The sequence below is a fragment of the Dongia soli genome, from assembly GCF_034044715.1.
Taxonomy (GTDB): domain Bacteria; phylum Pseudomonadota; class Alphaproteobacteria; order Dongiales; family Dongiaceae; genus Dongia_B; species Dongia_B soli.
In genome coordinates, this window is sequence record NZ_JAXCLW010000014.1 from 1 (window position 1) to 47163 (window position 47163).

The window sequence follows — 47163 nt, forward strand, 5'->3', positions numbered from 1 at the left end:
GGGCGGAGCTGATTTGTCGGCAATCCTGTCGCCGATCTGAGGGGACTGTTCCATGTCGGTTTCCTTAACCTCAACTTTATCACGTAAGCTTCAGAAGACCTGATAGCGCAACTTGATGTCATGGCGCCGGTCTTCGCGAATCCAGTGCCTATGTGCCCACGGGAGATATCCTGGCCTGAAAAGAATTTGAGCAGCTCCACGCGTCGTTCACATGTCATTTGACGGGCGTGGTCAGCGGATTGTCATTGGTGTCGACGACGAAGACGGCGAGCAGCTTCGCCGGCTCGGTCTTGCTCGCGTTGCGGCTGATCCAATGGGTCGCGCCCGGCGGTTCGGGCCAGCTCTCGCCTGCCCGATAGATGCGCGTCTCGCCGTCATTCACCTTTGACTCGATGGCGCCAGAGACCACATAGGCGTAAATGAAAGCCGACTTCGCGTGGGTGTAGGACGGAAAGGCCGCGCCCGGCGCATATTCGACCTCCACGGCGATCAGCGACTTGCCGGGGATATTGGGAATGGTCGCCTCGAAGTTTTTGGTGATAGTTTCCGCTTCGCCATCATGGGCGAAGACGACGCTGGCCAGAGAGAAGACAAGGGCGGCGCACGCCGCAGTGATGATGGGTCGGATCTTCATGGTTTTCTCCCTCTGCCTATAGACTGGTTTTCGCTCTTCAGGACGCCGCCACTTCCAACCCGCGCTGCACGGCTGGCCGCGCGAGGCCGCGGTTGAGCCAGGCCTGTACATGAAAGTCGCGGCCCGCGAGGCGTTCGTAGAGGACACCGAGCATCCTTGGCGATGGTTCGGTGCCCCCGGATCGAGGTCAGATCGCCCCCGCCGGCGCAACGGCGGGAAAGTCCTTCTCGGGATCGAACACGTTATTGAAAAAGTTCGTCAGGGAGTACATGGCGACCAGCGCGACGATCTCCATGACATTCGCATCGGTGTAGCCGGCCTCGCGGACAGCCGTCAGATCGGCGTCGCTGACCTGCCCGCGGCTCTCGACGACCTTGCGGGCAAACTGCAGGGCGGCGTCCCGCTTGGGGTCGGTGGCATGGCCCTTCCGCGCCAGGATGATTTCATCGGCCGGCAGCTTGGCCATATGCTGGGCCGTAAAGCTGTGCACCGTCAGGCAGTAATTGCAGCCATTCACTTCGGACACAGCGAGGCCGATGCTGTCCCGGGTCTTCACGTCGAGCGCCTTGCTCAAATTGCCGAGCAAGCTGGCCCAGGCGTTGAAGGCGATCGGGCTCTGCGCGAAGGCCGCCAACATATTGGGGGTGAAGCCGATGTTCTTGGTGAAGGCCTCGAGGGTCGGTTTCGATTCGGCCGGCACCTGGTCCGGCGTCAGAGCGGCAGTTCTTGTCATTATAATCTCCGTAAGTTGCGGCATAATTGAGAATTAGGCGAAGTCCAGTACATCGGCCACGGGCATCCGCGGCTTCTGCGGCCAGTTGCCGGCTCGCTCCGGCCCGACCGTCAACAGCATCACCGGGATTTCGTCCTCGGCCAGGCCGAACTCGCGATGCACCGGTTCGGCGTCAAAGCCGATCATCGGCGTTGACCCCCATCCCACCGAGCGGGCTGCATAGATGATCGCCGCCGCGCCGAAGGTGGCGGTCCGGACCGCCTCATCGCGCTGCCGCTGGGGTTGATCGTCATACAGGCCGCGAGCGGGCCTTTCCCATTCCGGCACCATGTGCGCCGGCATGATGCCGGCTTCCACCACCGGCGCCAGACGCGCGGGGACGGTGCTGGCGTCGGCCAACTTGCCAATGACGATGAAGGTCACGGCGGCCTCGGTGATGGCGGGCTGATCCCAGGCGAGCGGCCGCAACCGCGCCTTGGCTTCCGGCGTGCGGACGGCGATGAAGCGCCAGTTCTGCAGATGGAAGGATGTCGGCGCGGAAGTTCCGATCCGCACCAGATCACGGATCTGGTCGTCATTCAGCGTAGCGGCGGGGTCGTAGTATTTGGCGGCGCTGCGGCTCAGAAGGGTTTCGATGACGGCATTCGTCGGAATCGAACGCGCGATTGCATGCGAAGGTTGGAGAGCGGGGGTATCTCCGCTCTGTTCGGCGAATGGGTGGATCTTTGCGGTGGCACCGAATTCAGGATTGGCGGCGACCGTGGCGATGCAATTCATTGGGCGGCTCCCTCATCAAGTGATTACGGAGCCTAAGTTATGGCTTAGAATTGCAAATTTCGAGACCGGATTAGCTCAATAAGATGCCCAAAAGGATCAACCCGGCGCTTATAGGTCTCGGACCACGCCCGATTGCTCGCCATTGCGCGTCAGTCGGCGCCATTCCCCAGGCGTCATCCCCATCTTTTCGGCAAACACACGCCGGAAGGCCGAAACCGATTGGTACCCGACCGTCTCGGCCACAGCCTCGGTGCTGATCGCTGGCTTTTTCAACTCATTGGCTGCCAGACTCACGCGGAGATCGGTCAACAGGTCGAGGGCGGAGCAACCTAGCCTGTCTTGAAAGTGCCGCATGAACGTTGCGCGTGACATACCGCACAAGCTCGCCAGATCCGGCAGTTTCCAAGACCGCGTCGGATTGGCGAACATCGCCGCAATTGCGGGGGCCAGCCGCGGATGGGCGGTCAGAGCCAATAGGCCTTTGGGTGCGCTGTCGCCTTCGCTTGCCGCGCGCAATACCAACGTGAACAGGACCGAGGAAAGAGCATTCAGAATGGCACGCCCTCCCGCTCGGTCACGGGCTGACTCTATACGCATCAGATTCACCAGGTTGGCCAGTTCGTGGGAGACGGAGCCGATTCCGTCCTCCGCATGACCGTTCATGGCGCGCGTCACAAGGTTTGCGGGCATGTAGTTGCGGATCAGCCGGTCATGGGGTGGCGCGATAAAAAATCGCCCACACATCAGATCGAGTTTCTCGCCCTCGCCGTCGTTCTCGCTCAGCACCCATCCCGCTGAACCCCGGTGCTGCTGGGTACGGATAGGTGTTTGCCCACTACCGTCATGGAGCACATGCGCCGCACCGTGAGGCAGCAACACGATATCTCCGCTCACCAGCTCTCGTGCTGTTCGGGTCTCCGGGTCCTCGATAATGGCGCGGCCCTTGACTATGACGTGGTAGGGAATCTCGTTCGCGGCGGCTTTGCTCCAGGTAACGCGCCACGGCGCACCGTAGACGCAGCGTACCTCGAGTTGACCGGTTACGGTGACAATTTGTAGGAGATGGGTTAGCCAGTCGACTTGGGACATAGAGACTCGGAAGCTTCAAACACCTCGAGCATTTTATCACACTCGCATGCTGTTTGAGCAACGCATGTACGGTTGAGACCGCCGGCGTGTGCACGTCCGGACACGCGGCGAGGGCACATTGGTACGATGAGGATCACGGCCAACGGCAGTACAACGCTCCTCCGGTTCGCAAGTTACCAACCGCGATCTGCGATCGTCTCGCGGAACGATCAGTAATTATCCTTGCCTGCATGACGGAATACTGTCGCAGCGATGGCCGCCTGGCTTGGTGTGTGACAGCCATCACTGAACGGTTTGACGCCGCGTCGGCGAGGAATGCCAATAGTCGACGGGATATCCCAGCGGACTTATCATGACCTTGCGGCGAATGAAGCGGCAGGTGCAGCGGGCCCGCGATCAGGATGAAAGCCTGCGCGTCGTCTATCCGGCTGGCCACGTCAAATCCGAAGGTTCCTCCGATCCAACGATCTCCATCCTGGGCTTCATGACGCGCGAAGGATTCGGCGTGTCGTTGGGCCTCGCATGAGAGCAGACGAAGACTGAGCGGCCCCGCCACGCAGCTGAGCACAGAGAATAGCCGAATCAACATTGGCCAGTCGCAGACAATGAGCCCTCCAGCAGAAACGCTATCCCTGCCATTTCCATGTCGATAACAGCAAGAAAAGCGACCCAAACGTGCCATTTGGCGACGAGAAAACACGCCGCCAGGAGAAAGTCATTGGTACCGCATTTTGTCAGCTTCATCGCGGTTCGGAGAAGACAGCAATGATCAGAGGCCGCGAACACTGGACATATAATCGCCTGTTGGCAGACGTCGAACGCCTGGCCGCCGGGCTTGCGGCAGCCGGCGTACGGGCCGGAGACCGCGTCGCTTTGCATATTCCGACGGGGCCGGAGATTGCTCTTGCTTATCTGGCATGCTTTCGTCTCGGCGCCATCGCCGCACCGCTCAATCTTCGTATCAAGACGCCTGAATTGGAGGACATGCTGAGGCGCCTGAAGCCGTCGCTCTATATCGGGGATGCGGCGCATTACCCGCTCGTCAAGCCGATCGGCACGGATGTTCTCCGCGCCGATTCCCGGTTCGTTATTGGCGATCCGCCGGATGCGATTGCGCGCCGGTGGACGTCACTGGCCAGCGATACACAGGCGAGCGGTGCACAAGTGAGCCTCGGCAATCTGGATCCGACCGCGCCGGCCATCCTGCTTGCAACCTCGGGCACGACAGGCAAGCCGAAGCTGGTCGCGCACAGCCAAGCGACCCTTCGCGAGCTGGCGATCCGGGTCGGCGATCTCGATATGCGTGCGCATGACCGAATTGCCTTGTTCGTGCCGATGGTGCATGGCTCCGGCTTCTTCACTTTCATCGGGGGCCTCTTGAAGGGTGCAACGCTGGTTATGCTGGATGCGGCGAATCCGGCATCTATTCTCGACGGCATCCAGGCCGAGCGATGCAGCTGGATGGTTTCATTGCCTACCCGCTACCTTCCCATCATGGAGGAACAGCGGCGTCATCCGCGCGATATCAGTTCGCTCCGGTTTTGCCTATCGGGAGGAGATGTCTGCCTGCCGGGACAACAGGAAGCCTTTCCATCTGTGTTCAACACCCCGCTTCATAGCTTCTGGGCTTCGTCGGAAGGATGCGGCGCGTTGACTTACGGATTGAAGCCAGGGCCGGTGTCCCGCCTTTCAAAGGGAACCGAAATTCGTTTGGTTGACCCAGCGGGCAATACGGTTACCCAGGGAGAACCGGGCGAGATGCAGCTACGTGGTCCCAGTATCGCGCTGGGTTATTGGCAGGGGCCGGGCGTCTTCGATGCTTTTCCCGGTGGCTGGTATGCGTCGGGCGATATCATGCGCGAGGACGAAAGCGGACATTTCTGGTTTGTCTCGCGGTCAAAGGACCTGATCATTCGTGCAGGCTCGAACATCTCGGCGGTCGAAGTAGAAGATGTGCTGGGTAGCCATCCGGCCGTAAAGGATGCCGGTGTCGTCGGGGTGCCGGACCCGGTCCTGGGGCAGCGCGTCATCGCCTTCATCCAACTCAAGCATCACGCGAACGAAGCCGATCAACTCGATGAGATCCAAAGAAGCATTTCCGCGCGGCTCGCCGACTACAAGCTGCCCGAGCAGATTTTTGCCGTCAAAGAGATTCCCCGCAACCACCTCGGCAAGATGGATCGCGCCGCCCTTGCAAAACTGGCCCAATGAGAGCGTCCCCTCTCCACCACCGACGCTCCTGCGGGAACGGCCGAGATGAGGCTGGTGGAGCGGCCCGAGCCGCCGGCAGCGATAAACGACGTCATCGTTCATGTTGGTAGACGAGACGGGATCGGTGGCCGCCCGTCGAGTTGATTGTCACCATCGGGAAAAATGAAGATCGGCAGCGACAACCTTCCATCGGGCGCAGAATTCATAGGCAAGCCCTATTCTGACACCGAGCTCACTGCCATCCTCGCAATAACGAACCGCCCCGTTTCAGGAAGATTCCTTACGTTTCCAGTGAGTATGAAGCGCTGAGGGAACCATTGAAAGACAACCACATTAGTTGCCACGCAGCCTGGCACCGAATGAGCCCAACCATGAGCGGAGCAAAGCGCACGAAAGTCCTGGTCGTTGAGGACGAGCTTTTAGTTCGAATTGGCGTGAGGGACTTGATTGATGATTGCGGCTATGAACCGATCGAAGCGGCACATGCCGCGGAGGCGCTTTCGATTTTAGAACGCGACACAGAAATCAAAATCGTTATCGCCGACATCGCCATACCCTGCCCAATTGGGGGCCTCACACTGGCCAAAACAATTCGAAGTAAGTGGCCGCCAATTGACCTGATCATCACATCCGGGAAAATCGAGCCGACAGCGGATGATCTGCCCGCACGCGCCAAGTTTCTCCCCAAGCCTTTTACCGCCGGCGATCTGAGCGCCGTGCTGCACGGTTTTTCGGGTCCGGCCTCTTAAGCGGCCTTTTAAAAGGTAAGTTTCGCGAACCGGTCAATTGCGCGCGGGGCCACCCAGAGGATGTAAAGCCGGAGCGATAGAGCGAGCGGTGAAACCATGACAGGCTTCCGGATGGGCAACCGAATTGGGCTAAAAAAAGTTCCGGCTCGACGGTAGCGGCATTCCAAAGCCGCGCGCCGTTCAGTCATCTATGATTATTGAAACCGCCCGATATTCGCGACCCGTTCGATGTTCACCAGAACCGACGACATCGCCCTTTGCATAGAAGGTTCCGCGGCCAGATCGCTGAAAGAGGATCAGAGAAGTCGTAAGGCAAAAATCCGGAATCCAGTTTCTACTATCGGCCGAGCCCACCGCCGCCCTGACCACCCCCACCGAGCCCACCGCCACCGAGCCCGGCGCCACCGGCATTGCCGATCCTGCCCCCACGCGCATGGCCAGGATCTATTCCGTTCCGTTCGTTGGCGTTGCGCTGTTTTTCGAGAGCCCGCTGCGTTGCATCTCTATCGCAGCCCACAGCGAAAGCAGCCCCAATTAGTGCCAGTGCAAACCTTCTACGCGTCATCGAGAGGGCTCCTGTCAGAGATCGCTACAAATTTGCAAGGAAGAATTTTGTTCCGGCGCGCTGCCGCTCATGCACCCTATCCATGGAAATTCCGGTCGAAAACTCCCTGTACAACTGCCTAAATCCAAGAGTCCCCCATTCCAGTGCGGAATAATCATTATTCTGCTCCCTGCTCTACTCTTCAATTTCAGGTCGCGCTACCTCAACCCACCCGACGGTTCACAATCGTGGTTCAAGCAAGAGGAAAGCATGATGCATAGATTGGCAAACAAAGTCGCGGTCATTACTGGTAGCACCAGCGGTATTGGGCTGGCGACGGCGCAACGCTTCATTGCTGAAGGAGCCTTCGTTTATATCTTCGCCCGCCGTCAGGCAGAGCTCGACAAAACTGTAGCCTCGCTCGGCAAGAACAGCCGGGCCGTGCAAGGTGACGTCCGCAGACTAGAAGACCTTGACCGGCTGTATTCGTCGATCGCGTCGGACGGCCGGAAGCTCGATGTCGTCGTTGCAAATTCTGGTACAGTCGACAGCGTGAAGCTTGAGAAGGTGACAATTGATAGCTTCAACCATAATTTCGAAGTCAACGCGCGCGGTGTTCTGTTCACCGTTCAGAAGTCGCTGCCCCTTTTGAACAATGGCGCCTCCGTCATTCTCACCAGCACCATCGCGGCGTTACGCGGTTTCCCCGGCCGGACCGCCTATGCCGCGTCCAAGACCGCGCTTCGCTCTTATGCAGGACCTGGACGATGGAACTCAAGGATCGCGGCATTCGCGTTAACACCATCACGCCCGGTCCCTGCGACACGCCGCTCATCGACGCCCAGGCCAGTTCGCCGGAAGAGGCCGCCGCCATGCGCGCGAAGCACACGGCGAATATCCCGCTCGGTCGCATGGCGCGGCCAGAGGAAATCGCCGCGGCCATGCTGTTCCTCGCTTCCGATGACAGCAGTTTTGTGGCCGGTAGGGAGCTTCTGGCCGACGGGGGCATGTGTTCGGTCTGAAGTTCCCGGGATTCTTTGAGACGGCAATGCCCCGAGCGCATAGGAGGCCCTCAGCGGTCAGGCCCGGCAACGTTCTGGTCGTGTACCTGATGGTCTGCAGATGAGCACCCTTAACGAATACAGGATCCATGAGCTTATCGACCGGTCCCGCGACGATTTTCGGAAGCCGTCGCGGTCCACATCCGGGGTCAGTCTCCGTGTCGCGGAACATGACCTGGGCATAGATGACATCCAGCCCATCGGCGCCGGCTGCCCTTGGCGTTGCCGGTGGCAAGGTCGCAGGTCTCCGCGCGCCCCCTCGCATTGAGCGGCATTGCCCGCGCCGCTGGCCCTCACTGGACAGTGTAGCCGCCGTCGACGACGACGCCTTGGCCACTGATGAAGCTGGATCGCGCCGAAGCAAGAAACAGGACCACGTCCGCAACTTCCTGGCTTGTGCCGATTCGCCCCGCGATCGACGCGTTCGCGAAACCGTACTTGCTATCGTCATTGCCCCAGAGCCGATCCTGGAACGGTGTGTCGATCAGTCCCGGCAGCACCGCATTGATGCGAATTCCTTTGGGGAAATACTCGAGTGCGGCTGTCTTGGTGAGCCCCATCACGGCGTGCTTGCTGGCGTTGTAAGGTGCAAGGTTTTGAAAGCCGATTAGCGCGCTGACCGCGGCGGTGTTGATGATTGCGCCGCCGCCGGTCGCGAGCATCGCGGTGATCTCATGCTTCATACAAAGGAATACCCCTCTGACGTTCGTCTCCATGACCATGTCGAAGTTGCCGACGGCCTGCTCGGCGAGCGGGGCGGCGTCGCCGCCGATCCCGGCATTGTTGAAGGCGACGTCGAGACGGCCATAGCGCTGCACCGCAGCTCTCACGAGCCGCTCGATATCGTTCTCGCGGGTCATATCGGCCTGCACGAACACCACCTCGGCGCCCAGCGCGCGCGCTTCCTGTGCGACCTTTTCACCTTCTGAAACTCGACGGGCACCCAGAACAAGCCGGGCCCTGGCCTTTGCAAAGGCCAGGGCCGCGGCCGCCCCCATGCCGGAAGACGCACCGGTAATCATCACGGATTTGCCTTGAAGATCGAGAAAGTCACTCATGGTGGTCTCCTTGAAGACGTCAGTTTTCTTGAAGAAATCGGGTGGCGAAGTCAGAATGGCGGACCGTTCCCGCTCCGAGAATGGAAAAGAAGCGACTTCACAATTCCTGCGGAAGGAACAATCATGAACGATCTCGAATTGCTGCGGGTCTTCTGTGCTGCCGCGGAAGCCGTCAGTTTTAGGGAAGCGGCTGCCAGGCTGGGCATCTCGCCGCAGGTGGTGACGCGCTCCGTGCGGGAGCTCGAAGAACGGCTAGACGAGGCACTGTTTCATCGCAGCACCCGCCAAGTGCGTATCACGGCCTATGGCGAGCAACTGGCCAGACAAGGGCGCGAGATGGTCGATTCGATGGAGTCCATGCTTCGGCCCAAGTCGGCGCGGCGCGAGGCCCAAGTTTCCGGGATGGTGCGGCTCACCGCGCCCGAGGCCCTGGGCCGAGGTCTCGTCATGCAGGCGCTCGCGCCCGTGCTGGTACAACATCCGGCACTGACGCTTGATCTACGTCTTTCGGAGGCATTTACTAATGCGGTAGACCAGCGGATCGATGTGGGCGTGCGCATCGGTACGTTGCGCGACAGCCGCTTCATCGCGCGTTCGGTAGCCAAGGTTGCCTTCCATGTGGTCGCTTCGCCGGTACTCATCAAACGCGCGGTAATACCGGCTACACCTGCCGACTTGCAGGCGCTGCCGATCATCGCGATTATCGATCGGAATTCGGGACGCCCGTGGCCATGGCAGTTTCGCGACGCGAAGCCGTTCATGCCGAAGCCGGCATTCGTCACCGACGACATCGAAGCTGGACGCGAAGCCGCGCTCTTGGGACTAGGCTACGCACAGTTGCCCAACTACCTCGCCCGGCGGCATCTGGCTTCCGGCCAGTTGATCGAAGTGTTGGCGCCCCATGCGCCCACGCCCTGGCCGGTATCGGTTTATCGCGTCAGCCATTCCCCCGTGCCAGCCCGCATCAAGTTGGTATTCGATCGATTGGTGCAAGCTCTGGCCGCGGAGAAGTCACTCCGATAGCTCGAGGGTGCCGCACATGCCGTGGTCGCGCCATCGATAGCTGCACATGTGCCCATCCTGATGATTGACGCCTTTGATCAATCGTGGGCGACCCGTTGCACCGGCGGCGCACCGTTCCGCGCCTTTTGTTCCGCGATAAAGCTTTGTCCGTGACCTCGATCACACCTCGCCGTCTTTCAGCGGGCGGGCCCCTCCTTCTTATTGCCGCACCGGATGCCGAATCGCATAGTGCCCGCGGGGACGGTTCTCCGCCGGCGGCGCGCGCTCGGCGATTGATAGGAGCTTAATAATGACCTTGTTTTTAGCGGATCGCTTTTCCGCCGAACGCGCCTCTTTGGTAACGCGTCGCGTCTTTGCCTGCCGTCTTATCGGCACCGCAGCTCTGACCACCACGTTCGGTTTTACGGCGGGCAGGGCGGTCGCAGACGATCGCGCTATTTTTGGAAACGTCCGAAAAAGGCGCCCGGTCGCAGGTGCCACTTTCGGCGAGGGCACCCGCCTTTTACTTCTACACGATAAGGTATTCCGGAACGATGTGCTATGGACCAGGAATGGCGGGCAATTACAGGTAGCGATGATCGACGGCAGCACTCTGAGCCTTGGCGAGAATGCCAAAGTCGTATTAAACGATTCGCTAAGCAGCAATACCGGCTCTAGCTTTCTGCATATCCTTGGCGGCGCCTTCTGCTTCAACAGCGGAAAAGCGGAACAGCCTGCGGCACCCCCGAAGATCGAGACGCCCTTCGCTACATTGAGCCTGCGCGGCACAGAGGTCTTTGGCGGACGGTTCGATAAATCCTACGGCATCTTCGTTTCCAAAGGCGAGGTTGAGGTGCGAAACGACGCCGGCGCAATTACGCTGAACGCCGGTCGCGGCACGTCGCTGACGACGCGCAATGTTCCGCCGACACAGCCTGAAGTCTGGAGCGATGCGAAAGTCAAACGCGCGCGTGCCTTGGCGGGGGAGTAGCCCTGCCGGCCGGGGCGTTTCCATCTTCGTCCGTCATGAACACCAGGAATGACAACGGAAAGTACGCCACGCGCTGAGGATAAGCCATCGACAGTGATGGCTGATCGACCTGGAACTCTGGAAGATTTGTTTCGCATACCTTCGCGAGCTGCGCGGGCCAAGTCTCCGATCCCGGCGAGATCACGCGCCTCACCGGGATCGCCGACGACATGGGCGCGGGAGAATGAGCGCCAGGGCGCTGATCGACATTGACGCCGCGGACCTTGACTGACGAGCCCCGAACCTCATCGAAGTGGGCCGCTTAGGCCAGCTTCGCTTTGACCCGCTGCATCAGCGCCGGCTCGTGCAAGATGCTGGGCGGCTGCAAAAGCTGCTGGACCTCCAGAATCAACCGGCGAACGACAGGATCGCGGAAGGCGACCCGGTAAAGGCCGGATGAATAAGCGATCGCGTCATCGAAATCCGCGGGACGCTCGCCGCGCGTGCCGGGATAGATGAAATCCGGCACGGCGGACATGTCCCATGCCCGCTTAATGACGTTATAGATGGTGTCCGCAGGGCCCTCTTCCGCTTCAGGAACAAGCGGGCCGGATGTACCCTCCGGCACGCGACTAGATCCGGCTCAAGAAGAATGTCTCAAGTTTGCCTTTGCCCTTCACGTCTATGCTGCCGCGCGGCTCCAGCGCGAAGGGGCTGACGAGGTGGCGGGCTGTATCCTGGGACACATGGATTCGATTTGGCAGAGAATAGGCCTCGAGCCGGCTGGCGACATTTACCGTATCGCCCCACACGTCGTAGATGAAGCGGTTGGTGCCGATGATGCCGGCAACAACGGGACCGGAATGTATGCCGATACGGATTTGCAAAGGCCAGCCAAAATGGCCGTTGACACCGCCTAGCCGATCGATCATGCCCAGCGCCATATTCGCGATCGCCGCGAACGGATCGGGGCTCGGAGTGGGCAAGCCGGCAACGGCCATATAGGCATCGCCGATGGTCTTGATCTTCTCGACACCGAGTTCGCGAGCAAGGGCGTCGAACTCCGAGAACAGCCGGTTCAAATATTCGACCATCGCCGCAGGCGTGACCCGTGCCGAATGCTCGGTGAAACCCACCAGATCGGCGAACAGAACGCTCACGCCTTCGAAGCGGTCGGCGATCATGCGTTCGCCGTGATTCAACCGGCCAATCACCTGTTTTGGCAAGATGGTCAACAGCAATCGTTCGAACTTGGCGGTCTCGTCCTCGATGCGGCGAAGATACTTCCGTTCTCGGTCGCGCCAGCGCTTCTTGTTCAAGCAAGCGTTGATCCGCGCACGCAGCAGGATCCGATTGAACGGCTTTGGCAGATAATCCTCGGCCCCGGCCTCGATGCAGCGGACCGCACTCTCGGTCTCCGCCAAGGCCGTGACCATGATAACCGGAATACGACGGAGCCGCTCATCGGCCTTCATCCGCACGAGCACGTCAAACCCGTTGATATCGGGCATCATCAAGTCGAGCAGGACAAGGTCGAACTCGCCGTCGGCGAGCGCCTGCAACGCCTGTTGGCCACCCGCGACCGAAACGACACGATGGCCATCGCGAGTCAACCGGCGCGACAGCAAATCACGGTTTGCCTCGATATCATCCACGACGAGAATGGAGCCGGTTTCGGTTACAGCATTCGGCTCATGCCGGATTGGCCCCAAGCTGCGGATCAAGTCGCTAACAACGACTGCGTCGGCCTCATTGGAGGCCGAGCCCATCTCCTCGGCATCGACGGAGAAACGCCCGATGCGATCGAGACGCTGCAGCAAATCGGTAGCCGTCTCCAGCAGGTGGTCGAGATCCGCGCGCAATGAGCCGCTTGAGGAGGTGCCTATATCCTCTCGCAGCATCTCGCCATAGCCCTTGATCACATTGAGGGGCGTACGCAAGTCGTGACGCAGCTGCTGCTCTTGCGTGGCGGGCGCCGAGCCGGTCGGGCTCTTGGCACGATCGTCGTCCACCAGCCGCTCGACCTTCCCGGCGAGATCCCGGGCAGCGCCGAGGATACGGTTCATATCTGGTAGAATGCCGGAGGGTCCTTTTCGGGATGCCTTCTCCTGCAGGACCTCTGCATAGCCGAGCAAGGCGTTGACCGGAGAGAGCAGTTCCTGGCGAAGCTGGGTAAGCCGAATGCGCCTGGCACGCGCGATGTTGGCACCAGTGTTGTTCATGGTCGATCCGAACCCGTGCGCCTGGCATGCCGGGGAACCAGCTCGTCGAGCGCCGCCAGCACGGCCTTGCCGCTGTACTCGCCCTTGTGCACCAAATGCTGTACCTGGCCGTTAAGGTGCGCGATATCCTCATCGGTGAGTGTCTTTGCGGTGACGACGATGACCGGGATGCTCCGCCAGCGGGATTCGGCGCGCAGCCGCGCGATGAACTCGAACCCGTCCATCTCGGGCATCATGAGATCGAGCAGAATTGCGGCGGGTAGAGCCTCGTTCAAATAGCCGAGACCAACCCGACCATTCTCTGCTTGCGTAACCGTGCAGTCGATCTGCCGCAGGGCGCGCGCCATCAGCTCACTGGTCGGCGTGTCATCCTCGACAATCAGCACGTGCCGCGGCGCATCCCTTGGGCAGCATCTTTCCACCGCACGGACCAGTCTGTCGCGATCAATCGGCTTTATCAGGTAATCGGCGGCGCCGAGCGAGAAGCCAATGCTCTGGTTGTCGACGATCGTGACCATGATCACGGGAATCTCGGCAAGTACCGCATCTTCTTTCATGGCGCTGAGCACGGCCCAGCCGTCCATCCTCGGCATCAGAACATCGAGCGTGACGACATCGGGCTGCAGCGTGCGGGCGAGCTGCATCGCTTCCTCGCCATTGCCAGCCATGCGAACGACGTAGCCGCCACGCTGCAGGTGCCGCCCCAGCAGCTCCCGCGCATTGGGATCATCGTCGACCACGAGAACGATCGGCGCATGCTCGGGCTCAGTGACCTGTGGACTTTCGGAACGCTTTTCTGCTGCCGACACCGCAATGTCCGATGGAGCAGGTGTCACCGCCGGCAGACGAACCGTGAAGGTCGTTCCCTTACCGGCTTCGCTGGTCAGCGTCACATCGCCGCCCATCAGCCGGCAGAAGCTCTTGGTGATGGCGAGGCCCAACCCGGTGCCCCCATAGGCACGGGTCGTCGAGTCATCCGCCTGAATGAAGGCCTCGAACACCTTGGCCTGCTGATCTGGCGTCATACCGATACCGGTATCACGCACTTGGAACTCGATCCAGTCGGCCGCCTCGTTCGGGTCACGGAGCGCGGTCAGCGTGATCGTCCCATTTTGCGTGAACTTGCAGGCATTGCTGAGAAGATTGAACAGGGTCTGCCGCACCTTGGTGAGATCGCTGTGGATCGCGCCGACCTCATCCGCGCAGTTCACCACGAGAGTGTTGCCCGTCTTCCTGGCCAGCGGCGCGACGGTCGCCGCGACGCTATCGATCATGGGCCGCACCTCGAAGGTCTCGAGATAGAGCGTCATTTTGCCGGCCTCGATCTTGGAAAGATCGAGGATGTTGTCGATCAGGCGGAGCAGATGCTTGCCGGCATCCTGGATCTTGCACAGGTCCGCCATCTCCGCTTCGCGCCCGGCGTCCTGGGCGTCCTCGAACAGGATCTCGCTGTAACCGATGATCGCGTTCAAGGGCGTCCGCAGCTCATGGCTCATGCTGGCGACGAAATCCGACTTCGCGCGGGTCGCCTGCTCGCTCGCCCAAATCGCTTTGTGCAGCTCGCCTTCCATGCGCTTGCGATCGCTGATGTCGGCCAGGCCGGTGATCATCGCCGGGCACCCGTCGAACTGGACACGCTGCGAGGCCATAAGCGCCCAGAACTCTTCGCCTCCAGCCCGTCTGAACAGCATCTCCATGCCCTCCACATGGCCGTGCTCGGTAAGTGCGCCGATGAAGCGCTCGCGATGTTGCGGCTCTGCGTAAAGGGTTGTCGCTTCCAGACCCAAGGCGGACGAAGCTTCGATTCCGAACATTTCGGCAAAGCGTTGATTGACATACCGGATGATTCCGTCATCGAAGGTGACGATCAGCACAGCTACCGGCGCAGCCTCGGCAATGACGCGCAGTCGCTGCTCGCTCTCCTGGATTGCCTGCTCCGCCTGCTTCAGGTCGGTGATGTCCGCATAGGTCGCGACCGTGCCGCCGTCGTAGGTTTTGCGCTCACTGATCTGGATCCAGCGCCCGTCGGAGCGACGTATCACATGCGTCCCCTTAGGATCGCGATGCCAAGTCAGGCGTTCCGCGATCCAGCTCTCCACGTTCCCCTCCGCGTCGCGGATCTCGCCGCTCGCGGCGGCATGGCGGAGGATCGTTTCGAACGGCACGCCCTTATTCACGACATCGATACTGGCGGCGCCGTGCATGCGCCGGTACCGCCGGTTGTGTATCACCAGCTTGTCGTCGGCATCGTACAGCGAGAAACCCTCCGAGATGCTCTCGATCGCGTCAACCAATCGGCGCTGCGCTTCCGTTGCCTTGTCGCGCGCCGCCGACAGCTCTTTCGAACTCAGCTCCAGAGAGCGCTCGAGCATCGCCCGATCGTTATCGAAATCGGCGTATGCGGCATCCACGGCCGCCAGGAAACGCTGTAGCGCAGCAGGTACTTCGTCCTCGACCCCGAGGTGCTTTCTGAGCTGGCGTCGTAGCAACCTGTGCATCTGTAGCCTGTGACGTTCAGACCTCGACGAAAGTTGTTATGGTCATGGTTTGATTGTGCAGGCGGCACTCGCCGCCATGCATGAAGGGGCAGAGCTCGCCGTACGAGTAAAATCCGGAAATCTTCGTATCGGTCCCGAAGACATTTCGGATTGCTTCGATTTCTTCCTCGGTGCGCTGCTTCATCACAAGCTTGCGACCGACGCAGCTCACCAGAATCGCAACATCTGGTCGCCTGTCGCCCAGCCCGCTGAGGCTGGCCTTGGCGGCGGCCGTCGCGCCATCGACCAGATCGTCAACATTGGTCTTCATCAACTGCGCCGTTCCGCCCTGTGGGATCTCGCCTGCGAATGTCATTGATTTTTTCTGCTCGTCCACAGACAGGACGGTCCGGACCACACCCTGGCCGCCTTTGGGCTCGGTAACCAGGATTGGAAAAAGCAGGGCGGAGCTTGGCAACTGGTCGGCGTGCGAGCCCAGATACGATTTGTAGAGATCCAGCGCTGAGCGCTCGTCCAGCTCATAGAGAATGTTGCCCTCGGCCAGCGTGACGGTGCGCAGCGGTCCGAATGGCACCCACCCGCCCATCGATCCGTAGCCGATGCGCAAGTCCTCGCCATACAGCCCAACTGCCGCCACGCGCTGTGAGCCTACGGCATCGTCGGCAATAACCCAAGTCTCTGCGAAGTTGGTTCCGTCCCCGGAAAGACCGCCAGTGATCGACACGCCTTCCGCAACGCCGCCCGTGAGACCGCGCGCCAGGTCGGAACCATTAACGTGCAAGCCGTCCGAAAGAACGAACACATGGCGCAACGACGCGTCGCTCAACAGCTGCGCGAGCTGCTTGCCGACCTCGTAGCTCGCCTTCGCCTCACCAATCGTAACAGAGGCGGAGCGGAGTCGCGTATGCTCGAAGTCCACGAGGGTGGCAGTCACGGAATCGTCCAGGACCGTGTCACCGAGGATCTCGCCGGAAGTCGAGCAGCCAAGCATGGTGGCTCCTTTGAAGTGGTCTCGCAACTGGCCCACGAGATCACCTGCCTGCATCAGTGATCTGGCGCCAAAAACAAACACGACACTTTGCCGTCCGACTTCGCCAGCAGGCAAATTCGGCCGCAACCCGTCACTTTGAGACCATTTGTACTGAGCCGCTTTCATGGGTTGTTTCCTCCCGTCATCCATTCGGAAGTTGCAAGCCGTTACAGTCGCACAGCCGCGAGCAACGTCTCGATCTTACCCAGCAGCCTCTGCAGCTCGATCGGTTTGGTATCATAGTCTTCGCAGCCGGCCTCGACGGCCTTTTCCCGGTCGGTCGCCATGGCGTGCGCGGTGAGCGCGATAATGGGGATCTTGCGCAATTCGGGTGTGGCCTTGATCAGGCGCGTCGCCTCCCAGCCGTCGATCACCGGCAGGCTCATGTCCATCAAGATGAGATCGGGCCTGTCACTCGTCGCCATTGCGACGCCTCGCGCCCCATCTTCGGCAATGGCGACCTCGTAGCCAGCACGCGCGAGACGGCGCGAGAGCATGTCGCGGTTCATTTCGTTGTCTTCGATTAACAAAATTTTTGGCATCGCACAGCCTCGAGTCGGACTGTGAGCACTGCTTGCCCGGGATCTCCGGGCGGTCTCAATAGACGCCTAAAATCAACTTCGCATTCAAGTCATCTTCTGGACCGAGAGCAAACATGAGAAGCGGTGTTCGTCCGTCACCGCGCGTCTTTACCCGGCCCGGCAATTGCATTGAAAGATTTTCGTCACACCCTGAGTATGCGCTTGGGAATGTGAATTTGCTATCACGAACGCCATAAGAAAAATATTGTCCAGTGCATGGGCACCTAGCGGTCCCGCTTCGGCCATCCTCTTTTGAGGCGATCCAAAGTGACGAAACGCAGCATACGTCGTGAAGGGTCTCAGTGCTGCTTCCGTGGTTCTCCAGCCTTAACGAAATCCAATATCATAAGAAGGGTCTGGTTCGTTTGCGGCGGCTGAGGGCCGGAACAATGCCAATCAATCGGCTATTGAACGACAAGCGTATGCCGGAAGAAATCGAGCTCCAAATTTTCTCGGCCAGGTTGATCGCCACGATCCGCCTTGCGATATGGTCGCTCGCAAGATTATCGAACTCCGCGCGGCAGCGATTAGCAAGGCTCGCGAGAGATCGCAGAATCGGCTGTGGTTAGCATTGGTCTTCGCTGAGGCCGCCTCAGTCAGCGGCCTCCTTCATTTCGCGAATGTCCACCTACGATGACGACAGAAAATTGCAGCGGATGCTCGACACCTCCAGTGAGCTGCGTCAGCCCAGGTCTCCGATCCCGGTCGAGATCACGCGCCTCGCTCAGGCCAGCTCCGCTTTGACCCGCTGCATCAGCGCCGGCTCGTGCAAGATGCTGGGCGGCTGCAAAAGCTGCTGGACCTCCAGAATCAACCGGCGAACGACAGGATCGCGGAAGGCGACCCGGTAAAGGCCGGATGAATAAGCGATCGCGTCATCGAAATCCGCGGGACGCTCGCCGCGCGTGCCGGGATAGATGAAATCCGGCACGGCGGACATGTCCCATGGCGCCTGGATCAACGGTTGAGCGGCCTTGAAAAAGGCTTCTCCCAGCCCGTCCAGCGGATCTGCGTCCCGCGCCCGATCGCGCAATAGCTCATCGAGAAGCTGCGCCTCCTGGCAGGCGACGCTCATACCCTGGCCATAAATGGGATTGAAACGGCAGATCGCATCGCCGATCGGGAGCAGCCCGCGCGGAAAAGCGCCGAGACGATCGAAATGCCGCCAGATGCTCTGTTGCAGCCCGAAGCGCTGGATCTTTCCTTCCAGCTTTGCCTGCTTGATGACGTTATAGATGGTGGGTGTCCGCAAGCTCCGGACGTATTCAAGGAACCCCTCCGGATCGGCGGGCGGCTTGTCATCATGCCGGCCATTGAGTCCCAATATCCAACGGCCATTTTCCATGCGGAAGAAATAACCGGAACGGCTGCTGTCCGGGGCCACCGGAAGCGTGATTACGGCTTTCCAGTCGGGCATGGCATCCTTGGGCAGCGTATAGATCGCGGTGGCATAGCCGATATCGACACCGATGACGGTTTCCTCGGGCAGCATGCGCCCGCTGGAGCGAAGGAAATCGCGGGTCAGCGTTCCGCTCGACGAGGCATCCACCACCAGGTCCGCCGTCAGCCGGTGCTGCATGTGGTCATCGGTTTCGTACCGGACGCCGGATGCGTCGTTACCCGCGCTTGCCGGCAGGATGTCGAGGACGCGGCAATTTTGCCGGAAGATGACATTGCCTTTCTGCGCGACGCGTTGGCGCACCGTGAATTCCAGCAGCGGACGTGTCAGCAAGTACATGTCGTAATCGCGATCCGGCTTCGGCATCGGGTCGCAGTCGGGAAATTCGTATCGAATATCGCGCCCTGCATTGATGCGGACGGCACCGGCGCGGCGCAAATCGTCCACGATGCCAGGCAGCAACGCACCCAGGGCGCGCAGGCCGCCCGCCAGCAGGCCATGGAGTTGCTTGTCCTGGGGCGTCCCGGTTCGCGGCTTCGGACCTGGCGGCAGCTCGTCGCGCTCCAGCACGATCACCTGCTCGAAATGATTGGCAAGCGCCATCGCGGCTGCCAAGCCGCCCATGCCGGCACCGACCACGACGGCTTGCTGGCCTATGAAAGAATGCGACATCACCATCTCCGTGAATTTTTTTCGCTGACGATCGGATGAAGAGAGCAGGCTGACGATCACCCGCATAAAACTGTGCAAGAAGGGTTTTGAAGTTGCTGCGAATTGCGCCGGTCGCTGGTCGCAGCGAGAAGATGCGCACCGGCCTGGGATTAAGACACCACCGAGATTAGCAATTTAACCGTACCATCGAGCGATGGCTAAACGCCTGGTCCTCAGTCGGCCCACCAGCAAGTAACTGTCCTGCTACGTGAGCATGCACCGGTTATAGCGCATCTGGCCCCGACGATCTGTGATGGATCTCACCCGTAATGTCGCGTGGCACTGGCAAGGGATCAGATCATCGAGAACGCACGCGACCAGATGCTGTCATTAAAGCGGCGATAAGAGAGAGCATGAGTCGAGGCGACAGCTTTTTGAAAGATAGGGCCACGGTGTCCAGCGGCTGACTCCGGAATGTGTGGGTGTACCGCGCTCCTCAGCCGACCGGCACGCGGTTCTGCAATTCTTCCCCCCGCTGCCAGCGTTCGAGATTCTCAGCGAAGAAATTGGCGAAGATGCGGTCCCAGCCGATCACCAGATCGGCGACATGGGGCGTGATCAGCACATTGGGCATATCCCAGAGCGGGCTGTCCTGCGGCAGTGGCTCGCGTTCGAAGACATCGAGATAAGCCCCGGCGATGTGGCCGCTGCGCAAAGCTTCGATCAGCGCCGCTTCATCCACCACCTCGCCACGCGCGGTATTGATCAGCAAGGCGCCCGGCTTGCAGGCCGCCAACATCTGCCGGTTCATCAGATGCCGCGTCTCGTCATTGAGCCGCACATGCAGGCTGACGACATCGGCACGGGCGAGCAGTTCCGGCAGATTTTCTGGCGGATGCATCTCATCGACATGAGGGTGGGGCTGCTGCTGGCGGCGGATCGCCAGTACCCGCATGCCGAGCGTCTTGGCGAAATGCGCGACATGGCTGCCGATCGCGCCAAGGCCGACGATCAGAAGGGTCTGTTCCGACAACGAGCGGAAGGCATGCTGCCGCCATTCATGCCGGCGCTGCTGATGGAAATAGGTGAGGAATTTGCCGTTAAGGGCAAGCATGCCGCCAATCACCGTCTCACCCAGGTAACGCGCCAGCACGCCGGCGCTGTTGCTGACGACGAGATCCTGGCGCGGCCAAGGCAGGAATTGCTCATAGCCGGAACCGCCAACATGCAGCCATCGCACCGTCGGATGCGCCGCCGCGATCCGCTGGGGCTGGCCGGGAAAATGCGGCTGGGAGATCGAAAACACCGCTCAGGGATTTGCCGCGGCGAATTGCGCTGGCAGATCATCCAGCGACGTGACATAGGTGAAAGCGATATCGGGGAAGCGTGCCTGGAGCGCGGCACTGAACGATTCCGGCCGATCGTGGATCACGAGAACCGACTTCACCTGTGTCAGCAATTTGTCTTGCGTCATTTTTCACCCCCTGCTTGCAAAACCCCGCTTTCGAATAAACATCCTTAAGACGAAAGTCGATTACCCGCAGGCGTCGGTGGAATTGGGTGACAGCAGTCACAGCCCGCCCGGTTGATACCGCTCCGGCTGGTTGCTACGTTAAGACCGGTGTCACAGGCGGAGACGGAGAGAAGAGGATGCGCCCTGGCTTCGGTTTCTTTCCTAAATACTCTTTTGCACCGTTTTCCCGCACCGCGCTGCTGTTGCCCGCCCTGCTGCTTGCAAGCATCCTGTTGGCGACGCCGGGCTTCACTGCCGGGCAAAGTGCCCGCGCTTTCCTGGAATCGATTTATGCCCATTATCAGGGCATTGATCCCGAAGGAGTCGCCCTGAGCACCGACGACGACCTTAACTATTACTTCACGCCGGAACTTGCCCGCAAACTGGCGGAGGACAGCCGCGCTGCCCAGGCGAAAGGCGATGTGCCGGAACTGGATGGTGATCCCTTCGTCGATGCGCAGGATTGGCAGCTCAGCGATCTGACCATCGATGTCGATGACGCCGCCACCAAGAAGACCACCGCCAAGGTGAGTTTCAGGAACCAGGACCAGCCGGTAACGATCAGGCTGGATCTCGTTAAGATCGGCCAGACATGGAAGATCAACGACATTCACTGGCCGAAAGGAAGCCTCCGCCAGCTGCGCGCCGGCAACTGAGGCCCCGTCCCTCTTCCCTTCTCCCACCGAACAAGCCATCCATTCTGCCCGTGCGATTGAAAATCCCGGCGATCGCAGACCATTCAAATTTGTTGACTTAAAAACAACTGTCGCGATATAGTTGCAAAATAAGCAATGCAACGACGACGAGCCGCCATGTCGCATCTGACCGTCTGCCTCCACGGCATCCGCATCCATGTGGGGTTTTATCGCGACGGCCGGCGCTGGCGGATCGATGAGGCGGATGTCTATGTCACCGATGAAGACGGCGAGCTTGCCTGCATCGTCGATGATATCGACCGCGTCGGTGGCATCGGCCCGGCCGGGAGCTTCCAATCCCTGCGCTGCCTGGCCGAGGACACGGCCAATGAAAATCTGATTGCCGATTGGAACCGCGACCAGCGGATCTATGAACGCGAACTTGACCGCAACGATTAGGCTAGAGGAGCGAAGATGCAGGAACACAGAAAGGCACCCGATGGAGAGCGGAGCGGCGGCCTTGGCCCGAAGCAGCGGGCCTGGTGCGACGCCTATCTGCCAAATCTCCGCCGCCCGCCAGAGTCCGCCGATTCCGCGCAATCGCTGCCACCTCAGGCCCGTCGTGAGCCAGTGGTGCCGCGATGATGCCATTTCTTCGGAGCCTGTCCGCTTTGCTGGACGACATACCCGACAGCCGGCAAAGGCCTTTGCTTTGCGGCAAGCCGGCAGCACCGCCCCTGCCGGCCGATAATTGTATCAGTTATCGCGTTGCTTTAACTGCCGAGCGGCTTCATCCGCTCGCTCGGAACGACAATTTTAAGCACGAAGATACAACAATATCATAGAGTTAAATGTACCTTTTGAGGTTTATCACCAACCAATCAGATTTAAGCACGCTCGGCCGCTTCCGGTCTGTCGATCCCGCAATCTGCGGGCTCATCCAATGCCTGAGGCCAGATATGGCTTCCGCATATCGGGATAAATCCTTGATCTTGCAGAACATTCTCAGCGAGCGCATGGCGTACGAACGCCTTTAGCCTTGACGAGCGCAGATATAAAGCCGCCACCCGGATCCCGAATGGCGGCTTTCTTTTGGAAACAGCGCGCCTGTCAGGCGGCCTTGAACTGACGCTTGAAGAAGAAGCCCGTCAGGATCCCCAGCGCCACCCAGAAGAGCAGGCTGGTCATCGTCGCGGCGACGATGAAGCTGTGGGCTAGCGCTTCCGGCGCGGCGCTGTGGTGTTCCACCGGCTGCGGCGCACCATAGGCATGCGGCAGCACGATCATCGCGACACCCAGCACCGACCAGAGGATCTGGCGGGTGAGGAAGATCAGCGCCAAGCCGCCACCGGTCAGCGCCACCGTCGCGACCCACCAGACCTGACGCTGCATCAGAGGGGCAGCTTCGGTGCCCGGCACTTCCGGCGGCAGGCCGAGACTTGGCGCGAGTGTGAAGACGGCGAAGCCGGCGAGACCCCAGAACAGACCCTTGCGCCAATCCATCTCAGTCCCCCGCGCCGCATAGGCGGCGGCCAGCAGCAGCGCAAAGCCGATGCCGGTCAGGATATCGGCGGCGGCAGTGAAGGCATTACGCTGCAGCCCATCGCTCGGCTCCCAGCCGCCCTCATCATGTTCATGCGCCTCGCCGGTGGCGTGATCATGTTCGGTGGTGGACATGGCAGAGCCATCGGCCGTTGCGGAATTACCAACAGCCGGTGCCGTCTCCGCCGCCTTTTCGAAGACTTCGGCTTTCAAGATGACCGGAATGGTCGCGATCTGATGCACGACGGTGACGAAGACACCCGCGATCACTCCCGCCAGGACGGCGGTGATCAATAAACGACGAAATGTATCCATGGACGTTCCCCGAGATAACGGCCCCCGATGGCCGTCTTAGTGGCAGGGGAAAGCGTTCGAATGCCGGGTGTCGTGGGCGGCGTTATGGAAAACGTTGATATGGGAGAAACCCACTCCCCAGATCAGCGCCACGCCAAGGAAGGCAGCGCAGAAGATGCCAAGCTTCGCGTCGGCCTTGGAGGTGCTGCCGATCGCAGTCTGGTTTTGGACGGTATGAGTCAGAGTCGAAGAATTGATCTGCATGATGATGCTCCTGGTTCGGCCTTCGCGCGAAAGTGCCGTGGGTTACAGAAGCGTCGATCGTCCCGTGCCAGATCGGAGAACAAACAGGGCTATCACCAGTTTCGGACCACCCCGTCCCGCTCCCGCTCATGGCAGAGCGACCGAACGCCGATGGCAGGTCTCCTGGCTCGCGGGTCACCGCCTGCTTGCCGACCTTCCCGGTTACCCGAACCAGTGGTCATGGATGGCAGCAGGCTATCCGCTTACAGTTGCGGGGGCAGCCACGGTCTTGGCCCCTTTTGGGTCGTCCGCACCGTGTTCCCTATTAATCCCCTGGACTTCAGCCGTCGGGGAACCATCTTCCGGCAAGATATCGGCGATCGAGCCTGCCTGTCAACGCGGCGGCGTCAGGGTCTGGCCTCTGAGCGTCCCATTGCTCCACCTATTTCCTGCGACTCCGGCTCGGGCACGGGGTTCACCCATTTTGCGCTACTCTTCCGCTGTTTCAGCGCCCTCAGCCAGTTGGCTGCATCGCCGCGCCATGACAGGGATATGCGATAGCTCCGCACCTCCGTGACCCGATTGCGGCTCCAGAACGTCTTATTGGGCTCCGCGCCGAGACCGAGATAGCAGTCGAGGTGACGCTCCATGGCCCAGCGCAACAAATGTTCGTTCGCCAGGATGCCAGGGGATTGTTTCTGGTAACGGGGGTCGAATCCCCCGATCATTCCATGCAATGTACGCTGGCCGCAAAAGTACACCTGCACGACAAGCGGTTCGCCATTCAATGTCAGCAGCATCAGCCGGCAGGCCGGTTTGGCCTGGCGGTCTGCATGATAGCTGACCAGGAAGTCGCGAAAACTGCGCGCATAAAGCCAGGGCCCCTTTTTGTTGTTGCGCTCCGCCCAGATGCGCTTTTGCACCAGCAGCCAATCGATCAGGGCGGGACCGCGGTGATCGCCAGGTTCGACCACCTCCGCCTCGATATGGCCGAGCTCAGCCAAACGCCGCACTGATTTCGCGTGGGTACGACGATGGCTTTTACCGAGTGAGGCGTAATAGCTTTCCCACCCGCTTTCATCCCGCAAAGGAACGTGGACGGCAACACCGGGTTCCTCTTCGAATCGATGGCCTGACAGGATCGCCTGCATCGGCGACGTCAATTCGAGATGGGGCAGTATCGCGATATCGGCGCCGGATTGGTGTCGCAATGCCGCCCATGCCGTCGCGATCCATTGAGCGTGGTCGATTGCGTCATCGAGCAAGGCGCTCGCGCATTCGGCATCATAAGCTTCGAGGGGCCGCAGATAAGTCCATAGCAGCTTGCGCTGCGTGACCAGCGGCCAGACCGCGATCAGGCGCCCCTGATCCCAGCCGAGAACGCAGCACAGCTTTCGACCGGCCGGCGCCGCAATCGCTTCCCAGATCTTCAGGCAGATATCGAAACTTTGAAACGCGCCGGCATTCTCACAGCGCTGCCACAAATCGTCCCAATACGGTTTCAGCACGCGAAAGCGTTCAGGACTCTTCACCAGCTCCAGTTCAGCCAATTCCCCCGCCCCCAAGGCCGCTCATTGTCTGATTGGCCGCAGCATAACAGGTTGCATAACCGCGTCGCAATCTTGCTGATGCGGTTGTATCGGAAGACGAGGTGACATCGGAAGATGTCGCACCGCGCAGATGACCTGGATGGGAATTGAAATCATGCCGCGGAGATTCCAGTCCTGCGCCTTGTGTTAACGATCATACGGGTCCGAAACGGCCGCCGCCGTCTCAAGACTCGCTTGGCAATTTTTCGCCGCCGTTCCGTTGCTTCATCGATCGAAGCCAGGTGGCCGCACGCCCCCACCAGCTGACTGAAATGCGGTAGCTTTTGATCTCAACGACTTCATTGCGGCTCCAGAACTTTTTGTTCTGCTCGGCACCAAGGCCGAGATAACAGTCGAGCCGGCGCTGCATCGCCCAGCGCAGCAAATGTTGGTTCAGCAGAACGCCGGGCGACTGCTTCTGGTAACGCATATCGAAACCGGCGATCACGGCGTGCAGAATGACCTTGCCGCAAAAATAAAGCTGCACGGCGAGCGGTTCGCCGTTCAATGTCAACTCCATGAGTTGACATGCCGGCGAGGCCTCCTCATCGGCGTGATAGGCCACCAGGAAATCACGGAAACCCTGTGCGTACAGCCAGGCGCCCTTTTTATTGACGCGCTCCGCCCAAGCCCGCTTTTGCGCCAACAGCCAATCGATCAAGAGCGGGCCGCGACGATCGCCGGGCTCAACCACCTTTACGTCGATCTGGCCAAGTTCGGACAAACGCCGCGCCGACTTCGCATGATCGCGCCGATGGCTTTTGCTGAGTGAGGCGTAATAGCTCTCCCAGGCGCTTTCAGCGCGCAAGGGGACGTGAACCGCAACCCCCGCTTCCTCTTCGAAGTGGTGGCGCTGCAAAATTCCGGCGAGTGCGGAGGCCTGCTTGAAATGAGGCAATATGGCGATATCCGCACCGGATTGGCGGCGCAATATCTCCCACGCGGCGGCGATCCATTGCGTTTGATCGACCGCATCATCGATCAACGCGCTTGAGCATTCGGCATCATTGATTTCAAGTGGACGGAGATAAATCCACAGATGTCGGCGATAGATGACGAGCGGCCAGACAGCAATCAAGCGGCCCTCATCCCAGCCGAGCACGCAGCAGAGCTTTCGCCCTGCCGGTGCCGCAATCGTCTCCCAGATCTTCAAGCAACTATCGAAGCTTTGGAAGGCGCCGGCATTTTCGCTGCGCTGCCACAAATCATCCCAATCCGGTTTCAGCGCGCGAAAGCGCTCGGGATTCCTCGCCAGCTCCAGGTCAGCCAATTCCCTGCCCCCCATGATGGCCGCTTATGCCGCCTTGGCGCGGCCATAGGGGGTCGTATTACCCGCATAGCGCGCAAATCCATTTAACTCGAATCCGCCGACATCGCGTCTAAGCGAATGTACCTAGAGGGGGAATTGAATCATCGATACGGAGCTTCGGTCCCTATCCTTACTTCTGACCCTTGATTTCCGTCTCAACGGCCTTGGACAAGGCAAAGAGGCGCCGTTCCAGCACCACGGGTTGGTCGCACACCAACGGCAGCAGCTTCTCGCGGTCATCGAAGATGCGGGAATCCCAGCTCACCTGCTCCTGCACTGCCTGGCGCTGTTCGGCGATCTTGAGATCGGTCGAGGCCGGGTCGAGCCCGTCCAAGATCTTCATCCCCGCCTGGATACGGTCGGCCAGTTTCTGCTGGCGCTGGTTGAAATGCCGGATACCGCGAATGATGGCGCCCCGTTCGTCATTCAGGGTCTCGAACAGGCCGGCAAATACCTTGGTCATGACCGCGGCCCGGTCCTTGTCATAGCCGGCGGCGAAGCGGTGGAGGGCATCGACCGCCTCCTGCTGCGGCATGCGGCGCGGTGCGACCTGCGCAACCACCGCCTCGACGGCGGAATCCTTGCGCCAGGTATCCGCCGCCTCGGTCGGATCGGGACCGCTCCACATGGCGCCGACCGACAATTCCGGCTGCAGCCGCTGTGCGCAGGGCCAGTCATCGCCGGCATTGCTGGCGGTATTGGCGCTACCCGCACTTTCCGTCTCACCGCTTCCCTCGACAGTCCCGGCATTGGTCGCGCCGGGTGAGGTGGCGCTCGGTGAGGCTCCACCGGGTGAAGATGCGCCGGGTGAGGATGCATCGTCTTGCGCCCGTGCGGCGACGCCGACCCCGCTCATCAGCAGGCCGACGGCGGTAAAGGCGACCGCTATCTTTCGAGTGAATGTCACCTGCATGGTCGGTTGATCCGTCATGCCTTCCTCCACGCTAAAGTTTACGCAGCTCTGCGGCCGCTTTCTCGTCTTTCGACTGCTCACCCGCCGGCCCGCACCCGTGCAAGCATGCCCTTCGCCGGGTCATAGGCGATGATGGCCGCTGCCAGGAAAACGGCGAGGCAGCCGATCACCACCAGGATCGAGAGCGGCTCGATGCGGCCATAAAGCATGAAGCGGATCATCTCGACCGCATGGGTGAAGGGGTTGAGCCGGCAGATATCCTCCAGCAAGGGGCTCCCCTCGCCCACTTTCCACAGCGGATACAACGCCGATGAGGCGAAGAACATTGGAAAGATCACGAAATTCATGACGCCGGCGAAATTCTCCAACTGCTTGATCATCGAGGAGAGCAGCAGGCCCAGCGCACCCAGCATCAGTCCGGAGAGCAGTAATGCCGGAATGACAGTGATATAGCCGAAAGGCGGTGGCTCGATGCCGTAGAAATAGGCGATCAGCAGAAAGACATAGATCTGCGGCAACGAGAGTAGCGCGCCTGCGGATAATTTCGACACCAGGAGGAACCAGCGCGGGATGGGACTGGTCAGCAGCACCCGCATACTGCCCATCTCCCGGTCATAGACCATCGAGAGCGAGCTCTGCATGCCGTTGAAAAGCTGGATCATCGCGATCAATCCGGGGACGATATATTCGTCATAGAGAATATAGGTCTCGTAAGGGGGAATGATCGAGACCCCGAGCACCGAGCGGAAACCGGCGGCGAAGATGAAAAGCCAGATCAGCGGCCGCACCAAAGCCGAGACAAAACGGCTGCGCTGATGCACGAAGCGCAAGCCCTCGCGCCAGGTGATACCGATGAAGCAGCGGATCCAGGCCATGATCGTCATTACAGTTCCACCCGTTTCCTCATGCTGCATTCGTTAAGCGCCGGAAAGCGTCTTGCAGCGATCCGGCGCCGAGACCGCTGACGATCGCACCCGCCTCGCCATAGTGCAGGATGCGTCCGCGATGCAGGACCACGGTCAGGTCTTCCGGTTTCACCTCGTCGATCAGATGGGTCGCCCAGAAAACGGTCAGGCCGCGATCCTGCACCAGGCTGCGTACATCCGCCAGGATATCGGCGCGGCTGCGGATATCGAGGCCGACCGTCGCTTCGTCGCAAAGCAACAGGCGCGGCTGATGCACGAGCGCGCGGGCAATTTCGATGCGCCGCATCTCACCGCCGGAAAAGCTGCGCGCGCGCCGGCCCGCTTCCTTGAGCAGCCCCACCCGGCTCAGCTCTGCGGTGATGCGCTCGCGCGTCACCGCCTGAGAAAGCCCATGCAAGGCGGCGTGGTAAGCCAGATTCTGCGCCGCCGTCAGTTCCAGGTCCAGCGCCCGCTGCTGAAAGACGATCCCCATCTTGGCAAGCGCGGCAGAGGCATGACGGCGCATGTCATCGCCGAAGATCAGGATGCTGCCCGATTGCGCCGCGTAGAGCCGGGTCAGCAGTGAGAACAAGGTCGTCTTGCCAGCCCCGTTCTGCCCGAGCAACACCACGAAACGTCCGGCAGGCACCGCCAGATTGATATCCTCCAACACCGTCCGCCCGCCGATCCGATGCGACAGCCCGGCGATATCGATCGCGGGAGATGCGAGAGCCTGCACGTCGTCAGTCATGAAGGACTTGCTTCCAGGAAACAACGTTGCACCATGTCGTCGCCACCACCTTCACGACAATCTCGCTTGTCACCCTCAGGCTTGACCCGAGGGTCCATCGGAGCGCCGGAAAAATATTGCCTGACTTGCACCAGCCGTCCTTTCTTATCCACCATCGCACCTGCTTTCGCCATGGACCCTCGGATCAAGTCCGAGGGTGATAAGCCAGTTTGCGGCCTGCGATGTGCGATGATAACCGGCATCAGCGTTGTTCAGGAGACCGCCGCCGGCAGGGGAAGCTCGCACCAAGCCCGCGACAACCGGGTTGTCACCCTCGGGCTTGACCCGAGGGTCCATCGGAGCGAGTGATGACTTTTGCCTGACTTGCACCAGCCGTCCTTTCTTATCCAATATCGCACCTGCTTTCGTCATGGACCCTCGGATCAAGTCCGAGGGTGACAAGCGAGTTTGCGGCCTGCGATGTGCGATGATAACCGGCATCAGCGTTGTTCAGGAGACCGCCGCCGGCAGGCGAAGCTCGCACCAAGCCGGCGACAACCGGGTTGTCACCCTCGGGCTTGACCCGAGGGTCCATCGGAGCGAGTGATGACTTTTGCCTGACTTGCACCAGCCGTCCTTTCTTATCCAACATCGCGCCCTAGCTTCGCCATGGACCTTCGGATCAAGTTAGAGGGTGACAAGCTCATTGAAGGCTGGCCCGTGCGACGACGCCGACAATTGTGCCACTCACCGGATTGCCACGCCCCAAGGCAGCTCCCCCACTGTGATCGACTTGGTGACCTTCCGGTCGGCGACGTCGATGACCGAGATGTCATTGGATTCGCCATTGGTGGACAGCAGCAACTTGTTGTCCGGCGTAAAGGCCAATTGCCAGACGCGCTGTCCGACCAGCAAATATTTCTCCACCTTGTAGCTGGCGACATCGACGACCGCGACACGGTTCGCCGGTCCGAGAGCGACGAAGGCGGTCTTGCCGTCATCGGTGATGGCGATGCCAACCGGCTGGATCGTTTCCTTGCGTACGCCGGCAATTTCGAAGGTCACCTTATGCACGATCTTGCGCGTCGCGGCATCGATGATGCTGACCGTACCGCCGACTTCCGAGGAGACCCAGACGAATTTGCCGTCGGGCGTGAATTTGGCAAAACGCGGCCTTGTATCGACCAGCACGCTGTCCACCACCTCATGGGTCGCAGTGTCGATGAAATGCGCCATGCTGGTGGTTTCCGAGGTATTCACCAGCCATTTGCCGTCGGGGCTAACACCCATGCCTTCGGGTTCCGTGCCGACGGGGATTTCGCTCGCCACCGATCCCTGATCGACATCCAGCACCGTCACCATGTTGTTATCCTCATTGGCGACATAGAGTGTCTTGCCATCCGGCGAGAGGGTGAACAACTCCGGGTCCGGCCCGCTCGGCAGCGTCGTCACGACTTTCAGCGTGTCGAGGTCCAGGACCTCGATGTGGTCGGCATCGCTGGTGCAGATGTAAAGCTGCTTCTTGTCATGGCTGAGCGTGATGCCACGGGGTCTTTCCCCTACCGTTACCGTCGCCGTCACTTCCATCTTGTCGAGATCGACGACCGAGATGCTGTTGCCTTTTTCGTTGGAGACATAGGCGGTGAAAGCTTGCGCCGAACCGGCGGCTACAGAGGTAAGCAGAGCAACGCAAACCAGAGTACCCGTCCAACGCATCCTCCTCATCGCACTCCCCATTATTTCCAGCGTCACTTGTTCAAGTGGCAGGCCGATTCCGGCTCATCGTAACCCAAGGTATCGAGCGGTGTCCGTTGATGCAGGAATCCTTCCTGCGGCGACACCGAGACCAGCATCAGCGGCGAAGCCAGCACGATCGGCTGGCGCAATTGCTGGTTCCATTTGCGGAAAGTCACGCCCTGTCCCTTGAAAGCGCCGAGCGTGAAAGCATCGGAGACCAGATAGCTGCGTATGTCGGCGGGATCGGCTTTGCCTGTCCGCGTCGCCGCCTCGCCGATCGCACGCACCGCGACCCAGGCCGAATAATCGCGCTCCAGCATCCAGCGATGGGTGGCAGCCTCGAAACGCCGCTGCATCTGCATGCCGCCCCATTGCTCCTGGCTGCGATGCCAGGCAGTCGGCACCAGGCCCTGGGTACCGACGACGGGCCGGGGGTCCCACGTGCGGTAAGGGAGATACTCGCCGAAGACCTCGCTTTCATCGGCGACGACCAGCACGTCGTAATCCGGCAGGCGCTGGGTCAAATCCGCCATCTGCTTGCGGATCTGCTGTTCGCCAGTATCGCTGCGGCGCGAGCCGGCCTTGAATTCATAGCTCCGTTCCTCGACGATCTTGGCACCGAATTTCTTCGCGCTATGCCGCATCGCATCGGCAAAGGCCTTATCGGCATCGTTGCTGCCGGAAACCAGGACCCAGCGCATCCACCTCTTGACCGCCAGGTATTGCGCCAGCGCATCGGCCTTCATCGCCCGGCTCGGCGCCACGTTGAAGATATTGGCGCGGCAATTCTTGAGACGCAGGCCGTCATCTTCGGCGCGGATATTGAAGATGACGAGATCCTTCGCTTCTGGCAGATCCGCCAATTGCAGCAATCGGTCTGCCGTCAGATCGGCGACGATCAGCTTGGCGCCCTGACCGGTCAGGTCATCGAGCCCGGCCTTGAGGTCGCCGCCGGCATCGACGGTCTTTTCCTTCAGCTCGTAGGTTTGCTTGAGGAATTTTCCTGTGGTCTGGTTATCGGCAAGCGCCACTTTCGCCCCGGCCAATCCCTTATCCTTGGCCACGATTTCGACCAGGGACAATGGCGCCGGTTCGGGGATCGCCTCGGTCAGATAGCCGATCGTGACGGTCAGACCTGCCGGCGCAGTCGTTTGCGTCGTGTTGGCTTGCGGCGTGGCCGCCTCATCCTGCGCCACCGCCGCGCCGGCGAAGAATCCAACCGAGATAAGGATGAGAAGGGCCAGTGATGATGCGATCAGCCACGGATGCGCGGACAGCCGTGGCTTCGCAGCTGTCATCGGCGACCTCTTGAGAGGTTGGGATATCCGACCTCCCTCATTGCGCCCCCGCCTGTTTCAGATAGGCGATCACATTGGCGCGGTCTTCCGCTTTGGGCAGGCCGGGAAAAATCATCTTCGTGCCCGGCACCATCTGACGCGGATTGGTGAGATATTTATCCAGCGTCGCCTCATCCCAGGTCACATTGGCATTCTTCATTGCATCGGAATAGGCGAAACCCTCGATCGAGGCAGATTTTCGACCCACAACACCATGCAATGACGGCCCGATCTTATTTTTGCCGGCTTCGATCGTATGACAGACCTGACATTTGGCGAAAACCTTCTTCCCCGCATCCGCATTGCCTTCCTGGGCAAGGGCGGCATGCGTCATCGCCAAAAGACAGATCGCGGCCGTCGCCAAGACAGCGGCAGGTGCAAGAGCATATCGCATCATCGAGAACGTCTCCTTAACAGCTTATCGAAATCTGGCACGTTGCTTTTCCATGGTGCAATCCCGGCCGCCCGCGTGCTTTCGCGATCGTGCCATATATTGGCCGTCAGGTTAACGCGCCTTCCACGTTAACATTCCGGCCGGTCAACTCTAGAAATGCCGCAAAGCCCCCACAAGCGATGATCGAAGAAATCAGACCAAAGTACAGGCGCTTTCGCAGTGCAACATGATTGCCGAGGCGCGGTCCTTGCCGCAAGCTGACCGGAGCCACGATTGCAGGACACCTGCATGATACGCACCTGTTCACTTCGGCGGCGGCTGCCTGCGCTCATTCCCCTCTTTGCGGTCATCCAGCTCACCGGGACTGCCGCGCTTGCCGTCGACCCGCCCTCCAATGATCCGCCGCAGCAGGTCCCACCGCTTGCGGTAACGGAAATCGCGCCCGGGATTTATGTGCACCAGGGCCTCCATGCGGAAGCCACTCCGGAAAATCTGGGCGGCATTGCCAATATCGGCTTCATCATCGGCAGCGAGTCCATCGCCGTGGTCGATACCGGCGGCAGTCTGCGGGAGGGCGAGGCCCTGCTGGCGGCCATCCGGCAGATCAGCCCCCTGCCCGTCCGCTATGTCATCAACACGCATTTCCATCCCGATCACATTTTCGGCAACGGCGCCTTTGCCGCGTCGCACCCGGAGGTAATCGCCCATGCCAACCTGCCCCGCAGCCTGGCGGCGCGGGCCGGCGACTACCTGGCTGCGGCGCGATCGGCACTGGGTCAAAGTTTCCTCGGCACCGAGATTCCCAATCCGAAGCGGCTGGTCGGCAAGACCGAGGATCTCGATCTCGGCCATCGCCGCCTGCATCTCACCGCCTTCCCGCCAGCCCATACCGATGCCGATCTCACGGTCTATGACGAAAAGACCGGCACGCTGTTTGCCGGCGATCTGTTGTTCATGGAACGCGTTCCGGCAATCGACGGCTCGGTTCTCGGCTGGCTGAAGGCGATCGACAAACTGCGCCGGGTCAAAGCGGAGCGGGTCGTGCCGGGCCATGGCCCGGTATCGGCGCCCTGGCCCGCCGCGCTGGATAATGAGGAAGGCTATCTGTTCCTGATCGCCACTGAAACCCGCAAGGCTTTGGCCGCCGGACAAAGCCTGCAGCAAGCCACCGAGACGGTGGGACTGTCGGAACGTTCCAATTGGCAATTGTTCGACGCTTATAACGGGCGCAATGTAACGGCAGCTTATACCGAACTGGAATGGGAAGAGTGATAGGTGCGGTGGCAACGGTTATCGCATTCACTTTGCAACCACTCACTTGTCACCCTCAGACGTGATCCGAGAGTACAGCCTCGTTCGTTGGTGCACCGTGCATCTTGGTTAGCTGGGCTCGCACTATGGTCGAGCTTGGTCGGGAACCACCCACCGAAGAGGTTAGGCGCTCACCCATGTGGGAGGTGAAGATGAGACTATCGCGAACCGCCTGCATCGGTCAGGCTTTGTCCTTCCTTATATTGCTGACCCTCCTGGCGGTAGCCGCGCCGCGCACCGCCGCTGCCGACGAGGCGAGCGATGATGCCTGGCCGGATCTGCAAACCGCCATCTTCGCCGATCGCCAGATCGCCGATGGTTCCGAGTTCATGCATCTGGAAGCGCCGGTTCGTGCCGCCGATGCGGCGGTGGTACCCCTGGAAATCAAGTTCGACCCGGCACGCATGGCGGGCCTGACCGTGAAAACCATCACGCTTGTCATCGACAAGAATCCGGCCCCCGTCGCCGCCGTTTTCCATCTCGCCACTGCCATGCCCGATCCCAGCATCGGCACGCGGGTCCGCGTCAATGAATATACCAACATTCATGCGGTGGCGGAGATGACCGATGGCAAGCTCTATATGGCCAAGGTCTTCGTGAAGGCGGCCGGCGGCTGTTCTGCGCCCGCCGTCAAGACGCCGGCCGAGGCGGTGGCGCATCTCGGCGAGATGAAGCTGAAATTGCCGCCCAATGCGGCAGCCGGCCAGGCGCCGCGCGCGCAGTTGCTGATCCGTCACCCGAATTTCTCCGGCATGCAGATGGACCAGGTTACCCGCTATTACATCCCGGCGAAATTCATCGAGGCGATCGACATCGCCGTTGACGGCAAGCCGCTGATGAGCGTCGAAGGCAACATCTCGCTGAGCGAGAACCCCTTTTTCGAATTCTCGCTGGCGCCCGATCACACCGATGGATCGAAGTCAGGCGAAATGTCGGTAACGGCGCGCGATTCCGACGGCATGGTCTTCAAGAAGGCTTGGCCGATGCCGGCATCGAGTTGAGGCCGGTTCTCAGAAACAGCGGAAATCCGCTTCGATCTGGGCGAGGCGCAATTGATCGACTACCGCTTTCAGCATCGGCATATCGCGGAACATTGCCGTATTGTCCCCCGGCACCATCCGCATGCGAATGATCGTATCGGCCTTTTCATATGTGTCGTAAGGCACAATGGAGGAGATCGCGTCGATGCTGCAGGAGCAACGCTGCATCATCTCCTGGTTATTGCCGTTGCTGGCCATACAGCCGATGACGTAATCGGCGACTACCGGCGTCGGATAATCATTAGCCTCGGCCGGCATCTGCCCCAGAACAAATGCAAGCGGTGCTGTCAGGAAAGCGATGATGCGGGTTTTCACGACAACCTCTTCTCATCAAGTACCGGGAAGGATCGGCAGCAGAACACAGCCGGCGCGGAGCGTCAATTGCTCAAGAGGTCGATAATGAGCAGATTGATCACGAGCGCGCCGCAACCGACAGGAGCTTATCGGTGATCCCACAAGCGCTCGTCGCCAGCCTGCTGGCAACCGTCGCCCAATATACCGGCTACGCCATTCCCGGAACGCCGCCGGAAATCGAGCAGATATCCCATGCGGCGTTGGAAGCGACTTACTGTCACCGGCCGTGCAAGATCCTCGGTCTCACCACGCCGGAGGGCGTGATCTTGCTAGACGACAGGCTTGCCATCGGCAAGGACGCCGCCGCCACAAGCATCCTGGTGCATGAACTCGCGCATTTCCTGCAACGCGCCAATGCGTCCAGCGGGACGACAGTGAATTGCCAGGTTTGGGCGGAACGGGAATCCGAAGCCTATGATGTGCAATATCGGTGGTTGCGGGAAAAGTCGCCCTCGATCTTGGCATTTTCGCAGTCACTGTCTGAACTTGGGCTGCATCAGATGATACCGCGCTGCGCCGAGGATAGCGGCTCGCTTGGCGGCGATCGCAGGCCTGCTTCCCCGCAACCAGATCGGGTCATGCTATAAATACTGTCCCCGTGCTCCGGGTGGTGCGGCGCAAAATCTTGGCCTAAAGGATGACGATTTTTGGAATACGAGCTGTCTGTGCGTCTTGCCACTGCGCCGCGCGATGACTACACTTCACAATAGTCGGAAAATCCGACTGATAGAGCGTAGTCTATATTCTGTCTAAACTGTGGGAGACAACCATGAAGAAAACGTGGAAGACTCCGCGGGTGCGCGAAATCTGCGTGGGTATGGAAATCAACAGCTACGCCAGTGCGCGTATCTGAACTTAAGACGCCCGCCGGCCAGTAGAGACGGCGCCTAACGGCAGGACCGCGATCATGCATATCGTCGTTCTCGGATCTGCTGCCGGCGGCGGGTTTCCTCAATGGAACTGCAATGCGCCAACGAGCCAGGCCGCACGGCACGGTTCCGAAAAGACGCAGGCGCGCACCCAAACCTCAATCGCCGTCAGCGCCAATGGCGTGGACTGGCTGTTGATCAACGCTTCTCCTGACTTTCGGCAACAGGTTCAACGGAACGAGCGCTTGTGGCCGGAAGCGGGCGAACTGCGTCATAGCCCGATCAAGGCCGTGCTGCTGACCAGCGCCGAGATCGATCATATCGCCGGGCTTCTGTCGATGCGCGAAAGCCAGGCTTTCACCCTGTGGGCGACGCCGCGCGTTCACGCCATCCTGGCGGAGAACCCCATCTTCACCGCCCTTAATCCGGAATATGTCGAACGGCGCGATTTCGCGCTCGACGAGACTTGGCCGGTCAGCGGTTGCCGCCGAGAATTGGGACTTACCATCGAAGCCTTTTCCGTGCCCGGCAAGGTGCCGCTGTTCATGGAAAGCCGCATCCGCGCGGGCAGCGATCTTGCCGGCAGCCGTGACGAAACCATCGGCTTGAAAATCTCCGGCGGTGGGAAATCGTTTCACTTCATTCCCGGCTGTGCGCGGCTGACGGCCGAATTACGCGACCGCCTGCGTGGCGCATCGCTGCTCTTCTTCGACGGCACCTTGTGGCGCGACGATGAATTGGTGCAGCTTGGCATCAGCAGCAAGACCGGGCATCGCATGGGCCATATGAGCATTAGCGATGCCGATGGCACCCTCGCCGCCTTCGCCGATCTCGATGTACGACGCAAGATCTTCATTCATGTGAACACCACCAATCCCATCCTGATCGATGACTCGCCAGAGCGCCGCGCCATCCAGGCAAAGGGCTGGGAAGTGGCGGAGGATGGCATGGAAATTCATTTATGAGCGAGCGTAGTTGATGATTGAGACGCTATTGACGCCGGAAGAACTGGAAATAGCGCTGCGCAGCATCGGTGCCGAGCGCTATCACAATCGCCATCCCTTTCACGGCCTGCTGCATGGCGGCAAATTGAACAAGGGACAGGTTCAGGCCTGGGCGCTCAACCGCTTCTATTATCAAAGCCGCATTCCGATGAAGGATGCCACGATCCTGGCTCGTACCGAAGACCCCGACCTGCGGCTTATCTGGCGTCAGCGCATCATCGATCACGACGGCAATGAAGGCGAAGACGGCGGCATTGCCCGCTGGCTGAAACTGACCGATGCGCTGGGCCTCGACCGCAACTACGTTCTCTCCGGCGACGGGTTGCTGCCGGCGACCCGTTTCGCGGTCGATGCCTATCTGCATTTCGTGCGCGACCGCAGCTTGCTGGAAGCCATCGCCTCCTCGCTAACCGAATTATTCGCGCCGGCGATTATCAGCGACCGGGTGGCGGGGATGCTGGCGAATTACGATTTCGTCTCGCCGACGGCACTTGCCTATTTCGAGAAAAGATTGCACCAGGCGCCGCGTGACGCCAATTTCGCCCTGGATTATGTGAAGCGGGAGGCAAGGCGGCCGGACCAGCAGCACGCCGTCCTTCAGGCCCTACGCTTCAAATGCGATGTGCTCTGGTCGCAGCTCGATGCCCTGCATCATGCTTACGTCGCGCCGGGCAATATTCCGCCCGGCGCCTTCGACCCGGTGCGGCTTTCGGCGATGGACCGCTAATGGCTTTGCCATCGGACATGCGTCCCAAATTGGCCCGCGGCATCCGGCTGCAATTCGACGCCGCGCGCGACCAGTGGGTCCTGCAGGCGCCGGAGCGGGTGCTGGTCCTGGATGAGATCGCAGCGGAGGTTCTGCAACGCTGCACCGGCGAGGCCGATATCGCCGCCATCGTCGCCAGCCTCGCCGAGGCCTTCGAAGCGGAACCGGGCGAAATCGCTGCCGATGTCGATGAGCTGCTGACGGGCTTGATCGAGAAGCGGATCGTCGCCACATGACCGAAATGCGAAGCAAACCAGCCTCGACCGTATCGGGCGGCGTCCCGGATTTGGCACCGGAACAGTTACCGTTACCGGTACGCCCGGTATCGCCATCGGTGGAGCCGCCACTGGCGGCCTTGCTGGAGCTGACCCATCGCTGTCCGCTGCAATGTCCCTATTGCTCCAATCCGCTGGAAATGGACCGGGTGCAAGCGGAACTGACCACCGAGGAATGGTGCCGCGTCATCAGCGAGCTTGCCATGCTCGGCGCCCTGCAGGTGCATTTCTCCGGCGGCGAGCCGACCGTGCGGCAGGATCTGGTGGATCTGGTCCGCCATGCCCGTGAGGTCGGTTTCTATACCAACCTCATCACTTCGGGTGCTGCAATCACCCGCCCGCGTTTCCTGGCCTTGATCGATGCCGGGCTAGATCACGTGCAGCTTAGCTTCCAGGATGCCGAACCCAATTCGGCGGTGCGGATCAGTCATGTTCCCAACATCCAGGAAAAGAAACTCGCTTTCGCCGGCTGGGTGCGGGAAAGCGGCACGCCGCTGACGGTCAATGCCGTCATCCACCGGCAGAATATCGACCATATCGACGCCATGATCGACCTCGCCGTGAAGCTGCATGCCAACCGGCTGGAGGTTGCCCATGTGCAATATTATGGCTGGGCGTTGGCGAACCGCGCCGCACTGATGCCTAGCCGCGCGCAGCTTGAATTTGTCACCGAACGGGTGATGGATGCACGTGAACGCTATCGCGGAAAACTGGTCATCGATTACGTGGTGCCCGATTACTACGCGCATCAGCCGAAAGCCTGCATGGGCGGCTGGGGCCGGCAGTTCCTCAACATCACCCCATCCGGCAAGGTTCTTCCCTGCCATGCCGCGGAAACCATTCCCGGCATGACCTTCCCCTCGGTGCGTGAACAGCCGCTGGCCGATATCTGGGCGCATGCCGAGGCCTTCCAGCGCTTCCGCGGCACCGACTGGATGCCCGAACCCTGCCGCGGCTGCGACCAGCGCGAGATCGATTGGGGCGGTTGCCGCTGCCAGGCGCTGGCGATAACCGGCGATGCCGCTGCAGCCGACCCCGCTTGCGCCAAATCCTCCTGGCATGCCGCGATGCAAGAGATCGCGGCGACCGCGTCCGACGCATCGTCGCAGACCGATTTTCGCTATCGTCGCATGGCCGCTGCGCCCAAGCACTGACGCCGCGGCGCGCTGGTTATAAGCTTCCGCGGCGTCGGATTTGTCGCTGGCGCAAAGCGATATTCGCGTACCGCGTGAATCCGCGCATCTGTCGCGTGCCGTTTCCTGCTCCAAAGAAATGATACGGCAACCTGTATCGTTGCATCTCTTTGCGGTTGCAGTCTCACTCGCGCAATGCGGGCGGCAGCGCGTGATACCGACGCTTATTTTTCCCGACTTACCAAGCCGTTGCTTCCACTTCGCGACAAGCGAAAGACGAATTTGTACCAAAGAACTACGGATTTTCCGCTTTTGCTGATTGACGAAAAATCCCCCGTCGCCCCACTCTAAGGCAGACGCCTGATGGTCCAATTACCGCCGCAAACCAGTACCCATTCGACGCGGCAGAACAACGACAGTGCAATCAGAATAAAAATCACGACCGTCAGCGACGGGCCTGTCCATTCACCAGCAGGATACAGCGAAGCTTCATACATCGCTGTGGAAGGGGAGGAAAACGATGGCTAGATTGTGGTTATCTACGGGCTTCAGCATGACGCTTGCCTTTGCGCTCGCCTCATGGAGCCCGCTGGCTTCGGCCAATGACGAATTGCTGAAGCTGGAGAAGGATCCGAATCAATGGACCCAACCGGCTGGCAATTACGCCAATACGCGTTACAGCAAGCTGGATCAGATCACCAACAAGAACGTCAAGAAGTTGCAGGTCGCCTGGACCTTCTCGACAGGCGTTCTACGCGGCCATGAGGGCGGACCGCTGGTGATCGGCAATATGATGTATCTTCATTCGCCGTTCCCGAACATCGTCTATGCGCTCGATCTCGACAAGAATGGGCAGATCGCCTGGAAATACGAACCGAAGCAGGATCCCAATGTCATCCCGGTGATGTGCTGCGATACCGTCAATCGGGGCGTCGCCTATGGTGACGGCTTGATCTTCCTGCACCAGGCCGATGCCAAGCTCGTTGCGCTCGATGCCAAGACCGGCAAGGTCGCCTGGAGCGCGAATGACGGCGATCCAACCAAGGGCGAGACCGGCACCTCGGCGCCGCTGGTCGTCAAGCACATGGTCCTCGTCGGCAATAGCGGCGGTGAATTCGGCGTCCGCGGCAAGGTGACGGCCTATGACACCAAGACCGGCAAGCAGGTCTGGCGGGCCTATTCCATGGGCCCGGATGCGGATACGCTGATCGAGCCGGGCAAAACCACCAATCTCGGCAAGCCGATCGAGGCGGATGAAAGCCTGAAGACCTGGCAAGGCGATCAATGGAAGATCGGTGGCGGCACCACCTGGGGCTGGATCTCCTATGATCCGGAACTCAACCTGATCTATTACGGTACCGGCAATCCCAGCACTTGGAACCCGTCGCAGCGTCCCGGCGATAACAAGTGGTCGATGACCGTCTTCGCCCGCGACGCCGATACCGGAAAGGCGAAGTGGCTGTATCAAATGACGCCCCATGACGAATGGGACTATGACGGCGTCAATGAAATGGTCCTCACCGATCAGAAGATCGACGGCAAGGACCGCAAGCTGCTGGTGCATTTCGACCGCAACGGCTTCGGCTATACGCTGGACCGTGAGAGCGGTGAATTGCTGGTCGCCGAGAAATACGATCCGGCCGTCAACTGGGCCAACAAGATCGACGTCAAGACCGGCCTGCCCGACCGGGTGAAGAAGTATTCGACGGAAGCCAATGGCGAGGACAACAACACCCAGGGCGTCTGCCCGGCAGCCTTGGGCAGCAAGGACCAGCAGCCGTCGGCCTATTCGCCGAAGACCGGCTTGTTCTACGTGCCGACCAACCATGTCTGCATGGATTACGAGCCGTTCAAGGTGGCCTATACCGCCGGTCAGCCCTATGTCGGCGCGACCCTCAGCATGTATCCGCCGAAGGGCGACGATCATCTCGGCAATTTCATCGCCTGGGATGCGACCAAGGGCAAGATCAAGTGGACGATCCCCGAACAGTTCTCGGTCTGGAGCGGCGCTCTGGCCACGGCGGGCAATGTCGTCTTCTACGGCACGTTGGAAGGCTACCTGAAGGCAGTCGATGCGGAGACGGGCAAGGAGCTCTATCGCTTCAAGACGCCGTCCGGCATCATCGGTAACGTCAACACATACACCCACAACGGCAAGCAATATATTGCCGTTCTCTCCGGCCTGGGCGGTTGGGCCGGTATCGGTATGGCGGCCGGCTTGACCGGCGACACCGAGGGCCTCGGTGCGGTCGGTGCCTACAAGTCACTGTCGCAATACACGCAGCTGGGTGGAACCCTAACCGTCTTTGCCCTCCCAGACTGAAGCCTCAACCGGGCGGGGAGAGGCTCCCCCTCTCCCCGCCTTTTTCTTCACTGCGTAATCGTGGCCGAGTAACGAGGGAACAGAATGAATATGCGTCACCTGCCTCGGGTGAATGTCACCTTTTTCACCGCTTTGACGATCATCAGCCTGGGTTGCATTTCCGCCGGTTCAGCGCAGGATTCGAAAGACGATGCGAATGGGGCCAATCCCGATGACAAGCCCTATCATATCGAAGCCGACGGCACCACCGACTGGCCGATTTTCAACGGCTATCGCCGCTATCACTCCATCTGCCATACCTGCCACGGCCCCGATGGCCTCGGCAGCAGCTTCGGGCCCAATCTCACGGAATCGCTGAAGCATATGACCAAGGACCAGTTCATGGATGTGGTGGTCAATGGCCGCACCAATGTCAGCACCTCCAGTGAGAAGCGGATGCCGGCGCTCGGCACCGATCTCAATGTGATGTGTTACATCGACGATATTTATGCTTATCTGAAGGCGAGGTCCGACGGCGCGATCGGCCGCGGCCGCCCGCAGAAGCACGCTTCGAAGCCTCAGGAAGCCGCCGAGGCGGAAGCCGCTTGCATGGGTAGCGGCAGCTAACAACCTGCACAGCATTTGAGGCATATTCGCGACAGCATGGTCACAGCACCACGATTTATCCCCGGGCACAGCGCCCTGCGATCCGTCCGGCTGACGGCATTGCTGGTGCTGTGCCTTTCTTTTGCCCTGCCGGGCCGGATCGAAGCCGCCAACCGGGTCGAAGCCGTCGACCGCTCGGCCCTGCGCGTCTGCGCCGATCCCAGCAACCTGCCCTTCTCGAATGAGAAAGGCGAAGGCTTCGAAAACAAGATCGCCGAATTGCTGGCGAAGAAGATGCAAGTACCGCTGCGTTATGTCTGGTACCCCAATTCGGTCGGTTTCCTGCGCAATACCTTGCGGGCGCGGCAATGCGATCTTGTACTTGGCATCGTCTCGGGCGCGGAGATGGTGCAGACCACCAATCCTTATTATCGATCGGCCTATGTCATCGTCACCCGCACGGCCGACAAGCTCGATATGCAGTCGCTTGACGATCCCCGTTTGCGTAATCTGAAGATCGGCCTCACCGCTGGAACGCCGCCGGCCGACATCGCCGTGCGGATGGGCCTCATCGGCAATGTCATACCCTATCAGCTCGTCATCGATACCCGCTATGACGCGCCGGGCAAGCAGATGATCGAGGATCTGCGCGCGAAAAAGATCGATGTCGCCTTGCTTTGGGGCCCCATCGCCGGCTATTTCGCCCGCGACCACAAGGACGAGCTGGAGATTCGCCAGCTTTCGGCGCCGAGCAAGAATATCCGTCTCGATTTCTACATCGCCATGGGTGTGCGGCCAGGCGAGAGCAATTGGAAGAACGATATCAACAATCTGCTGCGCCAGAACCAGGACGAGATCACCGGCATCCTGCGCGACTACAATATTCCGCTCATCGACAACCGCGGCCAGTTGCAACCCTGACGAGGCCGGCAATGCGCGCCTTCCGGTCCTCGGTCATTCTGGCAATACTCTTGCTCTCGCCGCTCGCGGCGCAAGCCGAGGACAGCGTCACGCCCGTACCGGAGCCTGACGGCTACCGGGAGGACAATTATCGCAGTCCGGTTCCAGCGAGCCTGGCCGGCGCCACCGTGGTAGATGCCGACGGACTCCACCGCCTGATGCAGACCCAGCCGATCATCGTCATTGACGTGCTGCCGCAACCGCCCCGGCCGGACAAACTGCCGAAAGAGACTCTCTGGCGGCCGCCGGCGCGCCATAACATTCCCGGCAGCGTCTGGCTTGCCAATACCGGCTATGGTGCCTTGTCATTGGAGGTCGACAACTATTTTCGCAGGGCGTTGGAGCGGCTCACTTTCGGCGACAAGGCAAGGATGTTGGCCTTCTATTGTGAAGCCAATTGCTGGATGTCCTGGAATGCCGCCAAGCGCGCCCTCTCCTATGGCTATCGCCATGTCTATTGGTTCCCCGGCGGGGTCCATGATTGGACCAAGGCCGGCTTTCCGACCTTGAGCGCCCAGCCCGTGCCGATGCAATGATCCGCTAGCCCTGCCCCCACGACGCCGGGCTGTCGGCGGCAAGTGCCGGAAACAAGCTCAGCAGATGATCGACGATGACCTTGCAGTCCGCCTCGTCGCGCTGGCCGGCTTGCGCAGGATCCAAGGTCTCGTTCAACACGAAGCGCCCGAGGCTCGGATCGAGCCCGAGAATGCGGGAAGACAGCCGCGCCGCCTGATGCAAGTCATGCGTCACCATCAGCACCGTCGGCCGGTGGCGCTGCCAGTAATCGCCCAGCAATTGCATCATGCGGTTCTCCAAGGCGGGGTCGAGCGATCCCAAAGGTTCATCTAGCAGCAGAATCTGCGGCTCCACCAGCAAGGCCCTGGCGAGCGCGACACGGCGCTGCATGCCGCCGGAAAGCTGCCCCGGATAGCTCTGCGCATTGCCGCCCAGTTCCACCTCGGCCAGCAAGCGGCGCGCGCGATCCTCGAGCGTCGCATCGCCCACCAGCAGCAGGTTTTCCAGCACCGTCAGCCAGGGCACGAGGCGTGGCTCCTGGAACACCATGGCCATGCTTGGCGCCACATCGCCCGGATAGAGGCGCTCACCGCGATCTGCAGTATCGAGGCCGGCGATCAGGCGCAGCAAGGTGGTCTTGCCCGCCCCCGAGGGACCGATCAATGACACGAATTCGCCTGGCTGAAGGTCGAGATCGATCCCGGTCAGCACTTGCTTCTCGGCGGTTTTTGCTGCCGTCGCGCTGCGCTTGCCGGCCACATCGAAGCGGCGTGCCACATCGCGCAACCTCAGCAAGGGAACGGAAGCCGTCATACTTTGCGCCATCGGCTCAGTTCCCGGTCGAGCGGTCTCAAGATCAAGGTTTCGATCGCCAGAATGACCGCCACGAAGACCAGCGTGTAAGCGAGGATGCCGGCGATGTCGAAATAGTTGAAGAAACGGCGGATCTGGAAGCCGACACCATCCGGCCGGCCCAGCAATTCGACCACCAGCACGATCTTCCAGGTCAAAGCAAGGCCGGTCCGCGCCGCCGCCATGATGCTGGGCGCGAGTTGCGGCAGGACGATGCGGCGGATCACGCGCAAACGCGGCACCCGGAAGACCGCTGCCATTTCCAGCAGCGAGCGGTCGAGCGAGCGAGCTCCTTCGCGGGTGATGGCGACCACTGTCGGCGCCTTGTTCAAGGCGACCGCCAGGATCGCCGCCACTTCGCTGAGGCCGAACCAGACATAGCAGAGGACGATCGTAACCAAAGCCGGGACATTGAGCGCAATCACCAGCCAACTGTCGAAGAGATCGTCCACCAGCGCCAGGCGGCCGAAAGTGATGCCGACGGCAACACCGACGATCATCGCTCCGCAAAAAGCCGCCGTCACGCGCAGGAGCGTGATGCCGACATGATAGAGAAGCTCGCCATGCAAGAGTTCCGACCAGGCCACGCTCAGCGTCGCCAGTGGCCCCGGCAGCATGGCCGGATCGGCAATGGCGGCGGACAATATCTGCCAGAACAGGAAGAAGACAATCAGCGACAGGCAACGGAACAGCAGGCGCTGGCGATGAGCCGCCGGTTGCGCGGCACCGTTGCTGACGGTCATCGGCGATATCCCGTCCAGAACGTCCCCGGCGGCAGTTCGGTCAGGCCGCCGACCGCCCGTGGATCGATCTCCGCCATCAGATGAAAAGCAGCATTGGCGGCCGCGATATCCGCCGGCCCATAGCCGTCCGGCATGCCGGCGCGGTAGCCCGCCTTCAGCGCCGCGAACAGCGCCTCGTCCGGCGCCTTCATCTGCGGCCGGAGGCTTTGCCACAACGCATCGCCCTGGGTGTCGTCCCGGCGCAGCTTCTCCTTGGCGTCGAAAGACGCATCCAGCAGGCCCCTCGCGAGCTTGGGATGAGAGACCGCCCAGCTTTCGCGAAAGACCCAGCCCAGCAGAACGGGCGGACGGTCCAGGCCCAGTTGCGGCAGGATGCTGCGGATCGAAATCACCTCGTCGAAACCCTTTGCCTCAAGCTGGGCATTAAACTGCCAGAAATTCAAGACCGCATCGATCCTGCCCCGGCGGGCGAGTTCGGTCAGGATCGGCGGTGCGGCGAATTGCAGCTCGGCCGCTTGCCGCAGATCCAGTCCTGCGGTCTTGCGCGCATAAGCCTGCAGCAGCAGCCAGCTCTTGTCGTCCGGCCCGCCGCCGATGCCGAGCTTGCGGCCGGCAAGATCGCTGACGGACTTGATGCCCTGTTTGGGATCGGCGACGACACCGCCGACCGCGCTGGAAAAGGCCACGAAGGTGAAATCCTTATGCGCCGCGCGCTGCCGCGCCACCCATAGCCAATCGGTGACGATGACATCGACCTCGCCGCTCATAAGCGCCAGCGTTGCTGCATCCTTATCGGCGAAATCGACGGGCACCAGGCGGATGCCATGGGCAGCATCCAGCCCGTGACGCATCACGCTGACCTCCCAATTCACCGTGCCGAATTGCAGCAATCCCACCCGCACCGCCGGCAATTCGGCAGCGCGCGCCGGAAGCGAGAGGCAGCACAGGAGGAGCACCGAAAGGATGTATCGCACGGCGATAACCACAAATGAGCTTGTCACCCTCGGACTTGATCCGAAGTTCCATCGAATGATTGACGGATACTGGCTTGTTTGCATCGACATGGTCGCTCTTGTTCGACATCGCACCCGGCCTTCAACCTAGACCTTCGGACTGAGTCCACAAGCCCCCTTGCTTGCCAGTCATCCTACAGGACGGTTGCGTTGCGGTCTGTGACCTGCATCTCTGTCAACGAGGATGTCAGCCAAGGCCATTCATTCCATGACTGCCGATCGTCGCACAAGATATCGGATGAGAGCGCGCATGGTGCAGGCAATTACACCATCGCCTGGATTGCCGGAATGCCGGGCATGGAGATGAAGCCGGGAATGCCCTTCATGCGATCGATCCAGCGCAAGATGTTGCTATAAGGCTTCAGCGAAATATCGCCCTCGCCGGCCAGGGCCGTATAGGGAAAGCAGGCGATATCGCCGATGGTGGGATAGCCGAGCGCAAGGAATTCGCGATCCGCCAGATGGTCGTCCATGATCTGGAAGACGGCATGGGCGCGGGCCTGCAGGCGCGCCAGGTCGAGCGGATAATTGAGCAGCTTCACCAGCCGTGCGCCGGCCGCGTTCATGATTTCATTGCCGCCGGTCGAGAGCCATTGCGCGATCTCGCCCATCGGCCCCGCGGCATCGGGAAACCAGGTATTCGATTTATCGTATTTGCGCGCCAGATAGATCATGATCGCCTGGGCATCGCGTAGACGCAGATCGCCATCTTCCAGGACGGGCAATTCACCGAAGGGATTGAGCCGGGCGAATTTCGGCGTCTTCTGTTCCTTGCTGATGAAATCAACGGCGATCGTTTCGTAGGAGACTTTGAGGATGTGCAGCAGCAGGCGGACTTTATAGCAACTGCCGGAGAGTTCAGAATCATAGAGCTTGATCATGCGCCATTCCTCTCGCCGCTCTCATGCCGCGCCTTTTCGCTCCTGCCCGTAGCCCCCGCCCCGTTTCATTTATGCCCGTTTCATTTTCGTTCGATCTCGATGACCCTATCCCAGCGCCTTATGGTGATGGCGGAGATGGTCTTCGACGAAGGATTGGATGAAGAAGTAGCCGTGGTCATAGCCGGGGT

At 60.5% G+C, this 47163-nt stretch carries 48 protein-coding genes, 1 pseudogene and 1 riboswitch; of the genes and pseudogenes, 20 read left to right on the forward strand and 29 right to left on the reverse strand.

Annotated features, from left to right (window positions below; genetic code table 11):
• Positions 1 to 214: 214 nt before the first annotated feature.
• The 4 genes from SMD27_RS23255 to SMD27_RS23270 all read right to left on the reverse strand — a co-directional run bounded on the left by SMD27_RS23255 (position 215) and on the right by SMD27_RS23270 (position 3233).
• Positions 215 to 634, reverse strand: a complete 420-nt coding sequence (locus SMD27_RS23255; RefSeq protein WP_320510848.1) for a cupin domain-containing protein — start codon at positions 632 to 634, stop codon at positions 215 to 217.
• Positions 635 to 821: 187 nt separating this feature from the next.
• Positions 822 to 1367, reverse strand: coding sequence for a carboxymuconolactone decarboxylase family protein (locus SMD27_RS23260; RefSeq protein ID WP_320510849.1), 546 nt, complete (start codon positions 1365 to 1367; stop codon positions 822 to 824).
• A gap of 33 nt (positions 1368 to 1400) precedes the next feature.
• On the reverse strand, positions 1401 to 2144 hold the full coding sequence (locus tag SMD27_RS23265) for a nitroreductase family protein (RefSeq protein ID WP_320510850.1): 744 nt from the start codon (positions 2142 to 2144) through the stop codon (positions 1401 to 1403).
• A 108-nt stretch (positions 2145 to 2252) separates the two neighbouring features.
• The gene (locus SMD27_RS23270; protein ID WP_320510851.1) at positions 2253 to 3233 is read right to left on the reverse strand and encodes an AraC family transcriptional regulator; all 981 of its coding nucleotides are present in this window, start codon (positions 3231 to 3233) and stop codon (positions 2253 to 2255) included.
• 352 nt (positions 3234 to 3585) lie between these two features.
• Between SMD27_RS23270 and SMD27_RS23275 the strand changes: the two genes are divergently transcribed.
• From SMD27_RS23275 to SMD27_RS23290, 4 genes and pseudogenes are all read left to right on the forward strand, one after another.
• Positions 3586 to 3759: a hypothetical protein gene (locus tag SMD27_RS23275; protein ID WP_320510852.1), complete on the forward strand. Its 174-nt coding sequence runs from the start codon at positions 3586 to 3588 to the stop codon at positions 3757 to 3759.
• Between the two features lie 149 nt (positions 3760 to 3908).
• Positions 3909 to 5444 (forward strand): class I adenylate-forming enzyme family protein, encoded by a 1536-nt coding sequence (locus SMD27_RS23280; protein ID WP_320510853.1) that lies wholly within the window; start codon positions 3909 to 3911, stop codon positions 5442 to 5444.
• A gap of 371 nt (positions 5445 to 5815) precedes the next feature.
• Entirely contained in the window at positions 5816 to 6193 is a 378-nt protein-coding gene (locus SMD27_RS23285) for a response regulator (RefSeq protein WP_320510854.1), read from the forward strand.
• 817 nt (positions 6194 to 7010) lie between these two features.
• A pseudogene (locus SMD27_RS23290) lies at positions 7011 to 7759 on the forward strand (SDR family NAD(P)-dependent oxidoreductase).
• 332 nt (positions 7760 to 8091) lie between these two features.
• On the opposite strand, the gene SMD27_RS23295 reads toward SMD27_RS23290, so the two are convergent.
• Entirely contained in the window at positions 8092 to 8856 is a 765-nt protein-coding gene (locus SMD27_RS23295) for a glucose 1-dehydrogenase (RefSeq protein ID WP_320510855.1), read from the reverse strand.
• On the opposite strand from SMD27_RS23295, the gene SMD27_RS23300 reads away from it, so the two are divergent.
• Together SMD27_RS23300 and SMD27_RS23305 are read left to right on the forward strand one after the other, a co-directional pair.
• A complete protein-coding gene (locus tag SMD27_RS23300) occupies positions 8833 to 9879 on the forward strand; it encodes a LysR family transcriptional regulator (RefSeq protein ID WP_320510856.1) in 1047 nt (348 codons plus the stop codon). The genes SMD27_RS23295 and SMD27_RS23300 overlap by 24 nt on opposite strands.
• Before the next feature lie 289 nt (positions 9880 to 10168).
• Positions 10169 to 10849 (forward strand): FecR family protein, encoded by a 681-nt coding sequence (locus SMD27_RS23305; protein ID WP_320510857.1) that lies wholly within the window; start codon positions 10169 to 10171, stop codon positions 10847 to 10849.
• A gap of 301 nt (positions 10850 to 11150) precedes the next feature.
• Here the strand turns inward: SMD27_RS23305 and SMD27_RS23310 are convergent, their stop codons facing one another.
• From SMD27_RS23310 to SMD27_RS23345, 8 genes are all read right to left on the reverse strand, one after another.
• On the reverse strand, positions 11151 to 11456 hold the full coding sequence (locus SMD27_RS23310) for a hypothetical protein (protein ID WP_320510858.1): 306 nt from the start codon (positions 11454 to 11456) through the stop codon (positions 11151 to 11153).
• 4 nt (positions 11457 to 11460) lie between these two features.
• Positions 11461 to 13050, reverse strand: coding sequence for an adenylate/guanylate cyclase domain-containing protein (locus tag SMD27_RS23315; RefSeq protein ID WP_320510859.1), 1590 nt, complete (start codon positions 13048 to 13050; stop codon positions 11461 to 11463).
• The gene (locus SMD27_RS23320) at positions 13047 to 15539 is read right to left on the reverse strand and encodes a hybrid sensor histidine kinase/response regulator (protein WP_320510860.1); all 2493 of its coding nucleotides are present in this window, start codon (positions 15537 to 15539) and stop codon (positions 13047 to 13049) included. Before SMD27_RS23320 ends, SMD27_RS23315 begins: the two co-directional genes overlap by 4 nt.
• A 25-nt stretch (positions 15540 to 15564) precedes the next feature.
• The gene (locus tag SMD27_RS23325) at positions 15565 to 16704 is read right to left on the reverse strand and encodes an FIST signal transduction protein (protein WP_320510861.1); all 1140 of its coding nucleotides are present in this window, start codon (positions 16702 to 16704) and stop codon (positions 15565 to 15567) included.
• 41 nt (positions 16705 to 16745) lie between these two features.
• Positions 16746 to 17120 carry a response regulator gene (locus SMD27_RS23330; RefSeq protein WP_320510862.1) on the reverse strand — a complete coding sequence of 125 codons (375 nt, stop codon included), beginning with the start codon at positions 17118 to 17120 and terminating at the stop codon, positions 16746 to 16748.
• 763 nt (positions 17121 to 17883) lie between these two features.
• Positions 17884 to 19230 (reverse strand): NAD(P)/FAD-dependent oxidoreductase, encoded by a 1347-nt coding sequence (locus tag SMD27_RS23335; RefSeq protein WP_320510863.1) that lies wholly within the window; start codon positions 19228 to 19230, stop codon positions 17884 to 17886.
• Between the two features lie 475 nt (positions 19231 to 19705).
• Positions 19706 to 20515, reverse strand: coding sequence for a D-2-hydroxyacid dehydrogenase (locus SMD27_RS23340; RefSeq protein ID WP_320510864.1), 810 nt, complete (start codon positions 20513 to 20515; stop codon positions 19706 to 19708).
• 3 nt (positions 20516 to 20518) lie between these two features.
• Positions 20519 to 20683, reverse strand: coding sequence for a hypothetical protein (locus tag SMD27_RS23345; protein WP_320510865.1), 165 nt, complete (start codon positions 20681 to 20683; stop codon positions 20519 to 20521).
• A gap of 176 nt (positions 20684 to 20859) precedes the next feature.
• On the opposite strand from SMD27_RS23345, the gene SMD27_RS23350 reads away from it, so the two are divergent.
• Both SMD27_RS23350 and SMD27_RS23355 read left to right on the forward strand, forming a co-directional pair.
• Positions 20860 to 21378, forward strand: coding sequence for a DUF3828 domain-containing protein (locus tag SMD27_RS23350; protein ID WP_320510866.1), 519 nt, complete (start codon positions 20860 to 20862; stop codon positions 21376 to 21378).
• 135 nt (positions 21379 to 21513) lie between these two features.
• The gene (locus tag SMD27_RS23355; protein WP_320510867.1) at positions 21514 to 21816 is read left to right on the forward strand and encodes a hypothetical protein; all 303 of its coding nucleotides are present in this window, start codon (positions 21514 to 21516) and stop codon (positions 21814 to 21816) included.
• 651 nt (positions 21817 to 22467) lie between these two features.
• On the opposite strand, the gene SMD27_RS23360 is transcribed toward SMD27_RS23355, so the two are convergent.
• The 11 genes from SMD27_RS23360 to SMD27_RS23410 all read right to left on the reverse strand — a co-directional run bounded on the left by SMD27_RS23360 (position 22468) and on the right by SMD27_RS23410 (position 32353).
• Entirely contained in the window at positions 22468 to 23214 is a 747-nt protein-coding gene (locus tag SMD27_RS23360; protein ID WP_320510868.1) for a CbtA family protein, read from the reverse strand.
• A gap of 36 nt (positions 23215 to 23250) precedes the next feature.
• Entirely contained in the window at positions 23251 to 23457 is a 207-nt protein-coding gene (locus SMD27_RS23365) for a CbtB domain-containing protein (RefSeq protein WP_320510869.1), read from the reverse strand.
• Between the two features lie 135 nt (positions 23458 to 23592).
• Positions 23593 to 23811, reverse strand: a riboswitch (cobalamin riboswitch).
• A gap of 32 nt (positions 23812 to 23843) precedes the next feature.
• Positions 23844 to 24986, reverse strand: coding sequence for a GNAT family N-acetyltransferase (locus SMD27_RS23370; protein WP_320510870.1), 1143 nt, complete (start codon positions 24984 to 24986; stop codon positions 23844 to 23846).
• A gap of 223 nt (positions 24987 to 25209) precedes the next feature.
• Complete coding sequence (locus SMD27_RS23375) at positions 25210 to 26295, reverse strand: GNAT family N-acetyltransferase (protein WP_320510871.1); 1086 nt, start codon at positions 26293 to 26295, stop codon at positions 25210 to 25212.
• 169 nt (positions 26296 to 26464) lie between these two features.
• On the reverse strand, positions 26465 to 27265 hold the full coding sequence (locus SMD27_RS23380; protein ID WP_320510872.1) for a hypothetical protein: 801 nt from the start codon (positions 27263 to 27265) through the stop codon (positions 26465 to 26467).
• A gap of 59 nt (positions 27266 to 27324) precedes the next feature.
• Positions 27325 to 28131, reverse strand: a complete 807-nt coding sequence (locus SMD27_RS23385) for an ABC transporter permease (protein ID WP_320510873.1) — start codon at positions 28129 to 28131, stop codon at positions 27325 to 27327.
• Positions 28132 to 28150: 19 nt separating this feature from the next.
• On the reverse strand, positions 28151 to 28903 hold the full coding sequence (locus SMD27_RS23390) for an ATP-binding cassette domain-containing protein (protein WP_320510874.1): 753 nt from the start codon (positions 28901 to 28903) through the stop codon (positions 28151 to 28153).
• Positions 28900 to 29076: a hypothetical protein gene (locus SMD27_RS23395; protein WP_320510875.1), complete on the reverse strand. Its 177-nt coding sequence runs from the start codon at positions 29074 to 29076 to the stop codon at positions 28900 to 28902. Before SMD27_RS23395 ends, SMD27_RS23390 begins: the two co-directional genes overlap by 4 nt.
• 553 nt (positions 29077 to 29629) lie before the next feature.
• Positions 29630 to 30598 carry a YVTN family beta-propeller repeat protein gene (locus tag SMD27_RS23400; protein WP_320510876.1) on the reverse strand — a complete coding sequence of 323 codons (969 nt, stop codon included), beginning with the start codon at positions 30596 to 30598 and terminating at the stop codon, positions 29630 to 29632.
• Between the two features lie 32 nt (positions 30599 to 30630).
• A complete protein-coding gene (locus tag SMD27_RS23405; protein ID WP_320510877.1) occupies positions 30631 to 31917 on the reverse strand; it encodes an ABC transporter substrate-binding protein in 1287 nt (428 codons plus the stop codon).
• Positions 31918 to 31954: 37 nt separating this feature from the next.
• Positions 31955 to 32353 (reverse strand): c-type cytochrome, encoded by a 399-nt coding sequence (locus tag SMD27_RS23410; RefSeq protein WP_320510878.1) that lies wholly within the window; start codon positions 32351 to 32353, stop codon positions 31955 to 31957.
• Between the two features lie 285 nt (positions 32354 to 32638).
• Between SMD27_RS23410 and SMD27_RS23415 the strand changes: the two genes are divergently transcribed.
• Positions 32639 to 33622 carry a quinoprotein relay system zinc metallohydrolase 2 gene (locus tag SMD27_RS23415; RefSeq protein ID WP_320510879.1) on the forward strand — a complete coding sequence of 328 codons (984 nt, stop codon included), beginning with the start codon at positions 32639 to 32641 and terminating at the stop codon, positions 33620 to 33622.
• Positions 33623 to 33813: 191 nt separating this feature from the next.
• Positions 33814 to 34662, forward strand: a complete 849-nt coding sequence (locus SMD27_RS23420; protein WP_320510880.1) for a quinoprotein dehydrogenase-associated SoxYZ-like carrier — start codon at positions 33814 to 33816, stop codon at positions 34660 to 34662.
• A gap of 9 nt (positions 34663 to 34671) precedes the next feature.
• Here SMD27_RS23420 and SMD27_RS23425 read toward each other — a convergent pair whose 3' ends face one another.
• Positions 34672 to 35016, reverse strand: a complete 345-nt coding sequence (locus tag SMD27_RS23425; RefSeq protein ID WP_320510881.1) for a hypothetical protein — start codon at positions 35014 to 35016, stop codon at positions 34672 to 34674.
• 131 nt (positions 35017 to 35147) lie between these two features.
• On the opposite strand from SMD27_RS23425, the gene SMD27_RS23430 reads away from it, so the two are divergent.
• From SMD27_RS23430 to SMD27_RS23470, 10 genes are all read left to right on the forward strand, one after another.
• Entirely contained in the window at positions 35148 to 35642 is a 495-nt protein-coding gene (locus SMD27_RS23430; protein ID WP_320510882.1) for a hypothetical protein, read from the forward strand.
• A 182-nt stretch (positions 35643 to 35824) separates the two neighbouring features.
• Complete coding sequence (gene pqqA, locus SMD27_RS24300) at positions 35825 to 35908, forward strand: pyrroloquinoline quinone precursor peptide PqqA (protein WP_379990170.1); 84 nt, start codon at positions 35825 to 35827, stop codon at positions 35906 to 35908.
• 54 nt (positions 35909 to 35962) lie between these two features.
• The gene (gene pqqB / locus SMD27_RS23435; protein ID WP_452094314.1) at positions 35963 to 36889 is read left to right on the forward strand and encodes a pyrroloquinoline quinone biosynthesis protein PqqB; all 927 of its coding nucleotides are present in this window, start codon (positions 35963 to 35965) and stop codon (positions 36887 to 36889) included.
• Positions 36890 to 36902: 13 nt separating this feature from the next.
• Complete coding sequence (gene pqqC, locus SMD27_RS23440; RefSeq protein ID WP_379990161.1) at positions 36903 to 37655, forward strand: pyrroloquinoline-quinone synthase PqqC; 753 nt, start codon at positions 36903 to 36905, stop codon at positions 37653 to 37655.
• The gene (pqqD, locus tag SMD27_RS23445; protein WP_320510883.1) at positions 37655 to 37930 is read left to right on the forward strand and encodes a pyrroloquinoline quinone biosynthesis peptide chaperone PqqD; all 276 of its coding nucleotides are present in this window, start codon (positions 37655 to 37657) and stop codon (positions 37928 to 37930) included. Before pqqC ends, pqqD begins: the two co-directional genes overlap by 1 nt.
• The gene (gene pqqE / locus SMD27_RS23450; RefSeq protein ID WP_320510884.1) at positions 37927 to 39123 is read left to right on the forward strand and encodes a pyrroloquinoline quinone biosynthesis protein PqqE; all 1197 of its coding nucleotides are present in this window, start codon (positions 37927 to 37929) and stop codon (positions 39121 to 39123) included. The genes pqqD and pqqE overlap by 4 nt, the downstream gene beginning before the upstream one ends.
• Positions 39124 to 39622: 499 nt before the next feature.
• On the forward strand, positions 39623 to 41425 hold the full coding sequence (locus SMD27_RS23455) for a methanol/ethanol family PQQ-dependent dehydrogenase (RefSeq protein WP_320510885.1): 1803 nt from the start codon (positions 39623 to 39625) through the stop codon (positions 41423 to 41425).
• An 84-nt stretch (positions 41426 to 41509) separates the two neighbouring features.
• Positions 41510 to 42031 carry a c-type cytochrome, methanol metabolism-related gene (locus SMD27_RS23460; protein ID WP_320510886.1) on the forward strand — a complete coding sequence of 174 codons (522 nt, stop codon included), beginning with the start codon at positions 41510 to 41512 and terminating at the stop codon, positions 42029 to 42031.
• A 36-nt stretch (positions 42032 to 42067) separates the two neighbouring features.
• On the forward strand, positions 42068 to 42931 hold the full coding sequence (locus tag SMD27_RS23465; RefSeq protein WP_320510887.1) for a substrate-binding domain-containing protein: 864 nt from the start codon (positions 42068 to 42070) through the stop codon (positions 42929 to 42931).
• A gap of 11 nt (positions 42932 to 42942) precedes the next feature.
• Complete coding sequence (locus SMD27_RS23470) at positions 42943 to 43506, forward strand: PQQ-dependent catabolism-associated CXXCW motif protein (RefSeq protein ID WP_320510888.1); 564 nt, start codon at positions 42943 to 42945, stop codon at positions 43504 to 43506.
• Between the two features lie 4 nt (positions 43507 to 43510).
• On the opposite strand, the gene SMD27_RS23475 is transcribed toward SMD27_RS23470, so the two are convergent.
• The 4 genes from SMD27_RS23475 to SMD27_RS23490 form a co-directional block, all read right to left on the reverse strand.
• A complete protein-coding gene (locus SMD27_RS23475) occupies positions 43511 to 44311 on the reverse strand; it encodes an ABC transporter ATP-binding protein (RefSeq protein ID WP_320510889.1) in 801 nt (266 codons plus the stop codon).
• Positions 44296 to 45081 (reverse strand): ABC transporter permease, encoded by a 786-nt coding sequence (locus SMD27_RS23480; protein ID WP_320510890.1) that lies wholly within the window; start codon positions 45079 to 45081, stop codon positions 44296 to 44298. Before SMD27_RS23480 ends, SMD27_RS23475 begins: the two co-directional genes overlap by 16 nt.
• Positions 45078 to 46082, reverse strand: coding sequence for an ABC transporter substrate-binding protein (locus tag SMD27_RS23485; RefSeq protein WP_320510891.1), 1005 nt, complete (start codon positions 46080 to 46082; stop codon positions 45078 to 45080). Before SMD27_RS23485 ends, SMD27_RS23480 begins: the two co-directional genes overlap by 4 nt.
• A gap of 275 nt (positions 46083 to 46357) precedes the next feature.
• Positions 46358 to 46975, reverse strand: coding sequence for a glutathione S-transferase family protein (locus SMD27_RS23490; RefSeq protein WP_320510892.1), 618 nt, complete (start codon positions 46973 to 46975; stop codon positions 46358 to 46360).
• Between the last annotated feature and the right edge of the window lie 188 nt (positions 46976 to 47163).

What these genes read in the sequence shown, in the direction of transcription:
- SMD27_RS23455 (WP_320510885.1), top strand. Translation starts at nt 39,623, where the DNA reads ATGGCTAGATTGTGGTTATCTACGGGCTTCAGCATGACGCTTGCCTTT.
- SMD27_RS23365 (WP_320510869.1), bottom strand. Translation starts at nt 23,457, where the DNA reads ATGCAGATCAATTCTTCGACTCTGACTCATACCGTCCAAAACCAGACT.
- SMD27_RS23405 (WP_320510877.1), bottom strand. Translation starts at nt 31,917, where the DNA reads ATGACAGCTGCGAAGCCACGGCTGTCCGCGCATCCGTGGCTGATCGCA.
- SMD27_RS23380 (WP_320510872.1), bottom strand. Translation starts at nt 27,265, where the DNA reads ATGACGGATCAACCGACCATGCAGGTGACATTCACTCGAAAGATAGCG.
- SMD27_RS23305 (WP_320510857.1), top strand. Translation starts at nt 10,169, where the DNA reads ATGACCTTGTTTTTAGCGGATCGCTTTTCCGCCGAACGCGCCTCTTTG.
- pqqC (WP_379990161.1), top strand. Translation starts at nt 36,903, where the DNA reads ATGATTGAGACGCTATTGACGCCGGAAGAACTGGAAATAGCGCTGCGC.
- SMD27_RS23465 (WP_320510887.1), top strand. Translation starts at nt 42,068, where the DNA reads ATGGTCACAGCACCACGATTTATCCCCGGGCACAGCGCCCTGCGATCC.
- pqqE (WP_320510884.1), top strand. Translation starts at nt 37,927, where the DNA reads ATGACCGAAATGCGAAGCAAACCAGCCTCGACCGTATCGGGCGGCGTC.
- SMD27_RS23275 (WP_320510852.1), top strand. Translation starts at nt 3,586, where the DNA reads ATGACCTTGCGGCGAATGAAGCGGCAGGTGCAGCGGGCCCGCGATCAG.
- SMD27_RS23460 (WP_320510886.1), top strand. Translation starts at nt 41,510, where the DNA reads ATGAATATGCGTCACCTGCCTCGGGTGAATGTCACCTTTTTCACCGCT.
- SMD27_RS23415 (WP_320510879.1), top strand. Translation starts at nt 32,639, where the DNA reads ATGATACGCACCTGTTCACTTCGGCGGCGGCTGCCTGCGCTCATTCCC.
- SMD27_RS23385 (WP_320510873.1), bottom strand. Translation starts at nt 28,131, where the DNA reads ATGACGATCATGGCCTGGATCCGCTGCTTCATCGGTATCACCTGGCGC.
- SMD27_RS23360 (WP_320510868.1), bottom strand. Translation starts at nt 23,214, where the DNA reads ATGGATACATTTCGTCGTTTATTGATCACCGCCGTCCTGGCGGGAGTG.
- SMD27_RS23490 (WP_320510892.1), bottom strand. Translation starts at nt 46,975, where the DNA reads ATGATCAAGCTCTATGATTCTGAACTCTCCGGCAGTTGCTATAAAGTC.
- SMD27_RS23395 (WP_320510875.1), bottom strand. Translation starts at nt 29,076, where the DNA reads ATGGCGAAAGCAGGTGCGATGGTGGATAAGAAAGGACGGCTGGTGCAA.
- pqqA (WP_379990170.1), top strand. Translation starts at nt 35,825, where the DNA reads ATGAAGAAAACGTGGAAGACTCCGCGGGTGCGCGAAATCTGCGTGGGT.
- SMD27_RS23295 (WP_320510855.1), bottom strand. Translation starts at nt 8,856, where the DNA reads ATGAGTGACTTTCTCGATCTTCAAGGCAAATCCGTGATGATTACCGGT.
- SMD27_RS23315 (WP_320510859.1), bottom strand. Translation starts at nt 13,050, where the DNA reads ATGAACAACACTGGTGCCAACATCGCGCGTGCCAGGCGCATTCGGCTT.
- SMD27_RS23330 (WP_320510862.1), bottom strand. Translation starts at nt 17,120, where the DNA reads ATGCCAAAAATTTTGTTAATCGAAGACAACGAAATGAACCGCGACATG.
- SMD27_RS23325 (WP_320510861.1), bottom strand. Translation starts at nt 16,704, where the DNA reads ATGAAAGCGGCTCAGTACAAATGGTCTCAAAGTGACGGGTTGCGGCCG.
- SMD27_RS23260 (WP_320510849.1), bottom strand. Translation starts at nt 1,367, where the DNA reads ATGACAAGAACTGCCGCTCTGACGCCGGACCAGGTGCCGGCCGAATCG.
- SMD27_RS23255 (WP_320510848.1), bottom strand. Translation starts at nt 634, where the DNA reads ATGAAGATCCGACCCATCATCACTGCGGCGTGCGCCGCCCTTGTCTTC.
- SMD27_RS23390 (WP_320510874.1), bottom strand. Translation starts at nt 28,903, where the DNA reads ATGACTGACGACGTGCAGGCTCTCGCATCTCCCGCGATCGATATCGCC.
- SMD27_RS23470 (WP_320510888.1), top strand. Translation starts at nt 42,943, where the DNA reads ATGCGCGCCTTCCGGTCCTCGGTCATTCTGGCAATACTCTTGCTCTCG.
- SMD27_RS23335 (WP_320510863.1), bottom strand. Translation starts at nt 19,230, where the DNA reads ATGTCGCATTCTTTCATAGGCCAGCAAGCCGTCGTGGTCGGTGCCGGC.
- SMD27_RS23480 (WP_320510890.1), bottom strand. Translation starts at nt 45,081, where the DNA reads ATGACCGTCAGCAACGGTGCCGCGCAACCGGCGGCTCATCGCCAGCGC.
- pqqD (WP_320510883.1), top strand. Translation starts at nt 37,655, where the DNA reads ATGGCTTTGCCATCGGACATGCGTCCCAAATTGGCCCGCGGCATCCGG.
- SMD27_RS23475 (WP_320510889.1), bottom strand. Translation starts at nt 44,311, where the DNA reads ATGGCGCAAAGTATGACGGCTTCCGTTCCCTTGCTGAGGTTGCGCGAT.
- pqqB (WP_452094314.1), top strand. Translation starts at nt 35,963, where the DNA reads ATGCATATCGTCGTTCTCGGATCTGCTGCCGGCGGCGGGTTTCCTCAA.
- SMD27_RS23285 (WP_320510854.1), top strand. Translation starts at nt 5,816, where the DNA reads ATGAGCGGAGCAAAGCGCACGAAAGTCCTGGTCGTTGAGGACGAGCTT.
- SMD27_RS23420 (WP_320510880.1), top strand. Translation starts at nt 33,814, where the DNA reads ATGAGACTATCGCGAACCGCCTGCATCGGTCAGGCTTTGTCCTTCCTT.
- SMD27_RS23350 (WP_320510866.1), top strand. Translation starts at nt 20,860, where the DNA reads ATGCGCCCTGGCTTCGGTTTCTTTCCTAAATACTCTTTTGCACCGTTT.
- SMD27_RS23355 (WP_320510867.1), top strand. Translation starts at nt 21,514, where the DNA reads ATGCAACGACGACGAGCCGCCATGTCGCATCTGACCGTCTGCCTCCAC.
- SMD27_RS23270 (WP_320510851.1), bottom strand. Translation starts at nt 3,233, where the DNA reads ATGTCCCAAGTCGACTGGCTAACCCATCTCCTACAAATTGTCACCGTA.
- SMD27_RS23345 (WP_320510865.1), bottom strand. Translation starts at nt 20,683, where the DNA reads ATGACGCAAGACAAATTGCTGACACAGGTGAAGTCGGTTCTCGTGATC.
- SMD27_RS23410 (WP_320510878.1), bottom strand. Translation starts at nt 32,353, where the DNA reads ATGATGCGATATGCTCTTGCACCTGCCGCTGTCTTGGCGACGGCCGCG.
- SMD27_RS23265 (WP_320510850.1), bottom strand. Translation starts at nt 2,144, where the DNA reads ATGAATTGCATCGCCACGGTCGCCGCCAATCCTGAATTCGGTGCCACC.
- SMD27_RS23400 (WP_320510876.1), bottom strand. Translation starts at nt 30,598, where the DNA reads ATGCGTTGGACGGGTACTCTGGTTTGCGTTGCTCTGCTTACCTCTGTA.